A 55,878-nucleotide genomic window follows, 5' to 3' on the forward strand; every position below is an offset into this window, starting at 1 on the left:
TGGTCGCGAATTTTCGTACCGGAGGTGAAGCATGAAACCTACACTGCCGCTCTTGGCTACCAGCCTGCTCCTGTGTCTGCCGGTACAGGCTGCCCCTGTGCAACTCCCCCTGCTGGCCGCCAGTGACTCGAACAACCCCTACAACAGTCCGATCCAGCGCGCCAACCCCAACAGTCGCCAGGGCAGCGTGCCGGCTACGCCCCCGGTACAGGGGCCCTCGACGGCACCTGTTGAACGTGCCCCGACGCTGGAAAACCGCGGCATCGGCAATGGTGACAACCTGCGTCGTCAGCAGCAGACACCGAACCTGGAGCCCCGTCGGCCTCCACGCGACTCGCAACGCACGCCTTGAATCCCTCTGGAAGGAATTCCCTATGACCCCACGTACCTGGATGACCACACTGGCGGCTGCTGCACTGTTTCCATTACTGGCGCAGGCCGCTGCCGAACAGCGCTTGCCCAGTGAAGAAGGCGAGTTGACAGTCAGCACTGTCGCCGACGGCCTCAACCACCCTTGGGCGCTGGCCTTCCTGCCTGGTGGCAAGGACATGCTGATCACCGAGCAGCCAGGTAATCTGCGCATCGTCAATGCCGAAGGCAAGGTCGGCCCACCCTTGTCGGGCGTGCCGAAGGTCTGGGCGCAAGGGCAGGGCGGCCTGTTGGATGTTGCCCTTTCACCTGAGTTCGCCAAAGACCGGACGGTGTACCTGTCCTATGCCGAGGAGGGCGCGGACGGCAAGGCCGGTACGGCGGTTGGTCGGGGGCAGTTGTCCCAGGATCGATCGCGCCTGGAGAACTTCAACGTGATTTTCCGCCAGCAACCGAAGCTCTCGGTGGGTAATCACTTCGGCTCCCGGTTGGTGTTCGACCGTGACGGCTACTTGTTCATCGCCCTGGGCGAGAACAATCAGCGCTCCACTGCCCAGGACCTGGACAAGCTGCAAGGCAAGTTGGTGCGAATCCTGCCCGATGGCGAAGTACCCAAGGACAACCCCTTCGTTGGTCAGAAAAATGTGCGGCCGGAAATCTGGTCGTTCGGCCACCGCAACCAGCAGGGTGCGGCGCTCAATCCTTGGACGGGCCAGCTCTGGACACATGAGCATGGGCCGCGCGGTGGCGACGAAATCAATATTCCTCAGCCGGGCAAGAACTATGGCTGGCCGATTGCCACCCACGGCATCGATTATTCCCTGTTGCCGATTCCCGAGGCCAAGGGCAAGCATGTCGATGGCATGGAAGACCCACACCACGTCTGGGAGAAATCACCCGGCATCAGTGGTATGGCCTTCTACGACAGCCCCACCTTCAAGGCGTGGGATCACAATCTGTTCATAGGGGCCTTGGCCACTGAGGAGTTGATCCGTCTCCAGCTCGACGGCGACAACGTGGTCCACGAAGAGCGTTTGCTTGGCGAGCTCAAGGCGCGAATTCGTGACGTGCGGGTTGGCCCTGATGGCTATCTCTATGTGCTGACCGATGCCCAGGATGGCGCGCTACTCAAGGTGGGCTTGAGCAAGGATTGATCGGCGGCCCCACGCCAACGCTGCTTGCACTATCATGGCGGTTTTGCCCAGGCATGCCGCCATGACGCCCGCTGCGCTCTACCTCCAAGCCCTGCAACGCGAGGGCTTCGTCGCCGATGCCGCGCAGGCCTCGGCGGTCAGCGCCCTTGAGCGCTGTTTCGAGGCCGTCCAGCAAGGACGTGCCGTCCAAGGCGTCTATCTGTGGGGGCCGGTGGGGCGTGGCAAGACCTGGCTCATGGACCTGTTCCATCGCTGCCTCGAAGTACCGTCGCGGCGTCAGCATTTCCATCACTTCATGGCCTGGGTGCACCAGCGGCTGTTCCAGCTCGTGGGCATCGCCGATCCTCTACAGGCCCTGGCTCAGGCGTTGGCGCAGGACATTCGTGTGTTGTGCTTCGACGAGCTGTTCGTCACCGATATCGGTGATGCGATCATCCTCGGACGCCTGTTCCAGGCGCTATTCGAACAAGGTGTCGTGCTGGTCGCGACCTCCAATCAACCGCCTGATCAGCTCTATGCCGATGGCTTCAACCGCGAGCGCTTCCTGCCGGCGATTGCGGCGATCGAGCAGCATATGCAACGGGTGGCGGTGGCTGGCGATCAGGACCATCGGCTGCATCCCGGCGCGCAGTTGCAGCGTTACTGGGTGAGCGAGGCAGGCACCGCCTCTGCGTTGGCGGCCGTGTTCTGTCAACTGAGCGCCGGCGAAACGGCGACTGAGCTACCGCTGCAGATCGGCACACGGCACGTCACGGTCATTCGTCGCAGTGAGCGGGTGATCTGGTGCGACTTCTCGCACTTGTGCGATCAAGCCTTGGCGGCGACGGACTTCATGGCCTTGTGCGATCGCTATAGCGCGATTCTGGTCAGCGCCGTGCCCGCACTGGGTGGCCAACAGCGCGCCGGGCGTATCGCCCGAGGGACGGAAGATGCCGCGCAGCGCGTGATCGCTGGCGACCGCGAGCTGCCGGCGCTGTCACCGCGTGATGACAGTGTGCGGCGCTTCATCGCACTGGTCGACGAATGTTACGACCGGCGAATCGCCTTGTACCTGGAGGCTGCCGTGCCGCTCGAGGCGCTGTATACCGAAGGTTACCTGTCATTCGCCTTCCGCCGAACCTTGAGTCGCTTGCAGGAAATGCAGTTGCAGCGCTTCGCCTGAGGACCTATCGCAGCCAGTCGATCAGCGCGTCGTGAAAGCGCTCGGGCGCCTCGATTTGCGGCGCGTGACCCAAGCCTTTGAAGGTCACCAGTTTGCCTTGGGGTATCAGCTTTTCCACCTGAGGGCCCAGTACCGCATAGTGGCCCAGTTTGGCTTTGATCTCGGGCGGTGCGATGTCGCTGCCGATGGCAGTGGTGTCCTGGTCGCCGATCATCAGCAGCGTCGGCATCTGCAGGTTCTTGAACTCGTAGACCACCGGCTGCGTGAAAATCATGTCGTAGATCAGCGCAGAGTTCCACGCCACCGCTTCATGTCCTGGTCCTTGGTTCAGGCCCACCAACATATCTACCCAGCGCTCGTAGTCGGGCTTCCAGCGCCCGGCGTAGTAGGTGGTGCGTTCATAATTGCGCACGCCCTCGGCATTGAGCTTGAGCTCGCGTTCGTACCATTGATCTACCGTGCGGTAAGGCGCACCCAGGGCTTTCCAGTCTTCCAGGCCGATGGGGTTGACCATGGCCAGGCGCTCGACCTGCTGTGGGTACATCAGGGCATAGCGGGTGGCTAGCATCCCCCCCGTGGAGTGGCCTACCAGGCTGATCTTGTCGATCCCCAAGCGTTCGAGCAGCGCATGGGTGTTATCCGCCAGTTGTTGGAAGCTGTACTGGTAGTACGCGGGTTTGCTGGAGGTGCAGAAACCGATTTGGTCGGGAACGATGACCCGATAGCCGGCCTTGCTCAAAGCGTCGATCGAGGACTCCCAGGTGGCGGCGCAGAAATTCTTGCCATGCATCAGTAGCACGCTGCGACCATTGGCATGACCTCGGGCGGGTACATCCATGTAGCCCATCTGCACGGTCTGGCCTTGTGAGCTGAAGTTGAAATGTTGCAATGGATGAGGGTAGGCGAAGCCTTCGAGCTGCTTGCCGTAGGTGACGGATTCAGCGGCCAGGGCCGGAGCGCCGGCCAGGCATGCCAAGGTCAATGCGGTTATGCGCAGCATGGCGAAGACTCCGAGTTCGGTCATGTAGGAAGCAGCGACTGTAGCAGTCGGTTGACCTGCGCAGCGGACAAAGGTGTCACCCGGTGTGAAACCAGCCCAGGGTAATCAGTATCAGAACCCAGTAGCGACCAGCCTTGGCCAGGGTCACCAGTAACACAAAGCGCCAGAACGGCTCGCGAAGGATTCCCGCAACCAGCGTCAGTGGATCGCCGATCACCGGTACCCAGCTCAGTAAAAGCGACCACTGTCCCCAGCGCTGGTAGTGGCATTGTGCGCGTTGCAACTGAGTGGCGCTGAACGGGAACCAGCGTCGATCACGCAGGCGTTCGATTGCCCGGCCCAGCAGCCAATTGACCACCGAGCCGAGCACATTGCCGAAGGTAGCCACCAGCAGCAGGAGCAGCCAGGCGTCAGGATCGCGCAGCAGCAAGCCGACCAGCACGGCCTCGGACTGCAGCGGCAGCAGCGTGGCAGCACCGAAGGCGCTGAGAAACAGGGCCCCTAAACTGATCATCAGTACTCGGCGACCACGGTGTCCCGACCCTCGCGCGTGAGGCCGATCACCTGGTAAGCGTCTTTACGCGCGCCCATCTCCATCCCCGGGGAGCCGATCGGCATTCCCGGCACTGCCACACCCACCAGATCGTCTCGCTGAGTCAGCAGGCGGACCTGCTCGGCGGGCACATGGCCCTCGACGAATTTGCCGTCGATCACTGCGGTATGGCACGAGGCGAGTCTGGGTGCGACGCCAAGGCGCTGTTTCACCGCGCTCATGTTCGGCTCGACATGGTCATTGACCGTGAAACCGTTGTCGCGCAGGTGGGCGATCCACTGTTTGCAACAACCGCAGTTCGGGTCGCGGTAGACATCGACGACCTCGGAGGCCTGGGCCAGGCCGCCGCAGGCCAGCAGTACGAACGCCAATAGGTGCTTGTTCAGCATGAAAACACTCCTTGATCAATGCGCCTGCATTGCGCGCGCTAGCATCATGTAACTGTCGAGCATGCAGCGCCTTGTCTGACCTTAGCCTGAAGCGCAGATGACAGTTTTGTCAGGCGTATTCTTGTGCTTCGCCTAAGTCGCGCATCAGCAGTCCGAATTCCAGCGGCACCTGCTCGGGCACCGGCAGGTACACCACATGCCCGTCTCCTGGGGCGACATCGATGGCATTGCCCTGGCGATCGCTCAGACGATCGAGGTCGAAATGATAATTGCCGCGAGGGGTCATGAGCTCGAGCGTGTCGCCCACTGTGAAACGGTTCTTGACCTTGACCTCAGCCAGTCCGTCGACGCGCTGGCCAGTCAACTCACCGACAAACTGCTGGCGTTCTGAAACCGAATGGCCGCGTTGATAGTTCTGATACTCATCGTGCACGTGTCGGCGCAAGAACCCTTCGGTGTAGCCGCGCTGGGCAAGCGATTCGAGATCGTCCATCAAACCGCGGTCGAATGGCCGTCCGTCCGCCGCATCGTCGATGGCCTTTCGGTAAGCCTGAACGGCACGCGCGCAATAGAAATGCGATTTGGTGCGGCCCTCGATCTTCAGCGAGTGCACGCCCATCTGCGTCAGGCGTTCGACGTGCTGAACGGCGCGCAGGTCCTTGGCGTTCATGATGTAGGTACCGTGCTCGTCCTCGAATGCCGGCATCTGCTCATCTGGCCGGTTGTGTTCCTGGAGCAGGAAGACCTGATCGCTGGGCGCGCCAACGCCCAGCGTAGGCTCGACCGTACGCACGATCTCGCCGGTGACGTTTTCGCAGGCTTCGGTGGCCTGGTACTTCCAGCGGCACGCATTGGTGCACGTGCCTTGGTTGGCGTCGCGCTTGTTCAGGTAGCCCGACAACAGGCAGCGACCGGAGTAAGCCATGCACAGCGCACCATGTACGAAGACTTCCAGCTCCACGTCAGGCACCTGCCGCCGTATTTCCTCGATCTCCTCCAGCGACAGCTCGCGCGACAGAATCACCCGACTCAGCCCCATTTGCTGCCAGAACACGACACTGGCCCAGTTCACCGTGTTGGCTTGCACCGAAAGGTGCACCGGCATCTGCGGGAAGTGTTCACGCACCAGCATGATCAGGCCGGGATCGGACATGATCAGCGCGTCGGGTGCCATCTGGATCACCGGCTCGAGATCCTTGAGGAAGGTTTTGAGCTTGGCATTGTGCGGCGCGATGTTGACCACCACGTAGAACCGCTTGCCCAGGGCATGCGCCTCCTGGATGCCCACGGCCAGGTTGGCATGGTCGAATTCGTTGTTGCGCACCCGCAGGCTGTAGCGCGGCTGGCCGGCATAGACCGCGTCTGCACCGTAGGCGAAGGCATAGCGCAACGTCTTGAGCGAGCCGGCAGGGGCGAGCAATTCAGGCTTGGCAAGAGAGTTCATGGACGCACCGGGGCAAAAGGCGCGAATGCTAGCGATAGGGCGCCCGTGGCGTGTTGATCTGAATCAAGCGCCTGATGGCACTTTTGCCTGCGCGCTGCGCACTAAGGTCCAGGACAACCGAGGAATCCCCATGAATCAAACCGCTCTACAAAATCGGGCACTGGCCGTCTTGCTGGCGCTGGTGACCATCGCCTTCGTGTGGATTCTGTTGCCTTACTATGGCGCCATCTTCTGGGGCGTGATCCTCGGCATTCTGTTTGCGCCCCTGCAGCGCAATCTGCTTATTCGCTTCAACCGTCGGCGTAATCTGGCCGCGTGCGCGACGCTTGCCATCTGTTTGCTGATCGCGGTTCTGCCCGTTATCGTCATCAGCGCCTTGTTGGTGCAGGAGGGCGCGACGCTGTACCAGCGCATCGAGAGTGGCCAACTGGACATCGCCGGTTACGTCGAGCGCGGTCGCGACATGCTGCCGCACTTCGCGCAGAACGGGCTGGACCGCCTGGGTGTCGGCAACCTCGACGGTCTGCGCGAGAAGATCACCCAATGGGCGACCCAGGGCAGCCGGTTCCTCGCCAGCCAGGCCTTCAGTTTTGGCCAGGGCACCTTCGATTTCCTGGTCAGCTTCGGCATCATGCTCTACCTGCTGTTCTTCTTCCTGCGCGAGGGGCCGGAGTTGGCGCGCAAGGTGCGTCAGGCTGTACCTCTGCCCGAGCAGCAGAAGCGCCGCCTGCAACTGAAGTTCAACCGTGTAGTGCGTGCGACCGTCAAAGGCAACCTGCTGGTGGCGATCACTCAGGGCGCCCTGGGTGGTTTCATCTTCTGGGCGCTGGACATTCCCAGTGCGCTGGTCTGGGCGGTGTTGATGGCATTCCTTTCGCTGCTGCCTGCGGTGGGGGCTGGCATCGTCTGGGGGCCGGTTGCGGTGTACTTCCTGCTCACGGGCGCCATCTGGCAAGGGGTCGTATTGGCCGCATTCGGCACGCTGGTCATTGGGCTGGTGGACAACGTGCTGCGGCCGATCCTGGTGGGCAAGGACACCCGTATGCCTGACTACCTGATCCTGGTATCGACCCTCGGTGGGCTGGCGGTATTCGGGCTCAATGGTTTCGTGATCGGGCCACTGATCGCTGCCCTGTTCATCGCCAGTTGGACCATCTTCACCGAGACCACGCCACAGGTACAGTTGCCGTCGTGAGCCGAATCAGGACCGTTCCAGCGTAAAGAGCTGGAACAGCGCCTGGGTATGGGGGCATCGGGCGAGGGCGCCTGTCATGTTCAGACCCAGGCGCCTGGCTTCGGCTTTCATGGGAATCAGCACGGGCGTATGTCCGAACACAATCACCAGCCCGCCGTACCGAACCAGTGGAACCAGGCGTTCGAACAAGTGCACAGCTTCATGCTGGCGCATGACTTCGGCATTGAGAAAACGCAGGACCAGGACATCGCATCGCCCGGGTGCAATTGCCGGGGTGACTGCATCGGTCAGTGCGAAGCGCAGATTAGGATGCACGTGCTGCGCGCGTGCATGGTCGATCATGGCAGCCGAGATATCGCTTCCCAGACACTGCACGTGCGGCAAGCCTGCCGCGAGACTGGCGATGAACGTGCCGGTCGAGCACGCCGGATCGTAGACCACTGCCCCCGGTGCAAGGCGCTTCGACAGTAACCCGAGGCAGTGCTGCCGGAAATGCGTCTCCTGGGGATCCAGGTGGCGAGCCAGCCGTCGCGTGTCATCCCAGAACGACAAGGGTGCCACCTGCTCATTGCCGTGTTCGTCGAGCACAGGGAAGGGGAAGTGGACCGTTGCGTCGGGACTGCATGAAGCCTGGACGAAGACACGGTGCTTTTCTTCCAGACTCAGGGCGGTGTAGTGCAGGCGTAGGCAATGGTGGGTGTGTCTGGCCTTGAGTAAGGGGCCTAACAGCATCCTTGGGCTGAGGAGGCTACCCAGCGCGCCTGTTTCGTCCAACAGCTTGCGACCGAGGTAGTTGACGCCTTCCAGCTGAAGCACGAACAGGTTATTCAGGCCGTGCCCCATAGGCTCTTCGAAGAATGCTACGGTGCCTGGCTCGGGAGTGCAGGCCGGTAGGTGACGAGCTATCCAGCATTCGCGTTCGGCGTAGTGCTTTTGCATGACGGGACTCACCGTGTTCGGTTTTGTAGAGAACGGCCTCTAGGACCGGGACAGACCACATTTCCGCTGCACACGAGGTGAAAACGCTCAAGGCCGGGAATGGCCACGTTGACCAGGCTTATGCCGTTCTGGCCTCGAAAGACCTCGCAAACACCGGCGTGTTGGCCATGCCTTCGCAGGTCCGCCCACAGCTGTGCTACCTGCTCACGGACCGTCGTGAATGGGGGCGCTGGAGGTAGCGGCACGACTTCGCCGGCTGCTTGATGCACTGTGCCGAGGTCGAGTTGCAGGCACGCGTGCAAGCGCGGGAACGGGCGTAGCTGTTGCTCAGCCAGCGTCAGCTCGGCTTTGGCCTCTGCAACCTGGCTGTTGAGCTGGACCTGAACCAGCTCTGTGACTGCTCGGCGCACCGCATGCCAGGGGTCGAGCGATGCACCGGCACCAAACAAGGCGCCATGCAACGTCGTCTCCGTTGTGATGCGAAGTGCGAGGTAGGTGCGGCTGGCAAATTCGCTGCTGATGTCCAGCACTCGAATCTGCGCGTCAAGGCACTGCTCGGCTTGCCGCCACAGGTGGCCAAGGGCGCAGCTGGGGTCTGGTTTGCTGACCCAGCGCAGCAGCGAGGGCTGCCGATAGAAATAGTGACGTAGAAAAAACAGTGACAGCGCGTCGCGCTCGATGCTTTGGTTCAGCGCGTGTAGCACCGCCTCCAGGTAGGTCGCGCCGATGGCTGCACCGTCGTTACTGCTGTAGCGCCGCAGACCGCGGTAGTCGAAGGTCTCGCCGGGTAGAGGGTGGTCGGCATGATCAGGCAAGCTGAGGGCAAGTGGATAGTCGAACAGCCATTCCCCGTCCAGATCATGGTAGGCCTGGCAAGCCAGTGTTTTTTCCGGCTGCTCGGCCAGCCAGGGCTGGAGTATGTCCTGCTGCAGTGCTGGCATGCGCGCCAAACGGGCAGCCACGCTGAGGTGGGTCGCGCGTACGTGGTGCTGCTCGAGGAAGTGTTCCAGCGCTTCGAAGCGTGCGCCAACCCGCGCTTCTGCCTCAAGACCTTTGCCGCAACCCTGGCTACTGGCGCCGCAGTGACGACTTAGGGTGACGCGTGCCGAGCCCACGTTGGTGCCGCTCCATTGCTCATGGACGCTGAGCGACAACTGCCGCAGTTGCTCGTCTATGCGCTGGCTGGCCAAGGCGAGAGGCAACTCCCGCTCAGCGACTTGTGTGATATCCATGGCGACTCCTGGGGGCAAGGCGGCTGGAGGGCCGCCTTGCAGGCAAGGTTATTCGCCTTTGAGCTCAACCTGCTCATGCTCGGCCAGTTGCAGGGCTTCGCGCTGCTCTGTGGCCTGTTCGACAGGTTGCTCGACGCGCTCGGCGTCTTGCTCGTTCAGCTTGTTGCTCAGACCACGAAAGAGATATCCCATGATGAAACTCCTAGAACAGTGAGTGTCTTTGGCGGTGCCGGATGGCCCGCAGACACAGTGTTCCCCAGTCATGTGCTGTGTTCATAGACGGCAACGGGCGGGGCGGCTGCGTGATGACACCAGGGGTCACAATTGCAGCGCTTGACGACGGTTTTTCAAGCGGACGCGTTTAGGTGGGCAGACGTCGGCCGTTTCAAAGGCCTGTGCCGGTCGTTAACGGACAATCAGCGGAAAGAGCTTTCATTCGATGTTCGTAGGGTTCTTCCGTATAAGCCGTCGAAATTGGAAATTTTGCCGTTGTTCATACAGCCTTTGAGGCCTGTTCCCAGCAATCAACGGCTGCATGAAGTGTCGGCAAGTGTCCGCTTCTTATTTCAAGGTGTAAGAAACACCCACGTAAGCAGCCAGCCCCTCGCCTGGCGTCGAGCGCGCCATGTCGCTGCCGCGGTCATCGAAGCCAGGTGTCACGGTGGCGGCGTAGCGCTGTCCGGTGAGGTTGCGCAGGTCGAGCCAGGTCTGCCAATCGCGTTTGGGCGAGTCCCACCCCAGCCGCGCGCCGAGCAGCGCGTAGGCATCGGCGTGGTAGCTGTTGGCATAGTCCACCTGTGTTTTGGAGGCGATCTGCGTATTGACGCCGACATTGAAGCCGTTCGGCCAGTCGTAGCGCAGCTCGGCCTGGTAGGCGTGCATGGGGATCCCGGGCAGGCGGTTGTCGCCGAAGCGGTCGTCGTCGCGGTAGTGGAAATCGCTGAAGGTGTAGGCCTGACGCAGCGACAACTGACCGGCCCCAGGCCGCTGCCAGAGCAGGCTGTCCAGCCCGGCCTCGATGCCCTGATGCACTGTGGCGCTGGCGTTGAACTCTTTGAACGGCTGACCTGGGACGATTTCCACCGCAAGCAGTTCGTGGCGGACCTGCGAGTAGTACCAGGCCAGCTCCCAGTGCCCCAGCGCCGCATCGCCGCGCGCGCCGAGCTCGAGGGTGGTGGCGGTCTGGTTCTGCAGCGTGATTGGCTGAGTCGCTACCGTCGAACTCCAGATCAGCGACCAGGGGTGCGGTGGCTCTACCGAGCGGCTGAGGTTGCCGTAGACCTGGGTCTGTGGATCGATGTCGTAGCGCAGGCCCACGCGTGGCGCGTAGTCCCAGTCGTGTTGGCTGACCTTGCCGCCATTGGCCGGGTAGCTGACCGCGCTCTCCCGGCGGGTGTAGATCATCGCCAGGCCGGTGGTCAGCCACAGGTCGGGCAGCAGTTCCAGGTCGTTGCCTGCATGCAGGACGGTATCCGAGCCTTGGTAGCTGAAATCGCGGCTGCGTGGGCCGAAGACATCGCCGTTACGCACGAACTGCGACGCGCCGCTGTTGGGCAGATGCTTGGTGGTGCGCCAGCCGACGGTGGTTTTGCTGTCGAGGCCGAACAGTGTGTCGCGGCGCATGTAGTTGAGCGTACCGCTGACGTCGGTGTAGGCCACCTTCAGGCGCATCGGGCCTTCGCGCAGGTCCATGGGATAGTCGTGGTAGACCAGCCCCGCTTCCAGGCGTGAGTCGTCGTCGAGGAAGAAGGTGGTTTTATTGCCGACCCAGGTGCTACCCGGCTGAGGTCGACTGTCGTCGCGTGCCAGATAGCCCGGATTGGCGGCGCGCGGATCGTGCTTGATCTGCGCCTTGGTCAGGCGTCCGGCCAGCTGGTTTTCGGTCTCCCGGTAGCGCAGGTAGAAGCGGGTCTGCAGGTTCGGGTTGAAGCGGTAGCCGATATTGGCGGCGATGCCTTTGGCGCTGCCGCTGCTGTGGCGTTGATAGCCATCGTAGTCGGCGTCGGTCAGGGCTACGTAGTAGTCCAGATCGCCCAGCACCTGTCCGGAACTGATGTGCCGGCGCTGATAGCCCCGGCTGCCGGCCTCGTAGCGGACCTGCAGAGGCGCGGCATCCTGCCCGGTGTGGGTGACGTAATCGATCGCTCCGCCCAAGGCCAGGGCGCCTCGATCGAAACCGTTGGCCCCGCGCAGGACTTCGGCACGGCTGAGCCACAGCGGCTCGAACAGCTCATAGGGCGTACCGCCTGGCCCTGTGAGCGGCAAGCCGTCGAACATCGTGTAGACCCCAGAGCCGTGGGCGCCCGGTGCGCGATTGATGCCGGAGCCGCGAATCGACAGCTTGATGCCATCGTTGCCGGCCGACTGGGCGAACACGCCCGGTTGATAGGCCAGCACATCCTGGTTGCTGGCCACGCGCCCCTGGTCGACCCTGTCCATGTCCACCAGGTTGCTGGCACCGGGGATCTCGTGCAGGCGTGCGGCGGCATCCTGCAGCTCGGCGTGCTCCTGGTCCTGGATCAGCACTTGGCCCAGCTCGATGGGCTCCGCGGCCTGGGCGGTGGCGCTGACCCACAGGGCCAGCAGGGAAAGGGGAAGAGTCTGACGCATGGGCAAGGAGATTCCAGAACGAAGGCGGGGTTGTGACGCTGCAACTGGAGGACGAAGCACAGTCGGCGATCTGCAGGGCGCGCCACATGAACCTGCGTGGTAGCCTTGGCCGGTTAAAGCCGTTTCGGACGCCCCATGGCCAACCACAAGATCGAGATCCGCCGTCGCAACATCGAGAAGATTCTCCAGGCCGCCGAGCAGGTATTCGCCGAGCAAGGCTACGGCGTCACGTCCATGGCCGATATTGCCGAGCGTGCGCAGTTGCCGCGCTCGAACCTGCACTACTACTTCAATACCAAGGACGAGCTGTACCGCGCGGTGCTGCAGGACTTGCTGGAGGTGTGGAAGCAGGATGCGCTGTGCTTCGAGCGTTTCGACGACCCGCGCGTTGTGCTGACCAGCTACATCCGCGCCAAGATGGGCCACTCGCGTTCGCGTCCGCTGGGTTCGAAAGTCTGGGCCGAGGAAATCCTGCATGGGGCGCCGCTGCTAGGTGACAGCCTGGGCGAGTCGCTGGTGCCGTGGGCACAGCTCAAGCAAGCCAAGATTCGCCGATGGGTGGAGCAGGGGCTCATTCTGCCGGTGGAGCCGTCGGCGTTGCTCTACATGATCTGGGCCTCGACTCAGCATTACGCCGACTTCGGCTATCAGGTGGCGTTGCTCAACGACGGCGAGCCGCTCTCGGACATGGCCTTCGAGCGGTCCGTGCAAACGGTGACTGGCGTGATTCTGCGGGGGATCGGCCTGGAGCCCTAGCGGTGAAGGTCACTGAAGTCGCACCTGCACTGGGCGGCCCGCCCCTGTAACTCGACGGAGCGGGCTCATTTGCAGGGTGAGCGATGTCAGCTCGCTTCACGGTAGGGGTTGCGTGGATCCTGGGTCCAGTTCAAGTACGGTTTGCCGGTGTCCTGGGCGACCATCTCGATGCAGTCCTGCACCGGGCAGGTGATCTGGCACAGGTTGCAGCCGACGCATTCTTCCTCGATCACGCTGTAGGTGTGAGTACCGTCAGCCTGCAGGGTACTGGCGATGGCTTGGTGCGAAGTGTCTTCGCAGGCGATATGACAGCGTCCGCAGCCAATGCAGGCCGACTGATCGATGTGCGCCACCGACTTGTAGTTGATGTCCAGGAACTTCCAGTCGGTGGTGTGGGCCACCGCCTGACCCCGGAAGGCCTCCAAATTGCGGTGTCCCTGCTGGTCCATCCAGCGCGCCAGACCGTCCTGCAGGTCTTCGACGATACGAAAGCCATGCAGCATCGCGGCCGTGCACACCTGCACCGCGCCGCTGCCCAGGGCGATGAACTCGGCGGCGTCTCGCCAGGTGCCGATGCCACCGATACCACAGATGGGCAGGCCACGGGTTTCGGGGTCGCGGGCGATTTCGGCGACCATGTTCAGCGCGATCGGCTTGACCGCCGAACCACAGTAGCCGCCGTGAGTGCTCTGATCGCCGACGATGGGGTGAGCGACCATGCGTTCCAGGTCAACGCTGGTGATCGAATTGATGGTGTTGATCAGCGACACCGCATCCGCGCCCCCGCGATGGGCCGCCCGCGCCGACTGACGAATGTCGGTGATGTTCGGGGTGAGCTTGACGATCACCGGCAGTGAGCAATAGGTCTTGCACCAGCGTGTGACCATTTCCACATACTCCGGCACCTGGCCGACCGCCGCGCCCATGCCGCGCTCGGGCATGCCATGGGGGCAGCCGAAATTCAGCTCGATGCCGTCGGCGCCGGTCGCTTCCACCAGCGGCAGGATGAACTTCCAGCGCTCTTCCTCGCACGGCACCATCAGCGAGACGACCAGCGCACGGTCCGGCCAGTCCTTCTTCACCTGGGTGATCTCACGCAGGTTGATCTCCAGCGAACGGTCGGTGATCAGCTCGATATTGTTGATGCCCTGCACCAGACGGTTGGCGCCGAAGTGCGCGGAGTAGCGCGACGACACGTTGACTGCAGCGGGGTCTTCGCCCAGGGTCTTCCACACTACACCGCCCCAACCGGCCTCGAAGGCGCGGATCACGTTGTAGGCTTTGTCGGTGGGCGGCGCGGAGGCCAGCCAGAACGGGTTGGGTGCCTTGATGCCGGCGAATTCGATGGACAAGTCGGCCATTTACGCAGCCTCCACGTTGAGCATGAGTTGGGCATGGATGGCTTCGGCGGCCAGCTTGCCATGTTGCACCGCCTGGACGGTGAGGTCCTGGCCCAGCGCGGTGCAGTCGCCGCCGGCGTAGACGCCAGGCAGGCTGGTGCACATCTGCGCGTCGACGCGAATGCGCTCGCCGTCGCGTGCCAGTTGCGCGGCAATCGGGTCGGCCAGGCCGGCGTGGTCGAACCCTTGGCCGATGGCCTTGAAGATCGCATCTGCGGCCAACTCGAAGGTCTCGTCGGTGTCGGTCAGACGGCCTTCGACCAACGCGGTACGAACGAAACGCATGCCCCGGACCCGGCCCTGTTCGTCGAGCAGCACGGCCTCGGGACGCGCCCAGGTGTGCAGTCGTACTTGGTCGGCCTTGGCAATGGCCTGTTCGTGGTCGGTGGCCCCCATGTCGGCGACGCCGCGGCGGTATACCAGGTTGACGTCGCGCGCGCCCAGCCGGCTCATCTGTACGGCCATGTCGATGGCGGTGTTGCCGGCGCCGATCACCAGACAGCGCTCGGCCAGAGGCAGTTGGCTGAGATCGTCGGTCTGGCGCAGTTCACGAATGTAGTCGGTGGCGGCGAGCATGCCCGGCGCATCTTCATCGGCCAGGCCAAGCTCGCGCACGGCGTTCAGGCCGAGGCCGAGAAATACAGCGTCGTATTGCTCGCGTAATTCGCCCAGGTTCAGGTTGTCTCCGAGGCGCTGCCCGTGGCGGATTTCTATACCGCCTACGCCGAGCAGAAACTGCACTTCGCGCTGGGCATAGTCATCGACCAGCTTGTAGCGGGCGATGCCGTACTCATTCAGCCCACCGGCTTTTTCGCGGGCCTCGAACACCACGACCTCATGCCCGTGCAGCGCCAGACGATGCGCGCAGGACAGTCCTGCAGGACCGGCGCCGACCACGGCGATGCGTTTGCCGGTGGCCGGCGAGCGCTGGAACGGGTGGGCGGCGAAGTGGGCGTTGTCCAGTGCATAGCGTTGCAACTGGCCGATCAACACGGGGGCGCACTCCTGGGCGTTGTTGCGCACGCAAGCCTGCTGACACAGGATTTCCGTGGGGCAAACCCGCGCGCAACTGCCGCCGAGAATGTTGGCCGAGAGAATTCGCTCGGCGGCGCCCTGGAGGTTGTCGTCGCTGATGCGGTGGATGAACGACGGAATGTCGATCTCGCTCGGGCAAGCGTTGACGCACGGTGCGTCGTAGCAGTACAGGCAGCGCGCGCTTTCCACGGCGGCCTGGCGCGCAGTCAGGGGCGGGGCGAGGTCGCTGAAGGCGGTGTCGAGCTGGTCGGCGCCGGCTCTGGGACGTGGTAGGTGGTTCAGGGTGTCGATCACGGTTGTAGCCTCTCTCTTTTTTTATGGGTACAGGCGGCGGTTACTCGCCCGTCCGTTCAGGGGATGGCAGTCAACAGGTGTTTCTGAGTCGTTATTGTCGGACGCTGCAGGTCAGCCCTGCGGCTTCAGCGCTGAACCGGCGTCGGCCGCCGTTGTTCGGCTCGCCGACCCAGTACCTCGTACACCGAGGGGTAGGCCGGTCGTTCCACGTAGCGGCCCGCACCTGGTTCGGCGCGCAGATCGCCGTCGGCCCAGAGCACCCGGCCCTGGCTGATGGTGTGGCTGGGGATGCCGCGCACGGTGCGGCCTTCGAAGATGTTGAAGTCGACCTTCTGGTGGTGGGTAGTGGCCGAAATGGTACGGGTGCCCTCAGGATCCCACAGCACCAGGTCGGCGTCGGCGCCAACGCGGATCGCGCCTTTGCGCGGGAACAGGTTGAAGATCTTCGCCGTATTGGTGGAGGTGAGGGCGACGAACTCGTGCATCGACAGACGACCGCTGTTGACCCCGGCATCCCACAACACCGCCATGCGGTCCTCGATACCCGCGGTACCGTTGGGGATGCGACTGAAGTCGTCGCGGCCCATGGCTTTCTGCTCGGCACAGAAGCAGCAGTGGTCGGTGGCGGTGGTATGCAGGTTGCCCGACTGCAAGCCGCGCCACAGTGCTTCCTGATGTTCGCGGGGGCGGAAGGGTGGGCTCATCACATAGCCGGCGGCTGTGTGCCAATCAGGGTCACGGTAGACGCTGTCGTCGATCAGCAAGTGGCCCGGCAGCACTTCGCCGTACACCGGCTGACCCTTGGCGCGGGCATAGGCGATTTCGTCCAGCGCCTCCTGGCTGGAGATGTGCACCAGGTACAGCGGCGTGCCCAAGGTCTCGGCGATGCGGATCGCGCGGCTGGCCGCTTCGCCCTCCACCTGCGCCGGACGTGACAGCGGGTGCGCCTCGGGGCCGGTGATGCCTTGGGCCAGCAGCTTGTTCTGCAGATGGAACACCAGTTCGCCGTTCTCTGCATGCACGGTCGGCACGGCGCCCAGTTGCAGACAGCGCTCGAAGCTGGCCACCAGGGTGTCATCGGCGGCCATGATGGCGTTCTTGTAGGCCATGAAGTGCTTGAAGCTGTTCACGCCATGCCGAGCGACCAGTTCACCCATTTCTTCGGCGACCTGCTCGCTCCACCAGGTGATCGCGACGTGGAAACCGTAGTCGCTGGCCGACTTTTGCGCCCAGCCGCGCCACGTGTGGAAGGCCTCGAGCAGCGATTGCTGTGGGTTGGGGATGACGAAGTCGATGATCGAGGTGGTGCCGCCAGCCAAGCCTGCGGCGGTGCCGCTGAAGAAATCTTCACTGGCCACGGTGCCCATGAACGGCAATTGCATGTGGGTGTGGGGGTCGATGCCGCCGGGCATCAGGTACTGGCCGCTGCCGTCGAGAATCTGGCAACCGCCGGGGGCTTCGAGGTCTTGGCCGACGGCGCGGATCAGACCATCTGCACACAGGACATCAGCGCGAAAGCTTTCTTCGTGGGTGACCACGGTGGCGCCACGGATCAACAGGGACATGCCGTCTTCCTCGCAGGCTGACCGGTCGTTTTGCCGGTTCTTGAAATTGTGAGTGCCAGCGTTTCGAGGGTGCAGGGCAATCCTGTCACGCATGACAAGATTGGAATCTAGATGCTGATCGTCGTTTGATCAAGAAAATAATTCATAAGCTTATTCTGTTGATAACTCATTGAAAAACAACAATAAAAATCATAAATCCCCAATCTGGGGCACGTTCTCACCATTTTGACGCACTTGACAAGATCGAAATCTGGTCAAGATTTTCCATGCGAAATCAGCCGTTTGAAACCTGGCGAGTCGGTGCGAACCACACCGAAAAAAACCAGGCTGCACCAGGGTGATACCGGTGCAGGGGCCAGGGCCGGCCCGAGACGAGCGTATCGACAGAACCCGGTAACCCCGGTGTCGTCGAGCGTCGTCGATCAATGCCTTGCAGATCAGTGAATTACCTCCAGTTGGCAGTGGCCGAGCGTGGTGCCCCCGCCTGTTCGGCACGCATCTTGACTGCGGCCCCACCGCCAGGCCGGACCGGAGGTGCAGTACTGGTGATGTGTTTACTCCGGCCATCGAATCAGCCGATGAGCGAATAACTAGAACAATTCTGGAGAAGGCCCCATGCAACAGAGCAGATCGCAGGTGATCGAACATCACGGGCTGTACGAACTGGCAGCCGGTAGCGATGTACTCGACAGCCCCCGTTATAACCACGACATCGCACCGACCCAGGTGCACCAGCGCACCTGGAACAAATGGCACATCACCGCCCTGTGGGTCGGCATGTCCATCTGCGTCCCGACCTACACCCTGGGTGGGGTGCTGACGGCCTATTTCGGTCTGAGCGTTGGCGAGGCGTTGCTGGCAATCCTGCTGGCCAACCTCATCGTGCTGATTCCGCTGACGCTCAATGCGTTTCCCGGAACCAAGTACGGCATTCCGTTTCCGGTGCTGTTACGTTCTTCGTTCGGCATCCTCGGCTCCAACGTGCCGTGCCTGATTCGGGCGGTGGTGGCCTGCGGCTGGTTCGGCATCCAGACCCTGTTCGGTGGCCTGGCCATCCACCTGTTGCTTGGCTCGCTGTTCGAGGGCTGGAAGAGCCTGGGCGGCACGGGTGAGGTGATCGGGTTCATGCTGTTCTGGTCGCTGAACCTGTGGGTGGTGCTGCGCGGTGCCGAGTCGATCAAGCTGCTCGAAACCCTGGCGGCACCGCTGTTGGTTGCCGTAGGGGTGGGGCTGCTGGTGTGGGCCTTGCCGCACATGTCCATGAGCGAACTGCTGGCCCAGCCGCCGAAGCGTCCGGAGGGCGCCAGCGTGGTGGGATACTTCTGCGCCGGACTCACCGCCATGGTCGGCTTCTGGGCCACCTTGTCACTGAACATCCCCGACTTCAGCCGCTACGCCCGCAGCCAGAAAGACCAAGTGCTGGGGCAGATCTTCGGCCTGCCGCTGACGATGTTCCTGTTCGCCTCGCTGGGGGTGATCATGACCGCCGCCTCCGCTTCCTTGGTGGGGGAGACGGTGTCCGACCCGGTGACCCTGATCGGTAAGATCCAAAGCCCTGGTTGGGTGGCGGTGGCCATGACCCTGATCGTGCTGGCGACCCTGGCCACCAACACCGCTGCCAACGTGGTGTCGCCCACCAACGACTTTCAGAACATTGCTCCGCGTTTGATCGGTCGTAGCCGCGCGGTCTGGCTCACCGGGTTGATCGGCCTGGCGCTGATGGCCCACGAACTGTTCAAGAAGCTGGGCTGGATCGTCTCCGATATCAGCTTGGAGACGGTCTATTCCAACTGGCTGCTGGGCTATTCAAGCCTGCTCGGGCCTATCGCCGGCATCATGGTGGTGGACTACTTCCTGGTGCGTCGGCAACGCCTGGACCTGGCCGGACTGTACCGCGATGACGTGTACCCCGCATGGAACCGTGCCGGCTTCCTGGCCTTCGCGGTGCCCGTGGCGCTGACCCTGATGTCGATCGGCAACAGCCGCTTCAGTTGGTTCTACGACTACGGCTGGTTCACCGGATCGCTGCTCGGTGCCGGCCTGTACTACGCCCTGGGCCGAGTCGCGGTGCGTGGGCCGGCGCCGCTGGTCAAGCCACTGCCTTGAACCCTGAGAACAAGAAAACGCCTGAGGAGACTTGCGATGAAACCGATCGAGCATGTGCTGAATTCCACCGACCGCCATGTCGACAGCGCCCGTTTGTGGCAGTCGCTGATGGACCTTGCACGCCTGGGCGCAACGCCCAAGGGCGGGGTCTGTCGGCTGGCGCTGACCGACCTCGACCGCCAGGCCCGTGACCTGTTCGTGCAGTGGTGCGAAGCCGCCGGCTGCAGCGTCAGCGTCGATGCGGTGGGCAACGTATTCGCCCGGCGTCCCGGGCGTAACCCAGACCTGCCGCCGGTGATGACCGGCAGTCACATCGATACCCAACCCACCGGCGGCAAGTTCGATGGCTGCTTCGGGGTGATGGCGGGCCTGGAGGTCATCCGTACCTTGAACGACTTGGGCGTGGAAACCGAGGCGCCTCTGGAGGTGGTGGTCTGGACCAACGAAGAGGGCTCGCGCTTCGCGCCCTGCATGATGGGTTCGGGGGTCTTCGCCGGCAAGTTCACCCTGCAGGAAACGCTGGCCAAACGCGATGTCGAGGGTGTCAGCGTCGGCGAGGCGTTGCAGGCGATCGGCTACGCCGGATCGCGTGCGGTGCTGGGGCATCCGGTGGGCGCCTACTTCGAGGCGCATATCGAGCAGGGCCCGATTCTGGAAGACGAGCACAAGACCCTCGGTGTGGTGCTCGGCGCCCTGGGGCAGAAGTGGTTCGACCTGAGCCTGCGCGGCGTCGAGGCGCATGCCGGGCCGACGCCGATGCACCTGCGCAAGGATGCACTGGTGGGGGCGGCGGCAGTGGTCGAGGCCGTCAACCGCGCCGCCCTGGGTCACCAGCCGCATGCCTGTGGCACGGTCGGCTGTCTGCAGGCCTACCCAGGCTCGCGCAACGTGATTCCGGGTGAAGTGCGCATGACCTTGGACTTCCGTCATCTGCAGGGCGAGCGGCTGGACGCGATGATCGCCGAGGTGCGCGAAGTCATCGAGCGCACGTGCGAGAAACACGGGCTGAGCTTCGAGCTGACGCCGACCGCCGACTTCCCGGCGCTGTATTTCGACAAGGGCTGTGTCGAGGCGGTGCGTGAGTCGGCGAAAAGCCTGGGCCTGTCGCACATGGATATCGTCAGCGGGGCAGGGCACGACGCGATCTTCCTGGCCGAACTCGGCCCGGCGGGGATGATCTTCGTGCCGTGCGAGAACGGCATCAGCCACAACGAGATCGAGAACGCTGCGCCCGAAGATCTGGCAGCCGGTTGCGCCGTGCTGCTGCGGTCAATGCTGGCGGCGTCGCAGGCGATCGCCCAGGGACGCAAGGCAGCCTGAGGCTTCCCGGAGGATGGGGTCGCCCAGCGGCCCCAGAATGACGGTGTGGGCGGCTGGATGAAGATCAGTACATGGTCACAAGATCGTCATATTGGCTTACCTATGATCACGCCATCCTCCACCGCGCCAGGGCCTCACCTTGCCCACACATCATTCATCCTCATCCGACAAGACTCGCCCATTGGCAGGCGCCGCGCACGGTGCCCAGGAGACAGAGCTGCATGGCCTGCTTTGCGGTTTCGTGTTCCGTCCCGGCGAGCCAGGACGCGAGATCGACGCCAATCAGGCCGTGTATCTGATGCAGGAGGACGACGACTCCGAGCATTTTCTCTGGCTGCACTTGAACCTTGCCCACGCCTCGTGCGAACGCTGGATGCGCAGCAACCTGGCGTTGCCGGAGACATTTTTCGAGACCCTGCGCGAGGGCTCCCGCTCCACGCGCATCGAGCACACCGATGCAGCCTTGCTGGCCGTGGTCAACGACGTGGTGTTCAGCTTCGGGCGGGTGTCCTCCGAGGTGTCGACATTGTGGGCCTGCGCGCGCCGTCGCCTGTTGGTCAGTGCGCGCCTGCATCCGCTGCAGTCGGTGGATACCTTGCGCTCGTCGGTCAAGCGCGGCGAGCGTTTCGACTCGACCGTCGAGTTGCTGATTCACTTATTGGGCGATCAGGGCGACCTGCTTACCCAGGTGGTACGTGAAACCACCTTGCATGTGGACCGTATCGAGGATCAGTTGCTGTCCCAGCGCCTAGGTGTCAACCGCGCCGAGCTCAGTACCCTGCGTCGGGCGCTGGTGCGGTTGCAGCGGCTGCTGGCGCTCGAACCCGGCTCATTGCTGCGACTGCTCAACCGGCCGCCGGAGTGGCTGCGTGAGCAGGACATGCGGCAGTTGCGTGCGGCCACCGAGGAGTTCGCGGTGATCATCAACGACCTCACCGCGCTGGTGGAGCGCATCAAGCTGTTGCAGGAAGAAATCGCCGCCAAGCTGACCGAGGACAACAACCGCACGCTGTTCACCTTGACGGTGGTAACCGTGTTGGCGCTGCCGATCAACATCATCGCCGGCTTCTTCGGTATGAACGTCGGCGGCATTCCGCTGGCCGACGATCCCAATGGATTCTGGGTGCTGGTGGCGCTGGTGTTCACTTTCACGGTGCTGGCCGGGCGCTGGGCATTTCGCAAGCGTGGCGACTACTGACGCCCGGCCACGCGGATTCAGATCACGCCGCAGGCCATGCGGTCGCCGCCACCGCCCAAGGGCATGGGCATGTCGGCATGGTTGTCGCCGCCAGCATGGACCATCAGGGCCTTGCCTTTGATCTCGGAAATTTTCTTGATACGCGGGGCCAACACCGGATAGGTGGCGTTGCCATCGGTGGTCACGTACAGCGCCGGCAGATCGCCGAGGTGGCCGTCGCCGTAGGGGCCCAGGTGCTTGCCGGTCTTGGCCGGATCGAAGTGCCCGCCAGCGGCCAGTGCGGCGACCTTCTTGCCATCCTTGACCCCAGCATCGCAACTGCCGTTCTCGTGCACGTGGAAGCCGTGGATGCCAGCGGGCAGCTTGCTCAGTTGAGGCGTGAAAATCAGGCCGTAGGCCGATTCGCTGATGGTCACCTGGCCGATCGGCTGGGGCGCACCGTCAGCGCTCACCAGGTTGATCGGCACCTCCACGGAGGCGGCATGGGCGCCAAGGGAGAGGCTGGCGAGTAGACCGAGGAGCAGCGTGCGTTTCATGGCGTTTCTCTCTTGTGGCTCGTTTAAAAGAAGGCGACTGCAAGCTAAGACCGCCGTAACAGCCTAGTCGTTTCCGCGACTCTATTGAGTAGGACGAAGCCAACGTCGTTCGAACGAGAGAAAATCTGAGGAAGTGGGCTGACAGGCCCGGGACGGGCGGGCCTGTCAGCAAGTGTTTCAAAGCATGTCGCTCAACGGCGGCTCGGCGTATCGAAGCGTCGCCTTATCGGCTGCTGCTTGCCACACGGGTATGACGCAAGGTTGGCAACAGAAACGCAATGGCCAGGACGCATGCCCCGATCAGCAGCACGAAGCCACCGTCCCAACCGAAGTGATCGACGGTGTAGCCCATCGCTGCGCTGGCGGCGACCGAGCCGCCCAGATAGCCGAACAGGCCGGTGAAGCCGGCGGCGGTGCCGGCGGCTTTCTTCGGCGCCAGTTCCAGCGCTTGCAGGCCGATGAGCATGACCGGGCCGTAGATCAGGAAACCGATGGATACCAGCGCGATCATGTCGACGGTGGGATTGCCCGGTGGATTGAGCCAGTACACCAGGGTGGCCACGGTCACCAGCGCCATGAACACGATACCGGTCAGGCCACGGTTGCCCCGGAAGATCTTGTCCGACATCCAGCCGCACAGGAGGGTGCCCGGAATGCCTGCCCATTCGTAGAAGAAGTAGGCCCAGGAGGTCTTGTCGACGGTGAAGTGCTTGGCTTCCTTGAGGTAGGTCGGCGCCCAGTCGAGCACGCCGTAGCGCAGCAGGTAGACGAACACGTTGGCCAGGGCGATGTACCAGAGCATCTTGTTGCGCAGCACGTACTTGACGAAGATCTGCTTGGCGCTGAATTCCTGCTCGTGGCTGGCATCGTAGCCTTCGGGGTAATCGTTCTTGTATTCCTCGATCGGCGGCAGGCCCACCGACTGCGGCGTGTCGCGCATGGTGGCAAAGGCGAACACGGCCACCAGCACGGCGACGGCCGCGGGTACGTAGAAGGCCGCATGCCAGTCGTTGGTCCAGCCCAGGCCCAGGATGAACAGTGGACCGATCAGGCCGCCGCCGACGTTGTGCGCCACGTTCCACACCGACACCACACCGCCACGCTCCTTTTGCGACCACCAGTGAACCATGGTGCGGCCACTGGGCGGCCAACCCATGCCTTGGGCCCAGCCGTTGATGAACAGCAGCACGAACATGATGGTCACGCTGGAGGTGGCCCAGTGTGCGAAACCGAACACGAACATCACCGCGGCCGACACCAGCAGGCCGAAGGGCAGGAAATAGCGTGGGTTGGAGCGGTCGGACACCAGCCCCATGAGGAATTTGGAAAGGCCATAGGCGATGGCGATGGCGGAGATCGCCACACCCAGTTGACCACGCGTATAGCCCTGCTCTTCGATCAGGTAGGGCATGGCCAGGGAGAAGTTCTTGCGCAGCAGGTAGTAACCGGCGTAGCCGATGAAGATACCGGCGAAGATCTGCCAGCGCAGGCGGCGGTAAGTACTGTCGACTTGATCGGCGGGCAGTGGCGCCCGGTGTGCGGCAGGGCGGAAGAAGGCAAGCATGGGAAGCTCCAGCGTTGTTGTTTTATCTGCGAAAACGAATATTACATTTTCGTTACAGAAAACAGTACTGCGGCGCTGGCATACCCTGTGGTGCAGGGAGATTTCCTACTGAAGGAGCAGGAGCGGCATGCCGCCGCCCCCGCTGAGGCTCATGGGTTACGGGTGACTCGCCATACGGTGTTGGCCAGATCGTCGGCGATGATCAACGCACCTTTCGGATCGACGGTCACCCCGACTGGGCGTCCTCGGGTCTTGCCGTCTTCGCCACGAAAGCCGGTGGCGAAGTCGACCGGCTCGCCCGCCGGCTTGCCATCGCTGAACGGCACGAAGATCACCTTGTAGCCCACCGGGTTGGGCCGGTTCCAACTGCCGTGTTCGCCGACGAATACGCCATTGGCGAACTGCTCGCCCATGGCCGCCACCGAGAAGTCGACGCCCAGTGCCGCCACATGCGAGCCAAGGCTGTAGTCCGGTTTGATCGCGGCGGCGACCTTCGCTGGGTTCTGCGGCTGGGCGCGGGTGTCCACGTTCTGCCCCCAGTAGCTCCAGGGCCAGCCGTAGAAGGCGCCTTCACGGACCGAGGTGAGGTAGTCCGGCACCAGGTCCGGCCCCAGTTCGTCGCGCTCGTTGACCACTGCCCAGAGTTGACCGGAGTCGGGCTGGATGGTCAGCGCGGTCGGGTTGCGCAGGCCGGTGGCATAGGGCTTGTGCGCGCCGGTCTGGGCGTCGATCTGCCAGACCATCGCCCGATCGACCTCGACCTCCATGCCACGCTCGGTGATGTTGCTGTTCGAGCCAATGCCCACGTAAAGGTAGCGGCCGTCGGGGCTGATGGTGAGCGCCTTGGTCCAGTGGTGGTTGATCGCCGAGGGCAGTTCGGTGACCGTGGTGGGTGCGCCAGAGGCCTGGGTTTGGCCGTCCTGATAATCGAAACGCACCAGCGCATCCTGATTGGCCACGTACAGCTTGCCGTCGGCATAGGCCAGGCCATAGGGCGCGTTGAGGTTCTCGGCGAACACCGTCTGCACTTCGTAGCGGCCGTCACCGTCGGCGTCGCGCAGCAGCGTGAGGCGATTACCGCCCTTGACCTGGGTGTTGCCTTTGGCCTTGATCTGGCTGGCGATCACGTCCTTGGGCTTGAGCTTGGCCGCATTGCCGCCGCGACCCTCGGCAACCAGGATGTCACCGTTGGGCAGCACCAGCGTCTGGCGCGGAATCTTCAGGTCGCTGGCGATGGCGGTGATGCTGAAGCCCTGGGGTACGGTAGGCTTCTGCTCGCCCCACTGAGTGGGCTCGGCGATCTTCATGCTGGGCAGCAAGCCACGTTCCGGGGCCGGCAGCTTCGGATCGGGACCGCGTGCCTGGGTGGCATCGCCGTCGCCGCCACAGGCGGTCAGCAGCAGGCTCATGCTCAGAACGGACAACGTCAGTGGCGTTTTCATGCAGCACCTCCGGAACGCAGGTTGGTCAGGCCGACCCAAGTCGCGATGCACGCCAGCACGCTGACGATCACCGACAGCACCAACCCCGAAGGCATCACCGCCCAGGCGTCCTTGGCGTGTTCGAAGGCGTTGATCAGCCCCAGTACCCAGGTCACCAGCAACAGCAACACGTAGAGCACCGGCCGTCCGGCCTTGCGCTCGGCGCGCACCAGGTTGGCCAGCGCGAACAGGAACGCCAAACCGCAGAACAGCAGGCCGCCGGCGATCAGCCAGGCGGCGAAGTTGCTCCATTGAATCTGCATGCTCTGGTAGTAGGCGATGTCGCTGATCAATGCCCCCAGGAACAACGGCACGGTGCCGGCCAGCAGTGTCGCGTGCAGCGGCCCGGGTCGGCAGCGGTAGGGGTCATGGACGGTCGTGGTCATGGCGGCTCCTTGTCGTTCGGCGGTACTGGCCAGCGCGTTTTGCGCTGGCTGCGCCTAGTCAAGGATCGTCGGGTAAAGGCGTTAGTTCAGCGTAATTTCGCGCTCAAACATTCGCCTCGGGCACCAGGCGCGCGCTGCGGTCGAGGTGATAACGGTGCAGATCCTGCGCCAGAATCAGGTGGCCGTCATAGTGAGCGCGGGCTTCATTGCGGATGTCATCGATGTTCGGGCTGCGCCGTGGATCGCCCTGATAGCGTGCGCTGAAGTGAGTCAAGACCAGGTTGCGCACGCCTGCGTCCTGGGCGAATTGCGCAATCGCGGCGGCGCTGCTGTGGCCGAAGCTGGCGCCGGTGCGCTCGATCAGCGCTTGGGTGAAGGTCGCCTCGTGCACCAGCACGTCGGCGTCCTTGGCCACTTCGGCGAGCAACTCGGGGCGGTCGTTGTCGCCGCAGACGATGATCTTGCGCGGGGCGCGGGAGGCACGCAGATAGTCTTGAGGGTCGAGGGTACGGCCTTGGTGCACTACGGCGATGCCATGCGCCAGTTGCCCCCACAGCGGGCCGCGCGGGATGTGCTCGGCCTCCAACCGTGCCTTATCCAGGCGCGGTTCCGGGTTGACCTCGGTGAACACATAGCCCCGACTGGGCACCCGGTGCGACAGTTGCACTGCGCTGACCTGCACGCTGGCCGAGCGCCAACCGACGAAATCTTCCACCGCGAGCAGACGCAGCTCGAAGGGCAGGTAGGTGTCGCTCACCGCCAATCCCAGACGCACCCAATCGTGCAACGCGGTCGGCAGGATCACATCGAGCGGTTCGCGGCGCCCGGACATCCCCGCGCTGGCCAGCAGGCCGGGCATGCCGAAGCAGTGATCGCCATGCACATGGGTGATGAAGATCGCGCGCAGGTCGCGTACCGATAGCGGGGTGTGCAGCAGTTGGTGCTGAGTGGCCTCGCCGCAGTCGACCAGGTACCAACCGCTACCGGTCGCCTCGATGACAGCTGTGGCACTGACGTTGCGCGCCTTGGTGGGAATGCCGGCGCTGGTGCCGAGGAACAACAGGTCCATGCTGGATCTTTCCTTGCAGTGTGGGGCTATTCTAGGGGGCGATGGCAGAAGTGCACAGGTGGGCGGGAGTCCAGCTTTTGGCACACGTCTCGCCGGGGCGCTGCGCTATAGTCCGGCGCACCATCCTCACCTTCACAGGAGTGCTGTCCGTGACCGAGTACACCGCCTTCAAGGTCGAACTGACCGACCACATCGCCCATGTGCAGATCAACCGCCCGGACAAGGTCAATGCGATGAACGCGGCGTTCTGGGACGAGCTGGTGAGGATCTTCCAGTGGATCGACGACACCGAATCGGTACGGGCAGTGGTCATCAGCGGGGCGGGCAAGCATTTCTCCTCGGGTATCGACTTGATGATGCTGGCCTCGTTGGCCGGCGAGATGGGCCCGGATGTGGGCCGCAATGCGCGCCTGCTGCGTCGCACCATCTTGCGTCTGCAAGCCTCGTTCAATGCCGTCGACCGCTGCCGCAAGCCGGTACTGGCGGCGATCCAGGGGTATTGCATCGGCGGCGCCATCGATCTGGTGTCGGCTTGCGACATGCGCTATTGCAGCGCCGATGCGCAGTTCTCGATCAAGGAAGTGGACATGGGCATGGCGGCCGATGTCGGCACTCTGCAACGTTTGCCGCGTATCATCGGTGACGGCATGATGCGCGAGCTGGCCTACACCGGCCGCATGATCGATGCCCAGGAGGCACTGCGCATCGGCCTGGTGAATCGGGTGCACGAAGAGGCCTCGGCCCTGCTTGAAGCGGTATTCGACATTGCCCGGGACATAGCCGGAAAATCGCCGCTGGCGGTGGCAGGCACCAAGGAGATGATCAGCTACATGCGTGACCACAGCATCGACGATGGCCTGCAGTACATCGCCACCTGGAATGCTGCCATGCTGCAATCGCAGGACTTGCGGGTCGCGGTGGCGGCCCACATGAATAAACAGAAACCGACGTTCGCCGACTGAGCCGTTCGACGTACGTGCCTGAAGGACCATGACCATGTCAGCACGCTGGACTACCGCAGTACTCGACCCGCAGATCGCCGGCGGCTGGGCCGTCGCCCGCAGCCCGGCGGGGTTCCTGGTGGATGACAACGGTGCTTTGTTTCCACGCGACTGGCTCAAGCGCCAAGGGCTGGACGTACTCTGCGAGCACGGCATCGGCCATTTCGACGGCGAGCCAGTCTTCCTCCTCGAACTGCGCAGCGCCACCGACGTGCCTGGCATGACCTGGCGCGGCCTGCGTCAATTCATGCTTGAAGGCGACTTCGAGACCTACAAGCTGCTTGGCTATGCCGCGCAGATCGGCACCTGGGCCCGCGAGCACCGCTTCTGTGGCAGCTGCGGCCAGCCGATGACGCAGATCCGCTGGGAACGGGCGATGCACTGCCTGGCCTGCGACCTGCGCAGTTATCCGCGCATTTCGCCGAGCATGATCGTGTTGGTGACACGGGGCGACGAGGTGCTGTTGGCGCGCTCGCCGCGTTTCGTCAGCGGGGTATACAGCACTTTGGCCGGATTTGCCGAGCCGGGCGAGTCGGCGGAAGATTGTCTGGTGCGCGAGGTCCGCGAGGAGGTCGCGGTGGAGGTCGGTAACATTCACTATGTGGGCAGCCAGTGTTGGCCGTTCCCGCATTCGATGATGCTGGGGTTCCACGCCGAGTATGCCGGCGGCGAGATCGTCATGCAGCCGGACGAAATCGAAGATGCGCGCTGGTTCAACGTGCATGACCTGCCGCCGCTGCCGGCCAATCGTTCCATCGCGCGCTACTTGATCGACCTGTATGTCGCGCGGCGTTTGGGCTTGCCCGAGCCGACGCTGCCCAACTGAGGCCGCGGCGGCTGTTGCCGTCGCCTCTGAGTCAGGCCTGGCCGAACCAGTGCTGCCAGGCCAGGCGCACGGTCAACGCCAGTACCACGGCGATGAAGACTGGACGGATGAACTTGCTGCCGCCGCTGATCGCAGTTCGAGCGCCGAAGAACGCGCCGACCATCACCGCCAGGCCCATGGCCAGGCCGACGATGTAATCCACCTGCCCGGAAACCATGAATACTGTCAGCGCTGCAATGTTGCTGACGAAGTTCATGCTGCGCGCCACACCGCTGGCGCGGACCAGGTCGATGGGGTAGAGCAGTAGCGTGCTCACGGTCCAGAACGCGCCGGTACCAGGACCGGCGACACCGTCGTAGAACCCCAGGCCGAAGCCTTGTGGGAACTGCCAGGTCCGCTTGATCGGGGCTTCAGCGTCCAGGGGGGCCTTGGGCGTGCCGCCGAACAGCAAGTACAGGCCACAGGCGAAAACGATCACCGGCAGCATCTTGTTCAGCCACTCGGCAGGCATGTAGTGGGCAACCACCGCGCCGATCAATGCACCGACCAGTGTGCCGAGAATCGCCCGACGCCATTGGGCGGGATGGAACAGCTTACGGCGGTAGTAGGTGAAGCTTGCAGTGGCCGAGCCGAAAGTCGAGCTCAGCTTGTTGGTACCCAGCACCAGGTGCGGCGGCATGCCGGCGGTGAGTAGGGCGGGCGTGGTGAGCAGCCCGCCGCCGCCGGCGATGGCATCGATGAAACCGGCGACGAAGGCGACTGCAGTCAGGATCAGCAGGGTGAGCGGTTCTACGGTGAGTTCGAAGGGCATGGGACGGCTTTCAGGCAGCGGGCAAGAGCGCGACAAAACGTCGCGCGCGAACGGCCATGGTACTGGCCGAGACGCGCGGTTGCCAGTCAAGGGCGGCGATATCAGGGCTGGCCATTGCGGCCGAACAGTCGGTAGCCTTCCCATTGCCCCAAACGCGCCGCCTCAGCGCGCCAGTTCCTGCGCCACGGCGGAAAACACCGAGCCGGTCATTCGCTCGCTGAGCAGTTCCAGCACGCGCATGCCGGCCAGTGAGTTGCCCGAGGCGTTGAGCGCAGGTGACCACACGCAGATGCTGTAGCGCCCTGGCACCACGGCGACGATACCGCCGCCTACGCCGCTCTTGCCTGGCAGGCCAACCCGGTAGGCGAAGTTGCCAGCCTCGTCGTACAAACCACTGGTGGCCATGATCGCGTTGACCTGCTGTGCCTGACGAGGGCTCAGTACCTGCTCGCCACTGTGCGGGCAGTAGCCGCTGTTGGCCAGGAAGGCGAAGCCTCGGGCCACGTCCACGCAGCTCATCGACAGCGCGCAATGGTGGAAATAACTGCGCAGCACGGCATCGACATCGTTGTGGAAATTACCGAACGCCTGCATCAGGTAGGCCATGGCGGCGTTGCGGGCGCGGTGTTGATACTCGGATTCGGCGACCACTGCGTCGCTGACGATACGCGGATTGGCCGCCAGGCGCCGGACGAAGTCGCGCATCGACAGCGTCGGTGTGGCATAACGCGATTGATTGATATCGCAGATCACCAGCGCTCCAGCGTTGATGAACGGATTACGCGGGCGGCCTTTCTCCACCTCCAGCTGGACCAGCGAGTTGAACGCCTGCCCGGAGGGTTCGTAGCCCAGTCGCGACCAGATGGCCTCGCCGCTGTGGTTGATCGCCTGTACCAGGCTGAACACCTTGGAGATGCTCTGGATCGAGAAGGGTGTTCGCGCATCGCCTGCACAGTGCAACTGGCCGTCCAGGCTCTGCACGGCGATGCCCAGCTGGTTGGGGTCGACCTGAGCGAGGGCGGGGATGTATTGGGCGACCTGGCCCTGGCTGAGCAGTGGGCGGACCTGATCGAGGATCTCTTGCAGTAGTGCTTGCATGGGGGCCTGCGAAAGCGATTGGAAAGGAGCTGGGGAACTGGTCTACAAGACGCGCCGCGGCTTGCCGACGACACACCCGTGACTGGCGATTGTCGGCACGTGCCAGTGGCTCAGCGCGGCTTGAGGGTACGGCGTCCGGTGCTCTTGCTCTTGCCAGTATCGGCGGTGCCTGTCGTGGTCTTGCGTTTGCCTGCGCTGCGGCGTTTCTTCTTCCATGGCGCGCCCTTGCCGGCGGCGGGCGCGGGTGGCCCGTTTATGGTCAAGCGCATGCCCGCGTAGCGTTGCACCAACTTGCCCATCCAGGCCGACTGGCGCGTGACGAATTCGTCCAGGCTCATTTCACCGTTCTGCACCATGTCCAGCGCTTGCTCCCAGATGGCCGTCGTGCCAGGGTCGGCAATCGCCTTGGGCACCGCGTCGATCAGGCTGAACGCGGCGGGAGTGGCCGACAGGGCCTTGCCGTGCTTGATCAGGTAGCCACGATCGAGCAGGCCTTGAATAATGCTGGCGCGGGTAGCTTCGGTACCGATACCGGTGGTCTCCTTGAGCTTCTGCTTGAGCTTGGGGTCGTCCACCAGCTTGGCGACGTTTTTCATCGCCTTGATCAGGTCGCCTTCGGTGAAGGGCTTGGGCGGCTGGGTCCACAGGTCCTTGAGTTGCAGATACTGGAGTGGGCAGTCGTCACCTTGTTTCAGTGAGGGCAGCACCTGAACTGGCGGGGCTTCGCGACCCTTGGTGGCGGTGGCCGAGGAGGACTTGGTCGTCGAGCTCAGGGCCTCGGGCAAGGCGCGGCGCCATCCAGGTTCGACGATGTGCTTGCCGATTGCGCGTAACGCATGGCCAGCGCACTCGAGCTCGGCTTGAGTACGGTCGTATTCGTGGTGAGGCAGGAACTGCGCCAGGTAGCGTGCACGGATGAGCGTGTAGACCGACTTGTGCTTGGGCGGCAGGCGCGCCGGATCGCTGACTGCGACGGTCGGGATGATGCCGTGGTGGGCGCTGACCTTGGCGTCGTTCCAGGCGCGCGAGCGCCGCTCTGGCTGCAGGTACGGCTGCAGGGGGGCCAGGCTTGAGTCGGCACGTTGCAGCGCCGCGAGAATGGCGGGCGCCTCCGCGTGCTGGCTGACAGGCAGGTAGCCGCAGTCGCTGCGCGGGTAGGTGATCAGCTTGTGGGTTTCATACAGCGCCTGGGCAATATCCAGGGTTTCCTGTGCACCCAGGCCGAACTTCTTCGAGCACAGCTCCTGCAGCGTGCCGAGGTCGAAGGGCAGCGGCGCCGCCTCGCGTACGCGCTCGGTCTGCACCTTGAGTACCCGGGCGCTGCCAGCGGCCTGCATCTGGCTCGCCGCGAGCTGGGCCAGCGCCTGGTTCAGGCAGCGGCCCTGGTCGTCGCAAGCCTCTTGCGGCGCGCGCCAGTGCGCGCTGAACAGACTGTCGGCATGGGAAAGCTGCGCTTCGATGGCCCAATAGGCCACGGGTACGAAGTCGGCGATGCTGCGATCACGGTCCACGACCAAGCGCAGCGTCGGGGTCTGGACCCTGCCCACTGGCAGCACGCCTTGATAGCCCGACTGACGCCCGAGCAGCGTGAACAAGCGGCTCATGTTCATGCCGATCAGCCAGTCCGCCCGGGAGCGGCCCAACGCGCAATGGTAGAGGCTGAACGTGTCGCTGCCTGGGCGTAACTGGCCCAGGGCCTTGCGGATCGAGGCGTCGTCCAGTGCCGACAGCCAGAGGCGCTGGACCGGGCCGCGATAACGACAGTGCTCGACCAATTCACGGGCGATCATTTCCCCTTCACGGTCGGCGTCGGTGGCGATCACCAACTCGCGGGCTTCGCCCAGCAAGCGCTTGACCGCCTTGAACTGGCTGGCGGTCTTGGGCTTGACCAGCATCTTCCAGCGTTCGGGGATGATCGGCAGGTCGTCCAGCGTCCAGCGTTTATAGCGGGCGTCGTAGCTGTCTGGCGGTGCGGTTTCCAGCAGGTGGCCGATGCACCAGGTCACGCACACATCGGTGCCCTGCCAGCAGCCGTCGGCCTTGCGGTTGGCGCCCAGTACCTTGGCGATATCCTTGGCTTGGGAAGGCTTTTCACAGAGAAAAAGACGCATGGCGGTGAACGCTTGATCAGAGACGATGGACGCTAGGATGGGCAAGCCAACGCGCTCACGCAAGCTTTATCTGTATGTATGTACAGTTTTGCAGTCAGCGAATATGTCCTTGGATTTGGCATGAACGCCAGTGCCGCAGGGTTGGCTGACTCACCGGTCTCGTGCCAGCGTTACCAGATGCCCCGGATGTGTCATTGGACGATGTCACCGGGCCCTTCTGTCTCATTACAAGGACGTCACCCATGCCACTGTTCGATTACCGTCAACTCGACTCCGCGACTTCATCTGCGCTGTTCAAAGACGCCTTGCTGCTGGCCAGTTACGCGTATCACGCCATCGACGATGGCTTCATTGCCGGCTACGAGAAACACGGCTTCGGCCTGGGTTTGCCAGCGACGTTGGTCAAGGCGCTGATCGGTGGTACCGACAGCCAAGGCGTGATCCCTGGCATCCCCTGGAACCCCGATGCCGAAGCCCGCGCCCTGGCGCAGGTCAAAGCCGCCGGATGGACGCCGATCAGCGCCGCGCAACTGGGCTATCAGGGCAAGACCGATGCCCGTGGCACGTTCCATGGCGAGGCGGCGGGCTATACCAGCGCGCAGGTGGAGGTGCTGGGTCGCTACGGCGCCGAGGGTCAACTCAGTGCCATCGGTATCGCCTTTCGCGGCACCAGCGGCCCGCGGGAAAACCTGATCGGCGATACCCTCGGCGATGCCATCAACGACCTGCTGGCTGCCATTGGCCCGGCCGACTATGCGCGTAACTATGCCGGCAACGCCTTCGATCGCCTGCTCGGCGATGTCGCCACGTTGGCCCGTGCCCATGGCCTCACAGGCGCGGACATCACCGTCACCGGACACAGCCTGGGCGGGCTGGCGGTCAACAGTCTGGCCGACCTGAGCGCCAGCCGGTGGGACGGCTTCTATCAGCAGGCCCGCTATCTGGCCTTTGCCTCGCCGACCCAGGCTGCCGATGCCAGCCAAGTGCTCAACATCGGCTACGAGAACGATCCGGTGTTCCGCGTGCTCGACGGCACCTCGGTGACCTGGGCCACGCTGGGCGTGCACGATGCCGCCAAGCCCTCGACCACCGATAACCTCGTCAATTTCAACGATCACTACGCTTCCGACGCCTGGAACCTGCTGCCGTTCTCCATCGGTAACATCGCCACCTGGCTTTCGCACCTGCCGGGTGCCTATACCGACGGCCTGAGCAGGGTCGTCGATTCGCCGTTCTATCAATGGACCAGCCGCGACTCGACCGTCGTGGTCAGTAACTTGTCCGACGTCACCCGCGGCTCGACCTGGGTCCAGGATCTGAATCGCAATGCCGAGCCTCACACCGGCAGCACCTTCATCGTCGGCTCCAGCCAGGATGACCTGATCCAGGGCGGACGCGGCAACGATTACCTTGACGGCGGCGCGGGTAACGATACCTTCCGCGATGGCGGCGGCTTCAACATGATCGACGGTGGTTCGGGTCATGACACCTTGCAGCTCGACAATGCGCTGGCCAACGTTGCAGTTGCCCGCGATGGCCAGGGCACGCTCTACGTGCGCGATGCCGCCGGCGGTATCAGCCTGGTGCGCAACGTCGAGGCGCTGGTCAGCAAGGAAGCCAGCCTGATGCTCCTGCGCAAGGAGGTGTCCCATGCGGTGACGGAGCAGGGGCTACTGAGCAGCGGCAAAATCGAACCCTACGCGCTGTCGCTGCAAGGCAGCCAGGGCGCCGATCACCTGCAGGCCGGTTCGCAGGGCAGTTGGTTGTTCGGCTTGGCCGGGGATGACCGGCTGGCAGGAGGTGCCGGCGACGACGTCCTGATCGGCGGCACCGGCAACGATGTGCTCAGTGGCGGTGCTGGACGCGACACCTTCCTGTTCAGCGGGCATTTCGGCCAGGATCGTGTGCTGGACTTCAGCGCGCAGGATCGACTGGTGTTCATCGGTGTGGAGGGGGGGACTGCGCTGCCGGACTGGCGCGATCACCTGAGCCGGGCGGGCGATGATCTACTGCTCAGTTTCGGCGCCGACAGCGTGACCTTGGTGGGCGTCGCCAGCCAGGGGCTGGCCGACGGACAGGTCGTCATCGCCTGATCCAAAGGCCGCCAAGCGGCCCTTGAATCATCGCTCCCAGCGCTCAGCGGCAGTTGCCGGCCTTGCGATAACCCGCCGACTGGGCCTGGGACTCGGATTCGAACGTCACCAGGTTCTTCGCCGATACCTGGCCGTAGCTCGGGCAACCCGTGGGCAGGTGATAGACCCGGCTGTTCTGGTTGCCGACAATCATGCCAGCCGACCCCGTTCCTGCCTTGGGCTGCGGCGTCGGGGTCGAGGGTTTGGCCGGGGTGTCCGGCAGCCGGCTGACCACGCCATCGCCGACGGTCTTGTAGCCAGCGACCCAGCGTCGCTCGCCGCTGACGAACGGATTGCCATGGCCCATGACCGCAGCGATACGACCGTCGCGTTCACGCTCCCACGCTGAGACGGGGTACTGCTTGTCCCAGGCCATCAGCAGTTGCTGTTGCTGGCGCGACATATTCAGGCCGTAGCGATCGAACATGTAGAAAGTGGTACGCGCCACCAAGCCCTTGACCTCGTCGCGCGGCTCGGCAGCCCGTTGGTTGAAGTCAACGCGCGTCTTGCACTGGCCGTACTGCGGCCCGACGCCAGATGCCATGCCGTAGTTGAAATTGCTGCGGTCGCCGTTCACTTCGCCTACGGCCGGATACAGATTGAACAAGTCGGCCTCCATGGCGCGGAACACCGGATCGTCGTCCACGCAGTGCTCGCGGCCACCGTTCTTCCAGCACTGGCGCTGATGGCCGAAGGTCCAGGCGGGCACGATGTGCTCCCACTCGGTGCGCTCGGCGCGGTTGGCTTGCTTGCGCGGCTGCAGGCCGCAGGAGGCGGGATCGATCCGCCCGCCGGATTTGCCCACCCAGGTCCATTGGCAGCCGCAGTACAGGTCACCCATGGCACTGCTGGCCTGGTCGAGGTAAATCTTTTGTTTGGCGACCACCTTGGCTTCAGCGAAGGTCGCTGGAGGGGCGGCGAGGGCGGGGGTGGTGACGAACAGGAGCAGGGCAACAACGGACAACAGTCTTTTCATGGGTCAACGCAACATCATCGTTCGGTAGTCGGGGGAGGTGGGGTAAGGCAGGCAGTATCAGTCGTCCTTGGGAACGGTCCAGAAGATCTGGATGCCACCATCGTCGCGGTGGGCAAGGGTGACGTTGTCGTTCTCGGCAATTTCTCCGAGCAGGGTTTCCCAATCGTCGGGCGACTCATGTTCCAGGCGGAAGATCAGCGCGGCGCGGCTGCGCTGGGCCATGGGGCTGTTGATGATCTTCTGGATACGGGTGCCCAATTGCGCGTAGCTGCTGGGCGCAGCGGCGGGACTGGCCATGGAGCTTTTCCTTGTTTTGCTGTATGCGCGTACAGTATTTCACCGTCAGTTTTTTCGCAACAGCGTGTCGGGTATAAGCTCAGGTTTTGTAGCTGCTGATGGTAGAGGGCAGGGTGAGCGCTGGCGTAGGTTCGCCCACTCGACACGTCGATGAGGCGAAGACCAGTGCCCGATGCACCAGCCTTGCGCCCATCGGCAATCAGTACTCCCAGAAGATCCGCTGCAACTCTTTGCTGTCCTGGGTCTTGGTCATTGCGACCATCGCCAGGATCCGTGCTTTTTGCGGATTCAGATCGTGGGCGACTACCCAGTCGTTCTTGTCATCGGGTTGTTCTGCGTTACGCAGCACGAAACCACCTTGGTTGACGTGGGACGAGCGGATGATCTGCACGCCATTCTTGCGCAGTTCCTGCAAGGCCGGCACGACACGCGACGAGACCGAGCCGTTGCCCGTACCGGCATGGATCAGCGCCTTCGCGCCGTTCTGGGCCAGGGCTTTGTAGGCAGTGTCGGTCACGTTGCCGTAGCCGTAGGCGATGTCCACTTGGGGCAGGCTGCTGATCTGCTTGATGTCGAACTCGGAGTTGAGGGTGTGGCGCTTGGCCGGCAGACGGAACCAGTACGATTTACCCTCGACCACCATGCCCATCGGACCCCAGGCGCTCTTGAAGGCCTCAGTCTTGATGTTGACCGCTTTGCTCACGTCGCGACCGGACTGGATTTCGTCGTTCAGGGTCACCAGCACGCCTTTGCCGCGCGACTGCTTGTCGCCTGCCACGGCCACGGCGTTGTAGAGGTTGAGCATGCCATCGGCGGACATCGCGGTACCCGGGCGCATGGAGCCCACCACCACGATCGGCTTGTCGGTCTTTTCCACCAAGTTGAGGAAGTAGGCCGTTTCTTCCAGGGTGTCGGTGCCGTGGGTGATGACGATGCCATCGACGTCGCTGCTGTCGGCCAACTCGGCGACGCGCTTGGCCAGTTTGAGCAGGTCGTCGTTGCTGATGCTTTCCGAAGCGATCTGCATCACCTGCTCACCGCGCACGTTGGCGATGTCGGCCAGTTCCGGTACGCCGGCGATCAGCTTGTCGATGCCCATCTTGGCGGCTTGGTACGTGGCACTGTTGGCTGCGCTGGCGCCGGCACCGGCGATGGTACCGCCGGTGGCGAGGATGACCACGTTGGCGAGCTTCTGCTGCTGCTCGGCTTCTTTCGCGCTGACCGACAGCGGCAGGGCCAGGAGCAGGGCGAGGGCAGTGGGGGCGAGGGTCTTGAGTGCTGCGGTCTGCATTTTTCTTCTCTCTTCCAAATGAGATGGTTGTTTTATTCGCGCAGCAATGTAGGCATGTTCCGTACCAAAGCGGGAAGTGTGAGCCCAAATGCGACGGGGCAGTGATTACCCTTGAGACCCGCTGCTGTTTATGTTCGAAGTCCCGAACGGTTCGATGAACGTTATTCGGCATTCCGACTCTTCAGGCGGATAAACTCCGTGAATGCAGCGGCAAGCGTCTGGCGCGATGTCATTTGACAAAACAGACCACCGTTCTCATAGTGAGCCAACGCAAACGTTTGCGATCCGATAAAAAACACAAGATTCGGAGTTGATCCCATGAAATTGCCATTCCCCGGCCGTCTGCTGGCCATTGCCGTACTCTCCACACTCTCGCTTGCCGTCTCGCTGCCTGCGGCGCACGCCGAAGACAAACCGAAAGTGGCGCTGGTCATGAAGTCGCTGGCCAATGAGTTCTTCCGCACCATGGAAGACGGCGCCAAGGACTATCAGAAAAGCCATGCCGACGAATTCGAGCTGATCGCCAACGGCATCAAGAACGAAACCGACACCGGTGAGCAAATCCGCATCGTCGAACAGATGGTCAATGCGGGTGCCAAGGCGCTGGTCATCGCGCCGGCTGATTCAAAGGCGCTGGTATCGGCCGTGAAGAAAGCCATGGACCGCGGCGTCGTGGTCATCAATATCGACAACCGCCTCGATCCTGAGCTGCTCAAGAGCAAGGGTATCAGCGTGCCCTTCGTCGGCCCCGACAACCGCAAGGGTGCACGTATGGTCGGCGAGTACCTGGTCAAGGAAAAACTCAAGGCTGGCGATGAAGTCGGCATCATCGAAGGTGTATCGACCACCACCAATGCTCAGCAGCGCACCGCAGGCTTCAAGGATGCGATGGACGCTGCGCAGATGAAGATCGTCTCGGTGCAGTCCGGCAACTGGGAAATCGACAAGGGCAATGCGGTCGCCGCCTCGATGCTCAATGAATACCCCGACCTCAAAGCGCTGCTGGCCGGCAACGACAGCATGGCGCTGGGTGCGGTTTCGGCCGTGCGCGCGGCTGGCAAGGCCGGCAAAGTGCAGGTGGTCGGTTACGACAACATCAACGCGATCAAACCGATGCTCAAGGATGGCCGTGTACTCGCCACCCTCGATCAGGCCGCCAGCCAGCAAGCGGTGTTCGGTATTCAGGCGGCGCTGAAGATGGTCAAGGGCGAGAAGCCCGATGTCGATGCCGACAATGTGATCCAGACCCCGGTGAAGTTGATCACCGAGTGACCGTTGCGCGCCTCGCGGGGCGCGTAGAGTCAATTCAGGAGAGAAGTGGCCATGTCCGTATCGGCCAATGAAGTGGTGCTTGCCGTCAGCGGGCTGGGCAAGACTTACGCCCAGCCCGTGCTTGGTGATGTCACCTTGCAGTTGCATGCCGGCGAGGTGCTTGCCCTGACCGGCGAGAACGGTGCCGGCAAGAGCACCCTGTCCAAGCTCATCAGTGGCCTGGAAACCCCGACCACCGGGCACATGAGCTACCGCGGCCAGCCCTACAGCCCGGCTAGCCGCAGCGAGGCCGAGCGGCTCGGCGTGCGCATGGTGATGCAAGAGCTCAACCTGCTGCCGACCCTGACCGTCGCCGAGAACCTGTTCCTCGACAACTTGCCCAGTCGCGCCGGCTGGATCAGCCAGAAGCGCCTGCGCCAGTTGGCGACGGCGGCCATGGCGCAGGTGGGGCTGGAGGCCATCGATCCCGATACTCCGGTCGGCGAGCTGGGCATCGGCCATCAGCAAATGGTCGAAATTGCCCGCAACCTGATTGGCGATTGCCACGTACTGATCTTCGACGAGCCCACGGCCATGCTCACGGCTCGCGAAGTTGAGCTGCTGTTCACCCAGATCGAGCGTCTGCGTCAGCGCGGCGTGGCCATCGTCTACATCTCCCATCGATTGGAAGAGCTGCAGCGGGTTTCGCAACGCATCGCCGTGTTGCGCGATGGCAAGCTGGTGTGCGCCGAGCCGATCGCCCGTTACAGCAGCAACGAGCTGGTCAACCTGATGGTCGGCCGCGAAGTGGGCGAGCATATCGACCTGGGTCGCCGGGAGATCGGCGCGCCGCTGCTCAAGGTCGAACACATGAATCGTGCCGATAAAGTGCGCGATGTCTCGTTCGAGGTTCGCGCCGGGGAGATCTTCGGCCTTTCCGGTCTGATCGGTGCCGGGCGCACCGAACTGCTGCGGCTGATCTATGGCGCTGATCGTGCCGACAGCGGCTGTATCCAGCTTGGCCAGCCCCTGCGCCCAGTGACCATCGATTCGCCGAAGGCCGCCGTGCGCGCGGGGATTGCCCTGATCACCGAGGACCGCAAGGGCGAAGGTTTGCTGCTGCCGCACTCGATCAGCGCCAACGTGGCCTTGGGCAACCTGGGGGCCGTGTCCCGGTGTGGAGTGCTCGACGCACAGGCCGAGCGCGAACTGGCCGAACGACAGATTGCCGCCATGCGTATCCGTAGCGCGAGCCCAGCCCAGGCGGTGGGCGAGCTGTCCGGGGGCAATCAGCAGAAGGTGGTGATTGGTCGCTGGCTGGAGCGCGACTGCCAGGTGCTGATGTTCGACGAGCCGACCCGCGGCATCGATGTGGGCGCCAAGTTCGACATTTATGGCCTGTTGGCCGAGCTGGCGCGTCAGGGCAAGGCGCTGGTGGTGGTGTCCAGCGACCTGCGCGAACTGATGCTGATTTGCGACCGAATCGCCGTGCTCTCGGCCGGTCGCCTGATCGAGACCTTCGACCGTGATGGCTGGAGCCAGGATCAGATCCTCGCCGCTGCCTTCGCCGGTTACCAGAAACGTGACGCACTGCTGCATGAGGCAGCTCCCAGGATGGACGCATGAAAACTCCCACCCTCGACTCCGCTGGCAGCAAGCCGGCTCGCCGCTCCGGCACCTACTTCGGCCTGGGCACTTACCTGGGGCTGGCGGGCGCCTTGCTGGCGATGATCGTGCTGTTCTCGTTCCTCAGCAGCCACTTCTTGTCCTACGCCACATTCAGCACCCTGGCCAATCAGATTCCCGACCTGATGGTGCTGGCGGTCGGCATGACTTTCGTGCTGATCATCGGAGGTATCGACCTGTCGGTCGGCTCGGTGCTGGCGTTGGCGGCGTCCACCGTCAGTGTCGCCATTCTCGGCTGGGGCTGGAGCGTGGTGCCCGCCGCGCTGCTGGGCATGGCCATCGCCGCCCTGGCCGGCAGCATCACCGGCGCGGTGACCGTGGCCTGGCGCATTCCCTCGTTCATCGTCTCGCTTGGCGTGCTGGAAATGGCGCGGGGCCTGGCCTATCAGTTCACCGACTCGCGCACTGCCTACATTGGCGATGCCTTCGCCTGGTTCTCCGACCCCATTGCGTTCGGCATCTCGCCGGCGTTCATCATTGCCTTGCTGGTGATCCTGCTGGCACAACTGGTGCTCACTCGCACCGTATTCGGCCGCTACCTGATCGGTATCGGCACCAACGAAGAAGCGGTGCGCCTGGCTGGTATCGATCCGCGCCCCTATAAAGTGCTGGTGTTCGCCTTGATGGGCCTGCTCGCCGGGCTCGCCGCGTTGTTCCAGATTTCCCGCCTGGAGGCGGCAGACCCCAATGCTGGCTCCGGTCTGGAGCTGCAGGTGATCGCCGCCGTGGTGATCGGTGGCACCAGCCTGATGGGCGGACGCGGCTCGATCATCAGCACCTTCTTCGGCGTGCTGATTATCTCCGTGCTGGCCGCAGGCCTGGCGCAGATCGGCGCCTCCGAGCCGACCAAGCGCATCATCACCGGTGCGGTGATCGTCATCGCCGTGGTCCTCGACACCTACCGCAGCCGGCGCGCGACTCGGCGGAACTGAACCATGGCTACCATCAAAGACGTCGCGGCACTGGCGGGGATTTCCTACACCACTGTGTCCCATGTGCTGAACAAGACCCGTCCGGTCAGCGAACCGGTACGGTTGAAGGTCGAGGCCGCCATTGCCGAGCTGGACTATGTGCCCAGCGCCGTGGCGCGTTCGCTCAAGGCGCGCAGCACGGCCACCATCGGCCTGCTGGTGCCAAGCAGCGTCAACCCCTATTTCGCCGAGCTGGCCCGTGGCATCGAGGACGGCTGCGAGCGCAACGGTTACTGCGTGATTCTGTGCAACTCCGACGACGACCCGAAGAAGCAGCGTAATTACCTGCGCGTACTGCTGGAGAAGCGCATCGACGGCTTGATCGTCGCCTCGGTGGGCGAGGATCTGGACCTGCTCCAGAGCCTGGCTGCCGTGCGTACGCCAATCGTCATGGTCGACCGCGCGCTGGAGGGCGTCGACACCGATGTGGTGCGTATCGATCACGAACTGGGCGCCTATCTGGCCACCCAGCACCTGCTCGAACTCGGACATGTCGACATTGCCTGCATCGGTGGTCCGGCCAATACCGGGGTTAGCCAATTGCGGGTCAACGGTTTTCGCCGGGCCATGGCTGAGGCAGGGCTACCGGTCGCCGAGCAGCAGGTGCTGCATTGCGACTTCACCAGCCCTGGCGGTCACGCAGCGGCCGCGCAGTTGCTCGATGGTGCGCGGCCCACGGCGATCTTCGCCGGCAACGACATGATCGGCTTCGGCGTGCTGCGGGCGGCGGCCGAGCGCAACATCGACGTGCCGGGTCAACTGTCGGTCATCGGCTTCGACGACATCGAACTGAGCCGTTATGTGTATCCGCCGCTGACCACGGTCGGCCAGTCGATCCGTGAGCTGGGTGACAGTGCTGCGCAATTGCTGTTGTCGCGCATCGTCACCCCGCGCCGCGAGGCGGGTGAGCAACGTATCGTCGCGCCGCGCATCGTGCTGCGCGAATCCACCGGGCCGCGCCCGGATCTGTTCAATGATTACCGTTAAGGAACACCCATGCATGCCAAGGTCGTAGTGGTCGGCAGCCTCAACATGGACCTGGTGGCCCGTGCCGAGCGTTTGCCGCGAGGCGGTGAAACCCTCGCCGGCGACAGTTTCTTCACCGCTCCCGGTGGCAAGGGCGCCAATCAGGCCGTGGCCGCGGCGCGTCTGGGCGCCAGCGTAGCGATGATCGGCAATGTCGGAGACGATGCCTATGGCCAGCAACTGCGCCAAGCGTTGCAGGACGAAGGTGTCGACTGCCAGGCGGTGGCCATCTGCGAAGGCGTGTCCAGCGGTGTGGCGCTGATCGTGGTGGATGCTGCAAGTCAGAATGCGATTGTCATCATTGCCGGTGGCAACGGTCAGTTGACCGCCGAATCGGTAGAGCGCTTCGACGCCCTGCTGCAGCAAGCCGAGGTGGTTGTCTGCCAGTTGGAGGTGCCGCCGGCCACGGTCGCCTGGACATTGGCCCGCGGCCGCGAACTGGGCAAGACGGTGATTCTCAATCCTGCACCGGCTAGCGGCCAACTGCCGACAGATTGGTTCGCCCATATCGACTACCTGATTCCCAACGAGAGCGAGGCCGAGGCACTGACCGGCCTGCCCGTCACGGACCTGGACAGCGCCCGTCGTGCGGCCGAGCGCCTGCTTGAGTGGGGCGCGGGCAAGGTCATCGTGACGCTCGGCGCCCAGGGTGCGCTGTTTGTCAGCGCAGCAGGTGACCGGCACTTCCCGGCAAATCGGGTGAATGCTGTGGATACCACGGCGGCCGGCGACACCTTCGTCGGCGGATTCGCTGCCGGGTTGGCCTGCGGCCTGGAGGAGGGTGAAGCGATCGTGCGCGGCCAGCGCGCGGCGGCGTTGTCGGTCACTCGCGTGGGGGCGCAGCCTTCGATCCCGCATCTTGCGGAGCTGGCGCCATGAAGAAGACCGCGTTGCTCAATATCGCCTTGTCGCGCACCATCGCCGGACTGGGTCACGGCGATGTGCTGGTGATCGGCGATGCCGGTCTGCCCGTGCCGCCGGGAGTCGAGGTGATCGATCTGGCCTTGACGCCAGGCATTCCGGATTTTGCCAGCGTGCTGCGTGTGGTGCTCAGTGAGATGCAGGTGGAGCGGCATGTGCTGGCCGATGAGATGTTCCAGGCTTCGCCGCCGGGGTTGGTGGCGGTCGAGGAGCAGCATGCGCTGGGGCTGTTGGGCGCGCGCGAGCGTCTGTCGCACGAGGCATTCAAGGTGCTCAGCCGACGGGCGCGGGCGGTGATTCGCAGTGGTGAGTGCAAGCCCTACAGCAACATCGCGTTGATTGCCGGTGTGACTTTTTGAACCGTATTGTTCGTGCGGTCCGCTTGCCGGGTCGGAGTTGTTAACCAAGCTGAAGGAGACGAGCTGAATGTCGATCGAAAAAATCAGACGTTTGCTACAAGGAGCAGTGCTGATGTCCACGATAGCCGCCACCGGTGCCTTCGCCGCCCCGCGCGATTTGATCATCGATACCGACCCCGGTGCCGATGATGTGGTGGCGCTGTTCCTGGCCATGGCCTCGCCAGAGGAACTGAAGATCCGCGCTATCACCACCGTCGCTGGCAACGTGCGCCTGGACAAGACTTCACGCAACGCCCGCCTGGCCCGCGAGTGGGCCGGGCGCGAAGACATTCCGGTGTATGCCGGGGCAGGGCGGCCACTGGTGCGCACGCCGATCTACGCGGCCAACGTCCACGGCGAAGAGGGCCTGACCGGTGTCGCCGTGCATGAGCCGCGTCAACCGCTGGCCAACGGCAATGCTGTGCAATACCTGATCGATACCCTCGATGCGGCTGAGCCCCACAGCATTACCCTGGCCATGCTCGGCCCGCAGACCAACCTGGCCTTGGCATTGATCCAGAAGCCGGAGATCGTCAAGGGCATCAAGGAAGTGGTGGTGATGGGCGGCGCCCATTTCAACGGCGGCAACATCACCCCGGTGGCCGAGTTCAACCTTTACGCCGACCCGCACGCGGCCGAGGTGGTGCTGGCCAGTGGCGTGAAGCTGACGTACCTGCCGCTGGATGTGACCCACAAGATCATCACCAGCGATGCACGGCTCAAGCAACTGGCCGCCGTTGGCAACGACGCCAGCCGCAAGGTGGTCGACATTCTCAATGCCTACATTCAGTACGACATCGAAAAATACGGCATGACCGGCGGCCCGGTGCACGATGCCACAGTCATCGCTTACCTGCTGGAGCCGGGGCTGTTCAGTGGGCGCCAGGTCCACATGAGCGTCGACAGCCGTGAAGGGCCGACCTTCGGTCAGACGGTGGCCGACTGGTATGGCGTGCTGGAGCAGCCGGCTAACGTGACCTGGATCGAAGAGGGCAACGCGCAGGGCTTCTTCGATCTGCTCAGCGCGCGCCTGGCTCGTTTGAAATGATCGTTTGCGGCGCGTAGCGCTCGAACACCTGTTCGATGAAGCCGCGTGCCGCTTCCCCACCGCGTTCGCGTACCAGCAAATCGACGGCGATCAACAGCAGTTCCTCCGGTGTACTTGGGCTGTAGGCACTTTGGCCCTCGGCCCATTTGACCTTGATGTCGGCGACGATGCTGTGACTGTTCATGGATGTACTCGCGAAGCTGCTGGAGCCTGGGTCGGAGGGAGGAGGCTGACGCACTCCACGGCGCGCCAGTAGACCATGCCTGTGCTGTTGGCGCGCTGCGACCTAAGCATAAGTCCCCAGCGTGCCGCCACCAAGGGTGCGATGCAAAATCCCGTCACGATTGCATTTCGCTTCGCTTGATGGGCTGAGGCAGACTTAGGCGGTTTTGCAACGAACTGTAAGCATCACGGTCGCATATGACAGTTCCCAAGATCGATTAGGAGGATTCATGTTCCGTACTCGCGTTTCCCTGGCAGCCCTGCTGGTTGCAGCGGCACTGGCTGGCTGCAGCACCGGTGGCTCGTCTGATGCTGCCGGTACTGCCCCTGTTGCCGCAGCAGGCGGCGATGGCCGTTGCAGTGCCAGCGGCGCCGACTTCACTGTTGGCAAGCCCGGCACGCCAGAGCTGCTCGAGCAGGCACGCAAAGCCAGTGGTGCGCAGATCGCGCGAATCCTCAAGCCGCAGGACGTGGTTACGCTTGAGTACCGTTCCGAGCGTCTGAACCTGAATGTCGATCAGCAGGGCAGAGTGGTACGCGCCAACTGTGGCTGAGTGACAGTCGCCCACAAAAAAACCCGCCGATGAAGGCGGGTTTTTTACTGCAGCGACCGAATTACTCCGGACGAACCTGAGCAGCCTGCATGCCCTTCTGGCCTTTTTCGGCGACGAAGGAAACAGTTTGACCTTCTTTCAGGCTCTTGAAGCCGTCAGACTCGATGGCCTTGAAGTGAACGAACAGGTCGTCGCCGCCGCCAGCTGGAGTGATGAAGCCGTAGCCTTTCTCATCATTGAACCATTTGACGGTGCCTTGTTGGCGGTTGGACATGAGGTGAATCTCCAGAACATTTAGTTTTTCAGTGGTGCAATGTGGCCGGGGCTACATGCGCACCGGCAACATCATAGTCTAATTCTGCTTATGTAGCGCCGTTTACCTTAGCTCGATACTGATCTAGCGCAAGCTAGGAGTGATCGGCAGCGTGTCCACGTCACTGCTTGTCTTTCATGCAGGCTTCCTGCACAACCATCTGTGCTTTCTGCATCAAGGGTGCGTCTACGCCATCCTTGCTATCGAGATCCTTGATCTCTTTATCGCTGAGCTTGGCCTTGAGGGCGGTGGCGCCGCATTCGCAGTGCTTCTTGGCATCAGCAGCGCTCAAACCCTGGGCGGTGGCGGCTGGCTGGCATTGAGCCATATACGCCTGTTCCCCGCCTGGCGGAAATTTACCTGCATGGGCAGCCAGCGGCAGCAGCAATACGCTCGCAGCGCACGCGGCCAGAAGAGACTGAACTCGCATAACCAGACACTCCTTGGTTTAGGTCTCATCAAGAGTAGGATGCTTCAGTCCGTCTGATAGGATTTTTTCCCCACAAGTTCACCCTCTCGTGTAATTTCCAAATATTTCTGCGATATCTGCAACCTGCGTGCTAGCATGCCCGGCTTGCAGCTCAACCCTTGCAGCTCGCAACTTTTTTCCAGTCACTCTGGTTCGTCCCTGAAAGGCCGAAAGGCTTCTGCCACTGTGAGGCAGGCTCTCCCACGGGAAAGTCAGGTCGGATCTTGTACTGGCTCATCCCAACCCACGTGACCTTTGGTAGGGGTCACCACTAGGAGAGGAGGCGCCATGCCCACCATTACTCTTCCCGATGGCAGTCAACGTTCATTCGACAAGGCCGTAACCGTAGCCGAAGTCGCCGCCTCCATTGGCGCAGGTCTGGCCAAGGCCACCCTGGCCGGCAAGGTAGACGGCAAGCTGGTCGACGCGTGCGACCTGATCGAACGCGATGCCACCCTGCAGATCATCACCCCCAAAGACGAAGAGGGACTGGAGATCATCCGTCACTCGTGCGCCCACCTCATTGGCCACGCGGTGAAGCAGCTGTACCCCACCGCCAGGATGGTGATCGGCCCGGTGATCGACGAGGGCTTCTATTACGACATCGCCTACGAGCGTCCTTTCACGCCCGAGGACCTCGCCGCCATCGAACAGCGCATGCATCAACTGATCGACAAAGACTACGACGTCGTCAAGAAGATGACTCCACGTGCCGATGTCATCGATGTGTTCACTGCCCGCGGCGAAGACTACAAGCTGCGTCTGGTCGAAGACATGCCGGACGAACAGGCCATGGGCCTGTACTACCACGAAGAATACGTCGACATGTGCCGTGGTCCGCACGTGCCGAACACGCGCTTCCTCAAAGCGTTCAAGCTGACCAAGTTGTCTGGCGCCTACTGGCGTGGCGATGCCAAGAATGAGCAGTTGCAGCGTGTGTACGGCACCGCCTGGGCTGACAAGAAGCAGTTGGCGGCCTATATCCAGCGTATCGAAGAAGCTGAAAAGCGCGATCACCGCAAGATCGGCAAGCAGCTCGACCTCTTCCACCTGCAGGAAGAGGCTCCAGGCATGGTGTTCTGGCACGCCAACGGCTGGACGGTGTACCAAGTACTCGAGCAGTACATGCGTCAGGTTCAGCGTGAGAACGGCTACCAGGAAATCAAGACCCCGCAAGTGGTCGACCGTATTCTTTGGGAGCGTTCCGGGCACTGGTCCAACTATGCCGAGAACATGTTCACCACGTCGTCGGAGAATCGTGACTACGCGGTGAAGCCGATGAACTGCCCTTGCCATGTGCAGGTGTTCAACCAGGGCCTGAAGTCCTACCGTGACCTGCCGCTGCGCTTGGCGGAATTCGGTGCGTGCCACCGCAATGAGCCCTCGGGTGCGCTGCACGGCATCATGCGTGTGCGTGGCTTCGTGCAGGACGATGCACATATCTTCTGCACCGAAGAGCAGGTGAAGAAGGAGGCGGCCGACTTCATCAAGCTCACCCTGGACGTGTACAAAGACTTTGGCTTCACCGATGTCGCCATGAAGCTGTCCACTCGTCCGGCCAAGCGCGTCGGTTCCGAAGAGTTGTGGGATCGCGCTGAAGGTGCGCTGGCAGACGCGTTGAATGAATCCGGTCTGGAGTGGGAGTACCAGCCAGGCGAGGGTGCCTTCTACGGTCCGAAGATCGAGTTCACCCTGCGCGACTGCCTGGGTCGTAACTGGCAGTGCGGTACGCTGCAGTACGACCCGAACCTGCCGGAGCGCCTGGACGCCAGTTACATCGCCGAAGACAACGCGCGCAAGCGTCCGGTGATGCTGCACCGTGCCATCCTCGGCTCGTTCGAGCGCTTCATCGGCATGCTCATCGAGCACTATGCCGGTGTGTTCCCGGCTTGGCTCGCGCCGACCCAGGCGGTGATCATGAACATCACCGACAAACAGGCTGATTTTGCCCTTGAAGTGGAAAAATCCCTGAACGGTAGCGGTTTCCGTGCCAAGTCCGACTTGAGAAATGAGAAGATCGGCTTTAAAATCCGCGAGCATACTTTGCTCAAGGTCCCGTACCTTTTGGTTATAGGGGATCGCGAAGTCGAAACGCAAACCGTCGCTGTGCGGACTCGCGAAGGCGCAGACCTGGGCTCCATGCCCGTCGCCCAGTTCGTTGAGCTCCTGTCGCATGCGGTTTCCCGGCGTGGTCGCCAAGAATCGGAGTAATGACTATTAAGCGTGAAATGAGAAACGATAAACGAACTGCACCGAAAGCCCCGATCAACGAGAATATCTCGGCACGCGAGGTTCGGTTAATTGGCGCTGACGGCGAGCAGATTGGCATCGTCTCGATTGATGAAGCGCTTCGAATCGCTGATGAAGCGAAGCTGGATCTGGTGGAGATTTCCGCCGACGCTGTCCCGCCTGTCTGCAAGGTGATGGACTACGGCAAGCATCTCTTCGAGAAGAAGAAGCAAGCCAACGAAGCGAAGAAAAACCAGAAGCAGATCCAGATTAAAGAAATCAAGTTTCGTCCAGGGACGGAAGAAGGGGATTACCAGGTAAAACTACGCAACCTGGTACGTTTCCTTAGCGATGGGGACAAGGCCAAGATCTCTCTGAGATTCCGCGGCCGCGAGATGGCCCACCAGGAGCTGGGTATGGAGCTGTTGAAGCGGGTCGAAGCCGACCTTGCCGAATACGGTTCCGTTGAACAGCATCCTAAGATGGAAGGACGCCAGCTTATGATGGTCATCGCTCCCAAAAAGAAGAAGTAATCTCCCGGGCACGGCAGGCCTGATGATTATTGTGTAATTTTATCGAATGCGGAGTTCCAACATGCCAAAAATGAAAACCAAGAGCGGTGCTGCGAAGCGTTTCCTGAAAACAGCTTCCGGCTTCAAGCACAAGCACGCTTTCAAGAGCCACATCCTGACCAAAATGTCGACCAAGCGTAAGCGTCAACTGCGCGGTGCCAGCTTGCTGCACCCGTCTGACGTGGCAAAAGTCGAGCGCATGCTGCGCGTACGTTAATTTCGGTCAAAGATAGAGGAAGTTACTCATGGCTCGTGTAAAGCGTGGCGTCATCGCTCGTAAGCGTCACAAGAAAATTCTGAAACTGGCTAAAGGCTACTACGGTGCACGCTCGCGCGTATTCCGCGTTGCCAAGCAAGCGGTCATCAAGGCAGGCCAGTACGCCTACCGCGACCGTCGCCAGAAGAAGCGTCAGTTCCGCGCTCTGTGGATCGCTCGTATCAACGCCGGTGCCCGCACCAACGGTCTGTCTTACAGCCGTCTGATTGCTGGCCTGAAAAAGGCGTCGATCGAAATCGACCGCAAGGTTCTGGCCGACCTGGCAGTGAACGAAAAAGCGGCGTTTGCTGCGATTGTCGAGAAAGCTAAAGCCGTTCTGGCTTAAGTACCCGCGACAATCATCCACCGGCACACCGTGCCGGCGGGTGTAAAACGTCATCGATAGGGGAAGAGCCTTCAAAGCTCTTCCCCTATTTTCGTATCTGGAGTCTGTACATGGAAAACCTGGACGCGCTGGTCTCCCAAGCCCTTGAGGCCGTGGAGCGCGCTGAAGACATCAATGCCCTGGAACAGATCCGGGTCCAATTTCTCGGCAAGAAGGGCGAACTGACCCAGGTGATGAAGACCCTGGGCAACTTACCCGCCGAAGAGCGCCCCAAGGTCGGAGCGCTGATCAACGACGCCAAGGAACGCGTCACCGACGTGCTCAACGCCCGCAAGGCTGCCTTCGAAGAAGCTGAGCTGAACGCTCGCCTGGCCGCCGAATGCGTTGACGTCACGCTGCCAGGTCGTGGCCAGACCACCGGTGGCCTGCACCCGATCACCCGCACCCTTGAACGCATCGAGCAGTTCTTCACTCATATCGGCTACGGCATCGCCGAAGGTCCCGAGGTCGAAGACGATTACCATAACTTCGAAGCGCTCAACATCCCCGGCCACCATCCGGCCCGGGCGATGCACGACACGTTTTATTTCAATGCCAACATGTTGCTGCGTACTCACACCTCGCCGGTGCAGGTGCGCACCATGGAAAGCAGTCAGCCGCCGATCCGCATCGTCTGTCCAGGCCGGGTCTATCGCTGCGACTCGGATATCACCCATTCGCCGATGTTCCACCAGATCGAAGGCCTGCTGGTCGACCGAGACATCAACTTCGCCGACCTCAAGGGCACCATCGAGGAATTCCTGCGGGTGTTCTTCGAGAAAGAACTGGCGGTGCGTTTCCGTCCCTCGTTCTTCCCCTTCACCGAGCCGTCCGCCGAAGTCGACATGGAGTGCGTGATGTGCTCCGGCAAAGGCTGCCGTGTGTGCAAGCAGACCGGCTGGCTGGAAGTGATGGGCTGCGGCATGGTCCACCCGAACGTGCTGCGCATGTCCGGAATCGATCCCGAAGAATTCTCCGGCTTCGCCTTCGGCATGGGTGTCGAACGCCTGGCCATGCTGCGTTATGGCGTCAACGACTTGCGTCTGTTCTTCGACAACGACCTGCGGTTCCTGGCGCAATTCCGCTAGGCCACACCTCGACGCAATCTTCAGGAGAACAGCATGAAATTCAGTGAACAGTGGCTGCGCGGTTGGGTCAACCCGCATGTCTCCCGTGACGAACTGGTCGCCCGCCTGTCCATGGCCGGCCTGGAAGTCGACAGTGTTACGCCGGCGGCTGGCCAGTTCAGCGGTATCGTGGTGGGTGAGATTCTCGCCACCGAACAGCATCCGGACGCCGATAAGTTGCGTGTGTGCCAGGTCAGCAACGGCCAGGAGACTTTCCAGGTTGTCTGCGGCGCGCCCAACGCTCGCCCCGGCATCAAGATCCCCTTCGCCATGATTGGCGCCGAACTGCCGGGCGACTTCAAGATCAAGAAGGCCAAGCTGCGCGGCGTCGAGTCGTTCGGTATGCTCTGCTCGGCCGCTGAACTGCAGATCAGCGAAGAAAACGACGGTTTGCTGGAGCTGGCTGCCGATGCGCCGGTGGGCGAAGACATCCGCCAGTACCTCAACCTGGATGACGCCAGCATCGAGATCGGCCTGACCCCCAACCGTGGCGATTGCCTGTCGGTGGCGGGGTTGGCGCGCGACGTCAGCGCCCTGTACGACGTCCCGGTCACCCGCCCAGTGGTACCTGCCGTGGCGGCAGTCCATGACGAAGTACGCCCGGTCGAAGTCAGCGCCCCCACCGCATGTCCGCGTTATCTGGGGCGGGTAATTCGTAACGTCGACCTGAGCAAGCCCACCCCCCTGTGGATGGTCGAGCGCCTGCGTCGCAGTGATGTGCGCAGCATCGACGCCGCCGTCGACATCACCAACTACGTCATGCTCGAGCTCGGCCAGCCCATGCACGCCTTCGATCTCGCCGAGATCAATGGTGGCATCCACGTGCGCATGGCCGAGGAGGGCGAGAAGCTGGTGCTGCTCGACGGTCAGGAGGTTGCGCTGCGTAGCGACACGCTGGTCATCGCCGACCACTCGCGCGCCCTGGCCATCGCGGGCGTCATGGGCGGCGAGCACAGTGGCGTCAATACTGAAAAAACCCGCGATCTATTCCTGGAAAGCGCGTTCTTCGAGCCGGTGTCCGTCGCTGGCAAGGCGCGCTCCTACGGCCTGCACACCGATGCCTCGCACCGTTTCGAGCGTGGAGTCGATTCGCAACTGGCCCGCGAAGCCATGGAGCGTGCTACGGGCTTGGTGTTGGAGATCGTAGGCGGTGAGGCCGGCCCGATTGTCGAAGCCGTGAGCGAGCAACACCTGCCCAAGGTCGCGCCGGTCACCCTGCGCGCTGAGCGCCTCAGCCAGATGCTCGGCATGGACATGGATCCTGCCCAGGTCGAGCAGTTGCTCAATGCCCTGGAGCTGAAAACTCAGTCCAATGGGGAAGGAGTGTGGACTGTCCAGATCCCGAGTCATCGTTTCGACATTAGCCTTGAAGTCGATTTGATCGAAGAGCTGGCGCGTCTGTACGGTTACAACAACCTGCCAGTGCGCTATCCACAAGCTCGCCTGGCACCCAAGGCTCGTTCGGAGGCCCGCGGCGAGCTGCCGATTCTGCGTCGTCTGTTGGTGGCCCGCGGCTACCAAGAAGCGATCACCTACAGCTTCATCGATCCCAAGTTGTTCGAGCTGTTCACGCCAGGTGTCGAACCGCTGCTGTTGGCCAACCCGATTTCCAGCGACATGGCCGCCATGCGCGCCTCGCTGTGGCCGGGTCTGATCAAGGCGCTGCAGCATAACCTCAACCGCCAGCAAGATCGCGTGCGTCTGTTCGAAAGCGGCCTGCGCTTCGTTGGACAACTGGGCGACCTCAAACAGCAACCGATGATTGCCGGCGTGATGACTGGAAGTCGCCTGCCAGAAGGCTGGGCCAACGGCCGTGATAGCGTCGATTTCTTCGATGTCAAAGCCGACGTCGAGGCTCTGTTGGGCTACTCGGGTGCGCTGTCCGACTTCACCTTCAGCGCAGGCAACCATCCGGCCCTGCACCCTGGTCAGACCGCCCGTATCGAGCGTGCCGGCAAGGAAGTGGGCTATGTGGGCGCCATCCATCCGGAACTGGCCAGGACGCTGGGTCTGGAGCGTCCGGTGTTCTTCTTCGAGTTAGTGCTGGGCGATGTGGTCGAAGGCCGCTTGCCGAAGTTCAGCGAGCTGTCCAAGTTCCCTGAAACCCGTCGCGACCTGGCATTGATTGCAGGCCGAGAGGTTGCTTCGAGTGCGGTGCTTGAATTGATTCGTGACAATGCAGGCGAATGGCTCACAGACCTCAGGCTGTTTGATGTCTACCAGGGTAAAGGCATTGATCCTGATAGAAAAAGCCTGGCGGTCGGCTTGACCTGGCAGCATCCATCGCGCACTCTTAACGACGATGAGGTGAACGCCAGCTTGCAGAATATCCTCACCTCGCTCGAACACAGGTTGAACACCACGTTAAGGAAATAACGGCATGGGTGCTCTGACGAAAGCTGAGATGGCCGAAAGGCTGTACGAGGAGCTGGGGCTGAACAAGCGCGAGGCCAAGGAGCTGGTCGAGCTTTTTTTCGAAGAAATTCGTCATGCGCTTGAAGAGAACGAGCAGGTCAAGTTGTCCGGTTTCGGTAACTTCGATCTTCGCGATAAACGCCAGCGGCCGGGCCGCAACCCCAAAACCGGGGAAGAGATCCCGATCACCGCTCGCCGTGTCGTCACCTTTCGTCCAGGGCAGAAACTGAAAGCCCGGGTTGAGGCCTATGCTGGAACCAAGTCATAACGACGAGCTGCCCCCCATTCCGGGGAAACGCTACTTCACCATTGGTGAGGTGAGCGAGCTCTGTGCGGTAAAGCCGCACGTGCTCCGTTATTGGGAACAAGAGTTCCCGCAGCTCAATCCGGTCAAGCGTCGCGGTAATAGGCGGTATTATCAGCGTCAGGACGTTTTGATGATTCGGCAAATCCGCGCCTTGCTGTATGACCAAGGCTTCACCATTGGCGGGGCGCGCTTGCGGCTCTCCAGTGATGAGGCCAAGGATGATACGACCCAGTACAAGCAGCTGATTCGGCAGATGCTTGTCGAGTTGGAGGATGTGCTGGTGGTGCTGAAGAAGTGATCTGTCGACTGAGCGATGGAAAATTTTTGAAAAAAAGCTTCCATTATTCAAAAGGTTAGGTTAAATTCTTCACCGTTCTCAGCGGTATAGAGAATGATGTCGGGGCGTAGCGCAGCCCGGTAGCGCACTTGCATGGGGTGCAAGGGGTCGAGTGTTCGAATCACTCCGTCCCGACCAAAATACTCCAAGAAATCCAGTCACTTAGCGGTGGCTGGATTTTTTTATGGGCTTTTGTCCACAAAAGCCGCGCACAACCTGCGCAATCTTTTCAAGCGCAGTCACTCATATCGAAGTTTGCTTCGACCTCAGACCAGACCACATCCTCGTGCCTATTGTGGTAGCTCTTGATCATGTTCTCCGTGATGTGCCCGGCTATTGTCTCGCCATCTTCCCGATCCGTTTTTGAGGTGGATCGATAGTGCTCGGACTCCGTGGGAGCGCGGCATGTGTACCTCAGTCGGGAGCGAATGCCTACTGCGGAGCAGATGGACCTGTAGCAAACACGACAGCTCCCTTGACGCCCTCCGAACCTTGTCTATGGTCAGATGACATATCCCTATTTCTCAACACCCGTAAGGAGTAGTACCTATGTTCAAACGGACCTTGACCCTCACCGCTGTCGCTTTCAGCGCGCTCATGGCCACCTCGCTCGTTCATGCCGAAGGCGATGTCGCCAAAGATGTTCGAGACGGCGTCCGTGACGTTGACCGTGGTGTCGATCACGATGCCAAAGAAATCGACAAGGGCGTCAAGCACGACGACAAGGAGATCGACAAAGGCCTGAAGCACGACGACAAAGAGCGCCACAAAGAAGACAAGCACCTCGACAAAGAAGCCAAAAAGCATCTCTGATCTTACCGCTTAGTCGATCAAGGAAAACTGCCTTATGAAGAAGACCTTAGCACTGTTGTTCTGCGCAGTTCTGCTTCCTGGTGTCGCAATGGCCAAAGAGGATCGCCACAAGTGCGAGTCTGCTTTGGACAAACTGAAAGATGCCACTGAAGCCACCTTCACAGGTAATGGCCATCATGAGCACCAGCAGGCAAAAGAGGCTCACAAGTCTGGTGATTACAAGAAATGTGCTGACCAGGCAGAGAAAGCCCTGTCTCATCAGAAGCCGGGCTGACCGTCAGATTTGATCATTGATCCCTATGTTGCAAGAGGGCTGCATTGCAGCCCTTTTCATTGGTTCGCTTTTTGATACCTACGACTCGATCTGCATTTTTGAGCGCTGTGCGTGCCCTACACGGATGAAGGTACGTTCATCTTATCCACGACTCCAAGCCCACAACGACTTCAGCCAAAGTCCCATCCATCAGCCACTTCAGCTCATCGCCGCTCGTCAATCAGCTCCGTTTTCGATCCTGCCAAACGCACCCCAGATTAAACCCCGTTTACCTACCTTTTTTCGTGTCTGCCTTCGGCTACAGTCAGCTTGCAAGACCCAAGAACATACCCCCTCGAAGGAAGTGCTGACATGATCAAGAAAACGGTTGCTGCGATTGCGATTGCCCTGACCACCCTCATGACGGTGTCCATGGCACAGGCGGAAGGCGAGGTGGCAAAGGGTGTCCGGCATGATGTCCGCGAAGTGGACAAGGGTGCTAAACATGACGGAAAGGAAATCGACAAAGGCGCTCATCACCTGAACAAAGAACGCCACAAAGAAGGCAAGCACATCGACAAGACGGTGAAGAAAGACCTGTGAGGCGTCGATAACCTTTAGCGACTCAATGCCATAGAGGGCCGCAATGCGGCCCTCTTTCTTTCTCTGTGAAAGACGGTCTCCAAGAAACAGTCGTCAAGACGTCTACCGCTTCTCCAACTGCGCGAAGACCCACATCCCTATCAGCATCGCCGTCACGAACAGCAGCACCTGCCAACGTCCCGTTGCCAGCAGCACTACAGCCGGCCCAGGGCAGAGCCCGGCCAATCCCCAACCCACGCCGAACAGCAGGCTGCCGCCCACCAGGCGCGCATCCAGCGCCCGTTTGCTGGGCAATTGGATGGGTACGTCGAGCAGCGAGTGCGTGCGTTTACGCGCCCAGTTCAGAGGGATTGCAGCTACAACGATGGCGCCGGCCATCACCAACGCCAGGGACGGGTCCCAGGTGCCGGTCACATCGAGAA

56 protein-coding genes and 1 tRNA gene (1 of these 57 only partly in view) are annotated in these 55,878 nt (G+C 62.3%); 31 read left to right on the forward strand and 26 right to left on the reverse strand.

The annotated features are described in order from the left end of the window. Positions 1-31 precede the first annotated feature (31 nt). The 3 genes from NJ69_RS05290 to zapE all read left to right on the forward strand — a co-directional run bounded on the left by NJ69_RS05290 (position 32) and on the right by zapE (position 2,685). A complete protein-coding gene (locus tag NJ69_RS05290; RefSeq protein WP_039576800.1) occupies positions 32-352 on the forward strand; it encodes a hypothetical protein in 321 nt (106 codons plus the stop codon). Between the two features lie 22 nt (positions 353-374). Beyond that, complete coding sequence (locus NJ69_RS05295; protein ID WP_039576803.1) at positions 375-1,523, forward strand: PQQ-dependent sugar dehydrogenase; 1,149 nt, start codon at positions 375-377, stop codon at positions 1,521-1,523. 61 nt (positions 1,524-1,584) lie between these two features. Next, a complete protein-coding gene (gene zapE, locus NJ69_RS05300) occupies positions 1,585-2,685 on the forward strand; it encodes a cell division protein ZapE (protein ID WP_080754717.1) in 1,101 nt (366 codons plus the stop codon). A 4-nt stretch (positions 2,686-2,689) separates the two neighbouring features. Here zapE and NJ69_RS05305 read toward each other — a convergent pair whose 3' ends face one another. From NJ69_RS05305 to yegQ, 4 genes are all read right to left on the reverse strand, one after another. Continuing rightward, positions 2,690-3,685: an alpha/beta fold hydrolase gene (locus tag NJ69_RS05305; RefSeq protein WP_039583110.1), complete on the reverse strand. Its 996-nt coding sequence runs from the start codon at positions 3,683-3,685 to the stop codon at positions 2,690-2,692. Positions 3,686-3,761: 76 nt separating this feature from the next. Further along, the gene (locus NJ69_RS05310) at positions 3,762-4,199 is read right to left on the reverse strand and encodes a YqaA family protein (protein ID WP_039576808.1); all 438 of its coding nucleotides are present in this window, start codon (positions 4,197-4,199) and stop codon (positions 3,762-3,764) included. After that, positions 4,199-4,627 (reverse strand): DUF411 domain-containing protein, encoded by a 429-nt coding sequence (locus tag NJ69_RS05315; protein ID WP_039576811.1) that lies wholly within the window; start codon positions 4,625-4,627, stop codon positions 4,199-4,201. Before NJ69_RS05315 ends, NJ69_RS05310 begins: the two co-directional genes overlap by 1 nt. 109 nt (positions 4,628-4,736) lie before the next feature. Further along, positions 4,737-6,071 (reverse strand): tRNA 5-hydroxyuridine modification protein YegQ, encoded by a 1,335-nt coding sequence (gene yegQ / locus NJ69_RS05320; RefSeq protein ID WP_039576813.1) that lies wholly within the window; start codon positions 6,069-6,071, stop codon positions 4,737-4,739. A gap of 130 nt (positions 6,072-6,201) precedes the next feature. On the opposite strand from yegQ, the gene NJ69_RS05325 reads away from it, so the two are divergent. Then, positions 6,202-7,266 (forward strand): AI-2E family transporter, encoded by a 1,065-nt coding sequence (locus tag NJ69_RS05325; RefSeq protein ID WP_029613120.1) that lies wholly within the window; start codon positions 6,202-6,204, stop codon positions 7,264-7,266. Between the two features lie 6 nt (positions 7,267-7,272). Here the strand turns inward: NJ69_RS05325 and NJ69_RS05330 are convergent, their stop codons facing one another. From NJ69_RS05330 to NJ69_RS05340, 4 genes are all read right to left on the reverse strand, one after another. Beyond that, on the reverse strand, positions 7,273-8,205 hold the full coding sequence (locus tag NJ69_RS05330) for a class I SAM-dependent methyltransferase (RefSeq protein ID WP_039576817.1): 933 nt from the start codon (positions 8,203-8,205) through the stop codon (positions 7,273-7,275). 8 nt (positions 8,206-8,213) lie between these two features. After that, positions 8,214-9,437: a YcaO-like family protein gene (locus NJ69_RS05335; protein ID WP_039576820.1), complete on the reverse strand. Its 1,224-nt coding sequence runs from the start codon at positions 9,435-9,437 to the stop codon at positions 8,214-8,216. Between the two features lie 48 nt (positions 9,438-9,485). After that, entirely contained in the window at positions 9,486-9,629 is a 144-nt protein-coding gene (locus NJ69_RS22610) for a hypothetical protein (protein ID WP_155290516.1), read from the reverse strand. Positions 9,630-9,998: 369 nt separating this feature from the next. Further along, positions 9,999-12,047: a TonB-dependent receptor family protein gene (locus NJ69_RS05340; protein WP_039576823.1), complete on the reverse strand. Its 2,049-nt coding sequence runs from the start codon at positions 12,045-12,047 to the stop codon at positions 9,999-10,001. A 135-nt stretch (positions 12,048-12,182) separates the two neighbouring features. Here NJ69_RS05340 and NJ69_RS05345 point away from each other — a divergent pair, with 135 nt between their 5' ends. Then, entirely contained in the window at positions 12,183-12,803 is a 621-nt protein-coding gene (locus tag NJ69_RS05345; protein WP_039576826.1) for a TetR/AcrR family transcriptional regulator, read from the forward strand. 86 nt (positions 12,804-12,889) lie between these two features. Here the strand turns inward: NJ69_RS05345 and preA are convergent, their stop codons facing one another. The 3 genes from preA to hydA form a co-directional block, all read right to left on the reverse strand. Continuing rightward, entirely contained in the window at positions 12,890-14,164 is a 1,275-nt protein-coding gene (gene preA, locus NJ69_RS05350; protein ID WP_039576829.1) for an NAD-dependent dihydropyrimidine dehydrogenase subunit PreA, read from the reverse strand. Beyond that, positions 14,165-15,532: an NAD(P)-dependent oxidoreductase gene (locus NJ69_RS05355; protein WP_039576832.1), complete on the reverse strand. Its 1,368-nt coding sequence runs from the start codon at positions 15,530-15,532 to the stop codon at positions 14,165-14,167. Positions 15,533-15,657: 125 nt separating this feature from the next. Further along, on the reverse strand, positions 15,658-17,097 hold the full coding sequence (gene hydA / locus NJ69_RS05360) for a dihydropyrimidinase (protein WP_039576834.1): 1,440 nt from the start codon (positions 17,095-17,097) through the stop codon (positions 15,658-15,660). A 615-nt stretch (positions 17,098-17,712) separates the two neighbouring features. On the opposite strand from hydA, the gene NJ69_RS05365 reads away from it, so the two are divergent. The 3 genes from NJ69_RS05365 (at position 17,713) to NJ69_RS05375 (ending at position 21,721) form a co-directional block, all read left to right on the forward strand. Then, on the forward strand, positions 17,713-19,203 hold the full coding sequence (locus NJ69_RS05365; RefSeq protein ID WP_039576836.1) for an NCS1 family nucleobase:cation symporter-1: 1,491 nt from the start codon (positions 17,713-17,715) through the stop codon (positions 19,201-19,203). Positions 19,204-19,239: 36 nt separating this feature from the next. Then, positions 19,240-20,523, forward strand: a complete 1,284-nt coding sequence (locus NJ69_RS05370; protein WP_039576839.1) for a Zn-dependent hydrolase — start codon at positions 19,240-19,242, stop codon at positions 20,521-20,523. Positions 20,524-20,704: 181 nt separating this feature from the next. After that, the gene (locus tag NJ69_RS05375; RefSeq protein ID WP_039576841.1) at positions 20,705-21,721 is read left to right on the forward strand and encodes a transporter; all 1,017 of its coding nucleotides are present in this window, start codon (positions 20,705-20,707) and stop codon (positions 21,719-21,721) included. 17 nt (positions 21,722-21,738) lie between these two features. On the opposite strand, the gene sodC is transcribed toward NJ69_RS05375, so the two are convergent. The 5 genes from sodC to NJ69_RS05400 form a co-directional block, all read right to left on the reverse strand. Next, positions 21,739-22,257 carry a superoxide dismutase family protein gene (sodC, locus tag NJ69_RS05380; RefSeq protein ID WP_039576844.1) on the reverse strand — a complete coding sequence of 173 codons (519 nt, stop codon included), beginning with the start codon at positions 22,255-22,257 and terminating at the stop codon, positions 21,739-21,741. Between the two features lie 223 nt (positions 22,258-22,480). After that, positions 22,481-23,821, reverse strand: coding sequence for a glycerol-3-phosphate transporter (gene glpT, locus NJ69_RS05385; RefSeq protein ID WP_039576847.1), 1,341 nt, complete (start codon positions 23,819-23,821; stop codon positions 22,481-22,483). A 149-nt stretch (positions 23,822-23,970) separates the two neighbouring features. Next, complete coding sequence (locus NJ69_RS05390; RefSeq protein WP_039576849.1) at positions 23,971-25,263, reverse strand: PQQ-dependent sugar dehydrogenase; 1,293 nt, start codon at positions 25,261-25,263, stop codon at positions 23,971-23,973. Beyond that, positions 25,260-25,688, reverse strand: a complete 429-nt coding sequence (locus NJ69_RS05395; RefSeq protein WP_039576850.1) for a DUF2231 domain-containing protein — start codon at positions 25,686-25,688, stop codon at positions 25,260-25,262. Before NJ69_RS05395 ends, NJ69_RS05390 begins: the two co-directional genes overlap by 4 nt. 103 nt (positions 25,689-25,791) lie before the next feature. Then, positions 25,792-26,757, reverse strand: coding sequence for a ribonuclease Z (locus NJ69_RS05400; protein WP_039576853.1), 966 nt, complete (start codon positions 26,755-26,757; stop codon positions 25,792-25,794). Between the two features lie 149 nt (positions 26,758-26,906). Here NJ69_RS05400 and NJ69_RS05405 point away from each other — a divergent pair, with 149 nt between their 5' ends. Both NJ69_RS05405 and nudC read left to right on the forward strand, forming a co-directional pair. Continuing rightward, entirely contained in the window at positions 26,907-27,719 is an 813-nt protein-coding gene (locus NJ69_RS05405) for a crotonase/enoyl-CoA hydratase family protein (RefSeq protein WP_039576855.1), read from the forward strand. A 34-nt stretch (positions 27,720-27,753) separates the two neighbouring features. After that, positions 27,754-28,584 (forward strand): NAD(+) diphosphatase, encoded by an 831-nt coding sequence (gene nudC / locus NJ69_RS05410; protein WP_039576857.1) that lies wholly within the window; start codon positions 27,754-27,756, stop codon positions 28,582-28,584. A gap of 31 nt (positions 28,585-28,615) precedes the next feature. On the opposite strand, the gene NJ69_RS05415 is transcribed toward nudC, so the two are convergent. The 3 genes from NJ69_RS05415 to NJ69_RS05425 all read right to left on the reverse strand — a co-directional run bounded on the left by NJ69_RS05415 (position 28,616) and on the right by NJ69_RS05425 (position 32,604). Beyond that, on the reverse strand, positions 28,616-29,395 hold the full coding sequence (locus NJ69_RS05415; protein WP_039576859.1) for a TSUP family transporter: 780 nt from the start codon (positions 29,393-29,395) through the stop codon (positions 28,616-28,618). 162 nt (positions 29,396-29,557) lie between these two features. Continuing rightward, positions 29,558-30,493 (reverse strand): glutaminase B, encoded by a 936-nt coding sequence (glsB, locus tag NJ69_RS05420; protein ID WP_039576861.1) that lies wholly within the window; start codon positions 30,491-30,493, stop codon positions 29,558-29,560. 110 nt (positions 30,494-30,603) lie between these two features. Then, complete coding sequence (locus tag NJ69_RS05425) at positions 30,604-32,604, reverse strand: DNA topoisomerase III (RefSeq protein WP_039576863.1); 2,001 nt, start codon at positions 32,602-32,604, stop codon at positions 30,604-30,606. A gap of 242 nt (positions 32,605-32,846) precedes the next feature. Here NJ69_RS05425 and NJ69_RS05430 point away from each other — a divergent pair, with 242 nt between their 5' ends. Further along, a complete protein-coding gene (locus tag NJ69_RS05430) occupies positions 32,847-34,697 on the forward strand; it encodes a polyurethane esterase (RefSeq protein ID WP_039576865.1) in 1,851 nt (616 codons plus the stop codon). Positions 34,698-34,740: 43 nt separating this feature from the next. Here the strand turns inward: NJ69_RS05430 and NJ69_RS05435 are convergent, their stop codons facing one another. The 3 genes from NJ69_RS05435 to NJ69_RS05445 all read right to left on the reverse strand — a co-directional run bounded on the left by NJ69_RS05435 (position 34,741) and on the right by NJ69_RS05445 (position 37,300). Further along, the gene (locus tag NJ69_RS05435) at positions 34,741-35,712 is read right to left on the reverse strand and encodes an endonuclease (RefSeq protein ID WP_029613132.1); all 972 of its coding nucleotides are present in this window, start codon (positions 35,710-35,712) and stop codon (positions 34,741-34,743) included. Positions 35,713-35,769: 57 nt separating this feature from the next. After that, positions 35,770-36,009, reverse strand: a complete 240-nt coding sequence (locus NJ69_RS05440) for a DUF1654 domain-containing protein (protein WP_029613133.1) — start codon at positions 36,007-36,009, stop codon at positions 35,770-35,772. 199 nt (positions 36,010-36,208) lie between these two features. Next, the gene (locus NJ69_RS05445; protein ID WP_039576867.1) at positions 36,209-37,300 is read right to left on the reverse strand and encodes an asparaginase; all 1,092 of its coding nucleotides are present in this window, start codon (positions 37,298-37,300) and stop codon (positions 36,209-36,211) included. A 318-nt stretch (positions 37,301-37,618) separates the two neighbouring features. Between NJ69_RS05445 and NJ69_RS05450 the strand changes: the two genes are divergently transcribed. The 7 genes from NJ69_RS05450 to NJ69_RS05480 all read left to right on the forward strand — a co-directional run bounded on the left by NJ69_RS05450 (position 37,619) and on the right by NJ69_RS05480 (position 44,601). Next, on the forward strand, positions 37,619-38,572 hold the full coding sequence (locus tag NJ69_RS05450) for a sugar ABC transporter substrate-binding protein (RefSeq protein WP_039576869.1): 954 nt from the start codon (positions 37,619-37,621) through the stop codon (positions 38,570-38,572). Positions 38,573-38,623: 51 nt separating this feature from the next. Continuing rightward, positions 38,624-40,177: a sugar ABC transporter ATP-binding protein gene (locus NJ69_RS05455; RefSeq protein WP_039576872.1), complete on the forward strand. Its 1,554-nt coding sequence runs from the start codon at positions 38,624-38,626 to the stop codon at positions 40,175-40,177. Continuing rightward, a complete protein-coding gene (locus NJ69_RS05460; protein ID WP_039576874.1) occupies positions 40,174-41,169 on the forward strand; it encodes an ABC transporter permease in 996 nt (331 codons plus the stop codon). The genes NJ69_RS05455 and NJ69_RS05460 overlap by 4 nt, the downstream gene beginning before the upstream one ends. 3 nt (positions 41,170-41,172) lie before the next feature. Further along, a complete protein-coding gene (locus tag NJ69_RS05465) occupies positions 41,173-42,195 on the forward strand; it encodes a LacI family DNA-binding transcriptional regulator (protein ID WP_039576877.1) in 1,023 nt (340 codons plus the stop codon). Between the two features lie 9 nt (positions 42,196-42,204). After that, positions 42,205-43,113, forward strand: a complete 909-nt coding sequence (rbsK, locus tag NJ69_RS05470; protein ID WP_039576880.1) for a ribokinase — start codon at positions 42,205-42,207, stop codon at positions 43,111-43,113. Further along, entirely contained in the window at positions 43,110-43,514 is a 405-nt protein-coding gene (gene rbsD / locus NJ69_RS05475) for a D-ribose pyranase (RefSeq protein WP_029613135.1), read from the forward strand. Before rbsK ends, rbsD begins: the two co-directional genes overlap by 4 nt. Before the next feature lie 67 nt (positions 43,515-43,581). Then, positions 43,582-44,601: a nucleoside hydrolase gene (locus tag NJ69_RS05480; RefSeq protein ID WP_348529586.1), complete on the forward strand. Its 1,020-nt coding sequence runs from the start codon at positions 43,582-43,584 to the stop codon at positions 44,599-44,601. On the opposite strand, the gene NJ69_RS05485 is transcribed toward NJ69_RS05480, so the two are convergent. Then, positions 44,573-44,785 carry a hypothetical protein gene (locus NJ69_RS05485; protein WP_039576887.1) on the reverse strand — a complete coding sequence of 71 codons (213 nt, stop codon included), beginning with the start codon at positions 44,783-44,785 and terminating at the stop codon, positions 44,573-44,575. The two genes, NJ69_RS05480 and NJ69_RS05485, sit on opposite strands and share 29 nt — an antisense overlap. 268 nt (positions 44,786-45,053) lie before the next feature. On the opposite strand from NJ69_RS05485, the gene NJ69_RS05490 reads away from it, so the two are divergent. Then, complete coding sequence (locus tag NJ69_RS05490) at positions 45,054-45,377, forward strand: I78 family peptidase inhibitor (RefSeq protein ID WP_039576890.1); 324 nt, start codon at positions 45,054-45,056, stop codon at positions 45,375-45,377. Positions 45,378-45,438: 61 nt separating this feature from the next. Here the strand turns inward: NJ69_RS05490 and NJ69_RS05495 are convergent, their stop codons facing one another. Both NJ69_RS05495 and NJ69_RS05500 read right to left on the reverse strand, forming a co-directional pair. Continuing rightward, complete coding sequence (locus NJ69_RS05495; RefSeq protein WP_012313861.1) at positions 45,439-45,651, reverse strand: cold-shock protein; 213 nt, start codon at positions 45,649-45,651, stop codon at positions 45,439-45,441. 160 nt (positions 45,652-45,811) lie between these two features. After that, on the reverse strand, positions 45,812-46,120 hold the full coding sequence (locus tag NJ69_RS05500; protein WP_039576900.1) for a hypothetical protein: 309 nt from the start codon (positions 46,118-46,120) through the stop codon (positions 45,812-45,814). Between the two features lie 327 nt (positions 46,121-46,447). Between NJ69_RS05500 and thrS the strand changes: the two genes are divergently transcribed. The 12 genes from thrS to NJ69_RS05560 all read left to right on the forward strand — a co-directional run bounded on the left by thrS (position 46,448) and on the right by NJ69_RS05560 (position 55,456). Continuing rightward, entirely contained in the window at positions 46,448-48,370 is a 1,923-nt protein-coding gene (gene thrS, locus NJ69_RS05505) for a threonine--tRNA ligase (RefSeq protein WP_039576902.1), read from the forward strand. Then, a complete protein-coding gene (gene infC, locus NJ69_RS05510) occupies positions 48,370-48,921 on the forward strand; it encodes a translation initiation factor IF-3 (protein ID WP_205419309.1) in 552 nt (183 codons plus the stop codon). Before thrS ends, infC begins: the two co-directional genes overlap by 1 nt. Positions 48,922-48,982: 61 nt before the next feature. Beyond that, the gene (gene rpmI, locus NJ69_RS05515) at positions 48,983-49,177 is read left to right on the forward strand and encodes a 50S ribosomal protein L35 (protein WP_003250667.1); all 195 of its coding nucleotides are present in this window, start codon (positions 48,983-48,985) and stop codon (positions 49,175-49,177) included. 28 nt (positions 49,178-49,205) lie between these two features. Next, positions 49,206-49,562, forward strand: a complete 357-nt coding sequence (rplT, locus tag NJ69_RS05520) for a 50S ribosomal protein L20 (protein ID WP_003250671.1) — start codon at positions 49,206-49,208, stop codon at positions 49,560-49,562. Positions 49,563-49,672: 110 nt separating this feature from the next. Further along, entirely contained in the window at positions 49,673-50,689 is a 1,017-nt protein-coding gene (pheS, locus tag NJ69_RS05525) for a phenylalanine--tRNA ligase subunit alpha (RefSeq protein WP_029613141.1), read from the forward strand. A gap of 33 nt (positions 50,690-50,722) precedes the next feature. Further along, a complete protein-coding gene (gene pheT / locus NJ69_RS05530) occupies positions 50,723-53,104 on the forward strand; it encodes a phenylalanine--tRNA ligase subunit beta (RefSeq protein ID WP_039576942.1) in 2,382 nt (793 codons plus the stop codon). 4 nt (positions 53,105-53,108) lie between these two features. Next, positions 53,109-53,411 carry an integration host factor subunit alpha gene (gene ihfA, locus NJ69_RS05535; RefSeq protein ID WP_029613142.1) on the forward strand — a complete coding sequence of 101 codons (303 nt, stop codon included), beginning with the start codon at positions 53,109-53,111 and terminating at the stop codon, positions 53,409-53,411. Next, complete coding sequence (locus NJ69_RS05540; protein ID WP_039576945.1) at positions 53,392-53,748, forward strand: MerR family transcriptional regulator; 357 nt, start codon at positions 53,392-53,394, stop codon at positions 53,746-53,748. The genes ihfA and NJ69_RS05540 overlap by 20 nt, the downstream gene beginning before the upstream one ends. 100 nt (positions 53,749-53,848) lie before the next feature. After that, positions 53,849-53,925, forward strand: a tRNA-Pro gene (locus NJ69_RS05545). Between the two features lie 411 nt (positions 53,926-54,336). After that, complete coding sequence (locus NJ69_RS05550) at positions 54,337-54,600, forward strand: hypothetical protein (protein ID WP_029613143.1); 264 nt, start codon at positions 54,337-54,339, stop codon at positions 54,598-54,600. 34 nt (positions 54,601-54,634) lie between these two features. Further along, on the forward strand, positions 54,635-54,874 hold the full coding sequence (locus tag NJ69_RS05555) for a hypothetical protein (RefSeq protein ID WP_029613144.1): 240 nt from the start codon (positions 54,635-54,637) through the stop codon (positions 54,872-54,874). Positions 54,875-55,228: 354 nt separating this feature from the next. Then, entirely contained in the window at positions 55,229-55,456 is a 228-nt protein-coding gene (locus NJ69_RS05560) for a hypothetical protein (protein WP_029613145.1), read from the forward strand. Between the two features lie 102 nt (positions 55,457-55,558). Here NJ69_RS05560 and NJ69_RS05565 read toward each other — a convergent pair whose 3' ends face one another. After that, positions 55,559-55,878 carry the 3' portion of a DUF6691 family protein gene (locus NJ69_RS05565; RefSeq protein WP_039576947.1) on the reverse strand. Its footprint extends 91 nt past the window's final position, so the window shows 320 of its 411 coding nt (coding positions 92-411); the start codon falls outside the window, past its right edge; its stop codon occupies positions 55,559-55,561.

The sequence above is a fragment of the Pseudomonas parafulva genome, from assembly GCF_000800255.1.
GTDB lineage: Bacteria > Pseudomonadota > Gammaproteobacteria > Pseudomonadales > Pseudomonadaceae > Aquipseudomonas > Aquipseudomonas boreofloridensis.

Bases quoted from the DNA above. Each gene is read 5' to 3' on its own strand.
- NJ69_RS05290 (WP_039576800.1), top strand. From the start codon at position 32: ATGAAACCTACACTGCCGCTCTTGGCTACCAGCCTGCTCCTGTGTCTG.
- NJ69_RS05295 (WP_039576803.1), top strand. From the start codon at position 375: ATGACCCCACGTACCTGGATGACCACACTGGCGGCTGCTGCACTGTTT.
- zapE (WP_080754717.1), top strand. From the start codon at position 1,585: ATGACGCCCGCTGCGCTCTACCTCCAAGCCCTGCAACGCGAGGGCTTC.
- NJ69_RS05305 (WP_039583110.1), bottom strand. From the start codon at position 3,685: ATGCTGCGCATAACCGCATTGACCTTGGCATGCCTGGCCGGCGCTCCG.
- NJ69_RS05310 (WP_039576808.1), bottom strand. From the start codon at position 4,199: ATGATCAGTTTAGGGGCCCTGTTTCTCAGCGCCTTCGGTGCTGCCACG.
- NJ69_RS05315 (WP_039576811.1), bottom strand. From the start codon at position 4,627: ATGCTGAACAAGCACCTATTGGCGTTCGTACTGCTGGCCTGCGGCGGC.
- yegQ (WP_039576813.1), bottom strand. From the start codon at position 6,071: ATGAACTCTCTTGCCAAGCCTGAATTGCTCGCCCCTGCCGGCTCGCTC.
- NJ69_RS05325 (WP_029613120.1), top strand. From the start codon at position 6,202: ATGAATCAAACCGCTCTACAAAATCGGGCACTGGCCGTCTTGCTGGCG.
- NJ69_RS05330 (WP_039576817.1), bottom strand. From the start codon at position 8,205: ATGCAAAAGCACTACGCCGAACGCGAATGCTGGATAGCTCGTCACCTA.
- NJ69_RS05335 (WP_039576820.1), bottom strand. From the start codon at position 9,437: ATGGATATCACACAAGTCGCTGAGCGGGAGTTGCCTCTCGCCTTGGCC.
- NJ69_RS22610 (WP_155290516.1), bottom strand. From the start codon at position 9,629: ATGGGATATCTCTTTCGTGGTCTGAGCAACAAGCTGAACGAGCAAGAC.
- NJ69_RS05340 (WP_039576823.1), bottom strand. From the start codon at position 12,047: ATGCGTCAGACTCTTCCCCTTTCCCTGCTGGCCCTGTGGGTCAGCGCC.
- NJ69_RS05345 (WP_039576826.1), top strand. From the start codon at position 12,183: ATGGCCAACCACAAGATCGAGATCCGCCGTCGCAACATCGAGAAGATT.
- preA (WP_039576829.1), bottom strand. From the start codon at position 14,164: ATGGCCGACTTGTCCATCGAATTCGCCGGCATCAAGGCACCCAACCCG.
- hydA (WP_039576834.1), bottom strand. From the start codon at position 17,097: ATGTCCCTGTTGATCCGTGGCGCCACCGTGGTCACCCACGAAGAAAGC.
- NJ69_RS05365 (WP_039576836.1), top strand. From the start codon at position 17,713: ATGCAACAGAGCAGATCGCAGGTGATCGAACATCACGGGCTGTACGAA.
- NJ69_RS05370 (WP_039576839.1), top strand. From the start codon at position 19,240: ATGAAACCGATCGAGCATGTGCTGAATTCCACCGACCGCCATGTCGAC.
- sodC (WP_039576844.1), bottom strand. From the start codon at position 22,257: ATGAAACGCACGCTGCTCCTCGGTCTACTCGCCAGCCTCTCCCTTGGC.
- glpT (WP_039576847.1), bottom strand. From the start codon at position 23,821: ATGCTTGCCTTCTTCCGCCCTGCCGCACACCGGGCGCCACTGCCCGCC.
- NJ69_RS05390 (WP_039576849.1), bottom strand. From the start codon at position 25,263: ATGAAAACGCCACTGACGTTGTCCGTTCTGAGCATGAGCCTGCTGCTG.
- NJ69_RS05395 (WP_039576850.1), bottom strand. From the start codon at position 25,688: ATGACCACGACCGTCCATGACCCCTACCGCTGCCGACCCGGGCCGCTG.
- NJ69_RS05400 (WP_039576853.1), bottom strand. From the start codon at position 26,757: ATGGACCTGTTGTTCCTCGGCACCAGCGCCGGCATTCCCACCAAGGCG.
- nudC (WP_039576857.1), top strand. From the start codon at position 27,754: ATGTCAGCACGCTGGACTACCGCAGTACTCGACCCGCAGATCGCCGGC.
- NJ69_RS05415 (WP_039576859.1), bottom strand. From the start codon at position 29,395: ATGCCCTTCGAACTCACCGTAGAACCGCTCACCCTGCTGATCCTGACT.
- glsB (WP_039576861.1), bottom strand. From the start codon at position 30,493: ATGCAAGCACTACTGCAAGAGATCCTCGATCAGGTCCGCCCACTGCTC.
- NJ69_RS05425 (WP_039576863.1), bottom strand. From the start codon at position 32,604: ATGCGTCTTTTTCTCTGTGAAAAGCCTTCCCAAGCCAAGGATATCGCC.
- NJ69_RS05430 (WP_039576865.1), top strand. From the start codon at position 32,847: ATGCCACTGTTCGATTACCGTCAACTCGACTCCGCGACTTCATCTGCG.
- NJ69_RS05435 (WP_029613132.1), bottom strand. From the start codon at position 35,712: ATGAAAAGACTGTTGTCCGTTGTTGCCCTGCTCCTGTTCGTCACCACC.
- NJ69_RS05440 (WP_029613133.1), bottom strand. From the start codon at position 36,009: ATGGCCAGTCCCGCCGCTGCGCCCAGCAGCTACGCGCAATTGGGCACC.
- NJ69_RS05445 (WP_039576867.1), bottom strand. From the start codon at position 37,300: ATGCAGACCGCAGCACTCAAGACCCTCGCCCCCACTGCCCTCGCCCTG.
- NJ69_RS05450 (WP_039576869.1), top strand. From the start codon at position 37,619: ATGAAATTGCCATTCCCCGGCCGTCTGCTGGCCATTGCCGTACTCTCC.
- NJ69_RS05455 (WP_039576872.1), top strand. From the start codon at position 38,624: ATGTCCGTATCGGCCAATGAAGTGGTGCTTGCCGTCAGCGGGCTGGGC.
- NJ69_RS05460 (WP_039576874.1), top strand. From the start codon at position 40,174: ATGAAAACTCCCACCCTCGACTCCGCTGGCAGCAAGCCGGCTCGCCGC.
- NJ69_RS05465 (WP_039576877.1), top strand. From the start codon at position 41,173: ATGGCTACCATCAAAGACGTCGCGGCACTGGCGGGGATTTCCTACACC.
- rbsK (WP_039576880.1), top strand. From the start codon at position 42,205: ATGCATGCCAAGGTCGTAGTGGTCGGCAGCCTCAACATGGACCTGGTG.
- rbsD (WP_029613135.1), top strand. From the start codon at position 43,110: ATGAAGAAGACCGCGTTGCTCAATATCGCCTTGTCGCGCACCATCGCC.
- NJ69_RS05480 (WP_348529586.1), top strand. From the start codon at position 43,582: ATGTCGATCGAAAAAATCAGACGTTTGCTACAAGGAGCAGTGCTGATG.
- NJ69_RS05485 (WP_039576887.1), bottom strand. From the start codon at position 44,785: ATGAACAGTCACAGCATCGTCGCCGACATCAAGGTCAAATGGGCCGAG.
- NJ69_RS05490 (WP_039576890.1), top strand. From the start codon at position 45,054: ATGTTCCGTACTCGCGTTTCCCTGGCAGCCCTGCTGGTTGCAGCGGCA.
- NJ69_RS05495 (WP_012313861.1), bottom strand. From the start codon at position 45,651: ATGTCCAACCGCCAACAAGGCACCGTCAAATGGTTCAATGATGAGAAA.
- NJ69_RS05500 (WP_039576900.1), bottom strand. From the start codon at position 46,120: ATGCGAGTTCAGTCTCTTCTGGCCGCGTGCGCTGCGAGCGTATTGCTG.
- thrS (WP_039576902.1), top strand. From the start codon at position 46,448: ATGCCCACCATTACTCTTCCCGATGGCAGTCAACGTTCATTCGACAAG.
- infC (WP_205419309.1), top strand. From the start codon at position 48,370: ATGACTATTAAGCGTGAAATGAGAAACGATAAACGAACTGCACCGAAA.
- rpmI (WP_003250667.1), top strand. From the start codon at position 48,983: ATGCCAAAAATGAAAACCAAGAGCGGTGCTGCGAAGCGTTTCCTGAAA.
- rplT (WP_003250671.1), top strand. From the start codon at position 49,206: ATGGCTCGTGTAAAGCGTGGCGTCATCGCTCGTAAGCGTCACAAGAAA.
- pheS (WP_029613141.1), top strand. From the start codon at position 49,673: ATGGAAAACCTGGACGCGCTGGTCTCCCAAGCCCTTGAGGCCGTGGAG.
- pheT (WP_039576942.1), top strand. From the start codon at position 50,723: ATGAAATTCAGTGAACAGTGGCTGCGCGGTTGGGTCAACCCGCATGTC.
- ihfA (WP_029613142.1), top strand. From the start codon at position 53,109: ATGGGTGCTCTGACGAAAGCTGAGATGGCCGAAAGGCTGTACGAGGAG.
- NJ69_RS05540 (WP_039576945.1), top strand. From the start codon at position 53,392: ATGCTGGAACCAAGTCATAACGACGAGCTGCCCCCCATTCCGGGGAAA.
- NJ69_RS05550 (WP_029613143.1), top strand. From the start codon at position 54,337: ATGTTCAAACGGACCTTGACCCTCACCGCTGTCGCTTTCAGCGCGCTC.
- NJ69_RS05555 (WP_029613144.1), top strand. From the start codon at position 54,635: ATGAAGAAGACCTTAGCACTGTTGTTCTGCGCAGTTCTGCTTCCTGGT.